Annotated in this window: 32 protein-coding genes, 6 tRNA genes, 1 rRNA gene and 1 pseudogene; 6 read left to right on the top strand and 34 right to left on the bottom strand. The window is 53.5% G+C overall.

Annotation, left to right across the window (positions count from 1 at the left end; translation table 11 throughout):
* The 10 genes from AWJ19_RS36510 to AWJ19_RS36505 form a co-directional block, all read right to left on the bottom strand.
* Window positions 1–281: hypothetical protein (locus tag AWJ19_RS36510; RefSeq protein ID WP_241781701.1), on the bottom strand; the 281-nt coding region annotated here is incomplete at its 3' end.
* Window positions 209–2,866, bottom strand: a complete 2,658-nt coding sequence (locus tag AWJ19_RS11625) for a glycoside hydrolase family 2 (protein ID WP_068723866.1) — start codon at window positions 2,864–2,866, stop codon at window positions 209–211. The genes AWJ19_RS36510 and AWJ19_RS11625, both read right to left, overlap by 73 nt.
* The gene (locus AWJ19_RS11620; protein WP_068723864.1) at window positions 2,859–3,542 is read right to left on the bottom strand and encodes a hypothetical protein; all 684 of its coding nucleotides are present in this window, start codon (window positions 3,540–3,542) and stop codon (window positions 2,859–2,861) included. The genes AWJ19_RS11625 and AWJ19_RS11620 overlap by 8 nt, the downstream gene beginning before the upstream one ends.
* Window positions 3,543–4,065: 523 nt before the next feature.
* Window positions 4,066–7,845: an Ig-like domain-containing protein gene (locus tag AWJ19_RS11615; protein ID WP_068723869.1), complete on the bottom strand. Its 3,780-nt coding sequence runs from the start codon at window positions 7,843–7,845 to the stop codon at window positions 4,066–4,068.
* 213 nt (window positions 7,846–8,058) lie between these two features.
* Window positions 8,059–9,615: an ABC transporter substrate-binding protein gene (locus tag AWJ19_RS11610; protein ID WP_068723862.1), complete on the bottom strand. Its 1,557-nt coding sequence runs from the start codon at window positions 9,613–9,615 to the stop codon at window positions 8,059–8,061.
* A gap of 36 nt (window positions 9,616–9,651) precedes the next feature.
* Window positions 9,652–10,536, bottom strand: coding sequence for a carbohydrate ABC transporter permease (locus tag AWJ19_RS11605; protein ID WP_068723861.1), 885 nt, complete (start codon window positions 10,534–10,536; stop codon window positions 9,652–9,654).
* A 14-nt stretch (window positions 10,537–10,550) separates the two neighbouring features.
* On the bottom strand, window positions 10,551–11,537 hold the full coding sequence (locus tag AWJ19_RS11600) for an ABC transporter permease subunit (RefSeq protein WP_068723859.1): 987 nt from the start codon (window positions 11,535–11,537) through the stop codon (window positions 10,551–10,553).
* A 238-nt stretch (window positions 11,538–11,775) separates the two neighbouring features.
* A complete protein-coding gene (locus tag AWJ19_RS11595) occupies window positions 11,776–14,112 on the bottom strand; it encodes an AraC family transcriptional regulator (protein ID WP_068723857.1) in 2,337 nt (778 codons plus the stop codon).
* 108 nt (window positions 14,113–14,220) lie between these two features.
* Window positions 14,221–14,712, bottom strand: coding sequence for a GDSL-type esterase/lipase family protein (locus AWJ19_RS11590; RefSeq protein ID WP_241781703.1), 492 nt, complete (start codon window positions 14,710–14,712; stop codon window positions 14,221–14,223).
* Window positions 14,685–14,939, bottom strand: coding sequence for a hypothetical protein (locus AWJ19_RS36505; protein WP_068723854.1), 255 nt, complete (start codon window positions 14,937–14,939; stop codon window positions 14,685–14,687). Before AWJ19_RS36505 ends, AWJ19_RS11590 begins: the two co-directional genes overlap by 28 nt.
* 130 nt (window positions 14,940–15,069) lie before the next feature.
* Here AWJ19_RS36505 and AWJ19_RS11580 point away from each other — a divergent pair, with 130 nt between their 5' ends.
* The gene (locus AWJ19_RS11580) at window positions 15,070–16,005 is read left to right on the top strand and encodes an AraC family ligand binding domain-containing protein (RefSeq protein ID WP_068723852.1); all 936 of its coding nucleotides are present in this window, start codon (window positions 15,070–15,072) and stop codon (window positions 16,003–16,005) included.
* Here AWJ19_RS11580 and AWJ19_RS11575 read toward each other — a convergent pair.
* The gene (locus AWJ19_RS11575) at window positions 15,948–16,850 is read right to left on the bottom strand and encodes an AraC family transcriptional regulator (protein WP_068723851.1); all 903 of its coding nucleotides are present in this window, start codon (window positions 16,848–16,850) and stop codon (window positions 15,948–15,950) included. The two genes, AWJ19_RS11580 and AWJ19_RS11575, sit on opposite strands and share 58 nt — an antisense overlap.
* 133 nt (window positions 16,851–16,983) lie before the next feature.
* On the opposite strand from AWJ19_RS11575, the gene AWJ19_RS11570 reads away from it, so the two are divergent.
* Window positions 16,984–18,969, top strand: a complete 1,986-nt coding sequence (locus AWJ19_RS11570) for an alpha-amylase family protein (RefSeq protein ID WP_068723849.1) — start codon at window positions 16,984–16,986, stop codon at window positions 18,967–18,969.
* A gap of 455 nt (window positions 18,970–19,424) precedes the next feature.
* Here AWJ19_RS11570 and AWJ19_RS11565 read toward each other — a convergent pair whose 3' ends face one another.
* From AWJ19_RS11565 to AWJ19_RS11540, 6 genes are all read right to left on the bottom strand, one after another.
* On the bottom strand, window positions 19,425–20,219 hold the full coding sequence (locus AWJ19_RS11565) for an SDR family NAD(P)-dependent oxidoreductase (protein WP_068723847.1): 795 nt from the start codon (window positions 20,217–20,219) through the stop codon (window positions 19,425–19,427).
* 111 nt (window positions 20,220–20,330) lie between these two features.
* Complete coding sequence (locus tag AWJ19_RS11560; RefSeq protein ID WP_068723845.1) at window positions 20,331–21,362, bottom strand: AraC family transcriptional regulator; 1,032 nt, start codon at window positions 21,360–21,362, stop codon at window positions 20,331–20,333.
* 216 nt (window positions 21,363–21,578) lie between these two features.
* The gene (gene fucU / locus AWJ19_RS11555; RefSeq protein ID WP_068723843.1) at window positions 21,579–22,016 is read right to left on the bottom strand and encodes an L-fucose mutarotase; all 438 of its coding nucleotides are present in this window, start codon (window positions 22,014–22,016) and stop codon (window positions 21,579–21,581) included.
* Between the two features lie 24 nt (window positions 22,017–22,040).
* The gene (locus tag AWJ19_RS11550) at window positions 22,041–22,691 is read right to left on the bottom strand and encodes a class II aldolase/adducin family protein (protein ID WP_068723842.1); all 651 of its coding nucleotides are present in this window, start codon (window positions 22,689–22,691) and stop codon (window positions 22,041–22,043) included.
* A gap of 12 nt (window positions 22,692–22,703) precedes the next feature.
* Window positions 22,704–24,143, bottom strand: a complete 1,440-nt coding sequence (locus AWJ19_RS11545) for a rhamnulokinase family protein (RefSeq protein WP_068723840.1) — start codon at window positions 24,141–24,143, stop codon at window positions 22,704–22,706.
* 26 nt (window positions 24,144–24,169) lie between these two features.
* Window positions 24,170–25,936: an L-fucose isomerase gene (locus AWJ19_RS11540; protein WP_068723838.1), complete on the bottom strand. Its 1,767-nt coding sequence runs from the start codon at window positions 25,934–25,936 to the stop codon at window positions 24,170–24,172.
* 336 nt (window positions 25,937–26,272) lie between these two features.
* Between AWJ19_RS11540 and AWJ19_RS11535 the strand changes: the two genes are divergently transcribed.
* Window positions 26,273–27,043, top strand: a complete 771-nt coding sequence (locus AWJ19_RS11535) for a DeoR/GlpR family DNA-binding transcription regulator (protein WP_068723836.1) — start codon at window positions 26,273–26,275, stop codon at window positions 27,041–27,043.
* Window positions 27,044–27,062: 19 nt separating this feature from the next.
* Here AWJ19_RS11535 and AWJ19_RS11530 read toward each other — a convergent pair whose 3' ends face one another.
* Window positions 27,063–27,476: a hypothetical protein gene (locus AWJ19_RS11530; protein ID WP_068723834.1), complete on the bottom strand. Its 414-nt coding sequence runs from the start codon at window positions 27,474–27,476 to the stop codon at window positions 27,063–27,065.
* A 477-nt stretch (window positions 27,477–27,953) separates the two neighbouring features.
* On the opposite strand from AWJ19_RS11530, the gene AWJ19_RS34040 reads away from it, so the two are divergent.
* A complete protein-coding gene (locus AWJ19_RS34040) occupies window positions 27,954–33,335 on the top strand; it encodes a CBM35 domain-containing protein (protein WP_082707841.1) in 5,382 nt (1,793 codons plus the stop codon).
* 439 nt (window positions 33,336–33,774) lie between these two features.
* On the opposite strand, the gene AWJ19_RS34755 is transcribed toward AWJ19_RS34040, so the two are convergent.
* From AWJ19_RS34755 to AWJ19_RS11490, 9 genes and pseudogenes are all read right to left on the bottom strand, one after another.
* Window positions 33,775–34,236 (bottom strand): hypothetical protein, encoded by a 462-nt coding sequence (locus tag AWJ19_RS34755; RefSeq protein WP_128083577.1) that lies wholly within the window; start codon window positions 34,234–34,236, stop codon window positions 33,775–33,777.
* On the bottom strand, window positions 34,176–34,898 hold the full coding sequence (locus AWJ19_RS34750; protein ID WP_068723831.1) for a DUF4432 family protein: 723 nt from the start codon (window positions 34,896–34,898) through the stop codon (window positions 34,176–34,178). Before AWJ19_RS34750 ends, AWJ19_RS34755 begins: the two co-directional genes overlap by 61 nt.
* Entirely contained in the window at window positions 34,895–35,596 is a 702-nt protein-coding gene (pgmB, locus tag AWJ19_RS11510) for a beta-phosphoglucomutase (RefSeq protein WP_241781700.1), read from the bottom strand. The genes AWJ19_RS34750 and pgmB overlap by 4 nt, the downstream gene beginning before the upstream one ends.
* Window positions 35,577–35,744: a glycosyl hydrolase family 65 protein gene (locus tag AWJ19_RS36500; protein WP_241781702.1), complete on the bottom strand. Its 168-nt coding sequence runs from the start codon at window positions 35,742–35,744 to the stop codon at window positions 35,577–35,579. Before AWJ19_RS36500 ends, pgmB begins: the two co-directional genes overlap by 20 nt.
* Before the next feature lie 96 nt (window positions 35,745–35,840).
* Window positions 35,841–36,122: pseudogene (locus AWJ19_RS37265) on the bottom strand (glycoside hydrolase family 65 protein); the annotation flags it as partial.
* 8 nt (window positions 36,123–36,130) lie between these two features.
* Window positions 36,131–37,834 (bottom strand): glycoside hydrolase family 65 protein, encoded by a 1,704-nt coding sequence (locus AWJ19_RS11505; RefSeq protein ID WP_198536544.1) that lies wholly within the window; start codon window positions 37,832–37,834, stop codon window positions 36,131–36,133.
* A 53-nt stretch (window positions 37,835–37,887) separates the two neighbouring features.
* Window positions 37,888–38,712 (bottom strand): carbohydrate ABC transporter permease, encoded by an 825-nt coding sequence (locus AWJ19_RS11500; RefSeq protein WP_082707840.1) that lies wholly within the window; start codon window positions 38,710–38,712, stop codon window positions 37,888–37,890.
* A gap of 20 nt (window positions 38,713–38,732) precedes the next feature.
* Window positions 38,733–39,608 (bottom strand): sugar ABC transporter permease, encoded by an 876-nt coding sequence (locus tag AWJ19_RS11495; RefSeq protein ID WP_068723827.1) that lies wholly within the window; start codon window positions 39,606–39,608, stop codon window positions 38,733–38,735.
* Window positions 39,609–39,640: 32 nt separating this feature from the next.
* Window positions 39,641–40,987, bottom strand: a complete 1,347-nt coding sequence (locus tag AWJ19_RS11490; protein WP_068723826.1) for an extracellular solute-binding protein — start codon at window positions 40,985–40,987, stop codon at window positions 39,641–39,643.
* A 318-nt stretch (window positions 40,988–41,305) separates the two neighbouring features.
* Between AWJ19_RS11490 and AWJ19_RS11485 the strand changes: the two genes are divergently transcribed.
* Both AWJ19_RS11485 and AWJ19_RS11480 read left to right on the top strand, forming a co-directional pair.
* Window positions 41,306–43,138 (top strand): histidine kinase, encoded by a 1,833-nt coding sequence (locus AWJ19_RS11485; protein WP_068723824.1) that lies wholly within the window; start codon window positions 41,306–41,308, stop codon window positions 43,136–43,138.
* On the top strand, window positions 43,131–44,741 hold the full coding sequence (locus AWJ19_RS11480) for a response regulator (RefSeq protein WP_068723822.1): 1,611 nt from the start codon (window positions 43,131–43,133) through the stop codon (window positions 44,739–44,741). Before AWJ19_RS11485 ends, AWJ19_RS11480 begins: the two co-directional genes overlap by 8 nt.
* A gap of 532 nt (window positions 44,742–45,273) precedes the next feature.
* Here AWJ19_RS11480 and AWJ19_RS11470 read toward each other — a convergent pair.
* From AWJ19_RS11470 to rrf, 7 genes are all read right to left on the bottom strand, one after another.
* A tRNA-Arg gene (locus tag AWJ19_RS11470) sits at window positions 45,274–45,350 on the bottom strand.
* 6 nt (window positions 45,351–45,356) lie between these two features.
* Window positions 45,357–45,431, bottom strand: a tRNA-Gly gene (locus tag AWJ19_RS11465).
* A gap of 58 nt (window positions 45,432–45,489) precedes the next feature.
* Window positions 45,490–45,567 (bottom strand) — tRNA-Asp (locus AWJ19_RS11460).
* A 10-nt stretch (window positions 45,568–45,577) separates the two neighbouring features.
* A tRNA-Met gene (locus tag AWJ19_RS11455) sits at window positions 45,578–45,651 on the bottom strand.
* 17 nt (window positions 45,652–45,668) lie between these two features.
* A tRNA-Val gene (locus AWJ19_RS11450) sits at window positions 45,669–45,744 on the bottom strand.
* A gap of 66 nt (window positions 45,745–45,810) precedes the next feature.
* A tRNA-Glu gene (locus AWJ19_RS11445) sits at window positions 45,811–45,885 on the bottom strand.
* A gap of 623 nt (window positions 45,886–46,508) precedes the next feature.
* A 5S ribosomal RNA gene (gene rrf, locus AWJ19_RS11440) occupies window positions 46,509–46,625 on the bottom strand.
* Window positions 46,626–46,799 lie beyond the last annotated feature (174 nt).

Genomic DNA, 46,799 nt, shown 5'->3' with positions numbered 1-46,799 from the left:
CCTGCGCCGGCGGTGCCCCCGGCGTGGGCCAGCAGGTTCCGCAGCAGCAGGCAGGCCTGCGGGACCTGCTCCAGATTGGCCATCAGCTCCAGCTGATTGGCCAGGAGCAGGCCCGCTCCGCTGCGGTACTCCAACAGCGGCGACCACAGATCGCCGCCGTCGCCGAAATCGCCCGAGCTGCATTCCAGCAGCAGGGTGAAATCGCCGGTCACCGGCTTCTCGAAGGCCGCGCGGATGATCGGCAGCGGCCCTTCTTCACGCAGCTCTGCGTGCCAGAACATGAGGCTGCTGTCGCTGAAGCCCTCCAGCGCCGGGTGCCGGTAGCTGCCGGCATGGGCGCGGAGGAACGGCCGCCGCGAGAGCGGCAGCCTGCCTGGCGACAAGCTGCTCTGCTCCAGCAGCAGCACCCGGCCGCCGTGCGCGCGAAGGCCTGCAGCCCGGCCTCAAGCGTGCCGGCCGCATCCTCCGCATAGCTGCCGATAATCAGCAGCCTATCGGAAGCAAGTCCGTCCAGCCCGGCTAGATCTATCCGCTCACAGCCCGGAACAAGCCTGCGGATATAGGCGAAATCCTGGTCAGCTCCGTAATAGACTGCCTGCCGCCGGAGTTCCACCGGCTGCTCCAGCAGGCTTGCGGACACCATTCTGTATTTCAGATGCAGCTCATGCATCTGCTGTCCGTTATGGAACAAAAGGGCTGTCAGCTCTGCCTGTTCCCCGTCACCGGCCGGAAGAGGCATCCACTCCAGCCCGATAACCTTATGTTCAGCAGGCTGCTGAACAAACCCGAAGGTTTGCTCATGGATACTCTTGCCCCCTTGTCGGATTACGACTTCAACCCGGACCTCCTGGCCCGAATACGTATCGTTATAGACATCGAAGCTGCGGGCAACCGGCTTGTCATCATAAAACCAGCTGTTATATTCGGCAGCCATAATCGTTGCCGGCTTGAATGCTTCAGCCATAATGGCAAAAGCCGGGTTGGGAGTATACAGCGGATATTCCTCCGGCAGCATACCGTTGTTAATCGTCAGTGAATACGCAGGGACCGTCTGTGGTTTCACTCCTGGCATGGCCGGATCAGCATGCGGCTGTACCAGCTCGCGTTCCGGCATCGCCCGCATGAAATAATGGGCGAAATTAAAGGTGGATATGCCGGATACCTCCTGCCGTCTGGCATACTCCACAAACAGCCGCTCCTTCTGGGCCAGCCCCGCAGTGCTCTCATCCGTTCCCCGGTAGACTTCAAGGCCGGTGTACATGCTGCTGTTCTGCGGACAGATGTACCACCAGCCGCCGTGCTCCCCGAACGTCAGCGGAGCCGTCCGGTCCCACTGGCTGATAGTGCCGTCGATGTTATAGTGGCGGCTCTCCACCTCGGTATGCTCCTTGGCCAGCAGCCGGTTGTCTCCTTCGGCGATAATCAGCCGGGTAGGGTCAATCCCGCGGATCTCCTCCATCAGGCCGGGCATATGCAGCTTGAAGCCGTCCCGTCCATCTACCCAGCGCATTTCATTCTGCAGGCTCCAGAGGATAACGGACGGATGGTTTTTGTCGCGCTGCACAAGCCGCCGCACATGCTGCCGGCAGTTCTCCACATATGCCGGATGGTCGGCCAGCATCGATTTGCCCGAGCCGTAAATCGCCGTCTCATCGACAATCAGCATCCCTTCCTCATCGGCAATCCGCAGATAGTCAGCCGGGTAAGGCTCGGCATGCAGCCGGATGCTGTTGATGCCGATGCTGCGGCAGATGCGGTACCAGTTGCGGATATAGTCTTCTGTCATCTGCAGTCCGCCCTGAAAATGCCAGGAGTCACCGCGCAGATTGACCGGAATGCCGTTCAGCATAAACTGCGGGCCTTCGCTCCAGAATTCGCGGAAGCCGAAATCCTCAGTGTAACAGTCAATAACCGTTTCGCCCTCCAGCAGCTCCAGCACTGCAGTGTAGAGAAACGGCTGATCCGGACTCCACAGCCTGGCACTGTCCCAATCCAGCTGAAAGGAGGCACTGTATACGGCCCCGTCCCGCGCGTTCTCACACAGTCTGAGCTTCTCGGCAGCCGCAGCAGCCGCCGGTTCAGCCGGACATTCCGCAGACAGGACCGGACCTGCAGAGGCAGCGTCGCTGAAGGACTCCGCCCCCTCTTCACCCCGCCGCAGCACACCCTTCTCCCAAATGCTCAGCCTTACCTTTAACGGACCTCGGTCAGCCGAAGCTGCTTCTATTCCGGCTGCACCCGCCTGAACCTCTAACCGCCCTTCCCTCACAGAGGTGCGGATCGTTACATCCTCCAGCGCAAGCAGAGGATAGCCTTCCAGATACACATCCTGCCAGATACCCCGGCTGATTCTGCAGTACCAGGAGCCCATCAGCCCGGTGATCTTGGACGTTCCATTCGGCAGGAGGACCGTGTCAAAGCTGCTGCACACCACATGCAGCTGATGCTCCCGTCCCTGCTCTACCATCGAAGTGATGTCGAGCCTGAGCGGCAGATAGCCGTCTTCCCATACACCTGCTTCCCGGCCGTCTATATAGATGACCGCTTTCTGCATAATACCGTCCAGCCGCAGCACAATCCGCTGTCCCGCCATCCTCTCCGGAACCCGGAAGCTGCGGTGCAGCACTCCTGCCTCAGCAGCATCCCATTCCGCCGGATAACCATGCAGGTCAAAAGGTGCATAATCATACTCGGGAATCTTTCCGAAGGTTTTGCCGTCCGGCTGCGGATAAGTCCGCCTCCAGCTGGAGGGGACCAGCACCTTGCAATGCTCGTACACGATGGTTTCCGGCAGGCTGCGGCATTGCGGCTGATCATACAGAGGCATGAAATCCCATTCCCCGTTTAGGCAAAATAAATTACGCATGCTGCACCCCCTGCTTTCCGCTTATAGAGCTCACCTCAAGCAGTAGCTCCATACTCTTCCACAGCTCTTGTCCAACCGGCGCATCCTCCCATTTCAGAAAATGCGGCTCCATCACTTCCGCCCAATTATCAGGTCGCATCGAGGTTTTGAGCTTACCTTCATATGGAGCAGGCTCCCGGGTGTCCGGCTGCTCGGCATAAAAAAACAGCACATTCTCATGCAGCCCGATAATGCCGTACTTATCCCCGTCCCCCGGCCGTTCCTCCTGATACTGATAATGGTAATAAATGTAGCTCGCCGCCGCTTCCGGCTTCAGCATAGCCAGGCGGCCGTAAGGCTTACCCGCAGTGTTCCGCCGCTCCCAATGCTCCGCCGACACAGGCTGCTGGTAATGAAAAATATCAGCCAGCGGAGCCCAGCGTCTCCCCGTCTCTCCTCCCGGCCAGACTTCGAGACGCTGTGAGGCATCCGGCAGCAGCTGCTCCGGTGTAGCCGGCTCTGCCAGGCACTCATAATACAGAAACAGCTGTTTGCCGGCGGCAAACAGGCTTAAATGATCCACATGCAGACGCACCATCGCTTCTTTAAGCGAAACAGCAAGCTCGCCGCTCCCGAAAAAAGCATCCGTCCCCTTCTCTTCCCCGAGCCATTCGGCCCTATACAAACAGCGCTTCATGCTGCACCTCCAAGTTGTTGTTTTCTCTTTCATGTTACCGCATACATATCTGCAATACCTTGACGATGCTGCCCTTGTTTAGCATGATAACGACACGCTCAACACAGATAAAATCTGTGATCCAGCCTATAAATGAAGGCCGGTTTTTGTCAGGATGAAAGAGAAGAGGTTCTATTGCATTTTGTACAACAGATAACGGTTAAATCAGGCCAAATACGGATTCTGTTGTATTTTGTACAGCAGATTCTCAGATACCGGTCCCTTTATCCTTGTTTCCCTGAAATCAATTGTACGGAATGCAATAGAATGATTTTGCCGGCCGTTGAGTATGAATTCTGTTGCACAAAGTACAATCACCTTGGCGTTTGATTTAAGGAGTTATCACATTAGGTGTTGTTCCGTTCCATTGTCGTTCAGTCCAGTGTTGTTGCCTGCGCCATCAGGAACCAAAAAGCCCTCCCCGCAGGGAGGGCGCCGTCAGCCTCTAGCACTCTAGCACTCAAGCATTCAAGCATTCAAGCATTCAAGGCATAACCGAGAACACAATGTCGTCAAACAGCATATACTCAAAGCCGCTGGTGTAGAAGCCGACCTTGCCTGAAGGCCGGTGGCCCGGATCGCTGCCGGTAAGCCTTAATGCGCCGTCTACATATACGCTGATATCGCCATCCTTGGCCGTCAGCTTCACTGTATATTCCGTATCCGGCTGCAGGTCATGTCCCGGCAGGACGGACTCGGTCAGCTTCTGCCAGGCGGTGTTGTATAGAATCCAGGCCGAGGTGCCGTCTGCCCGGGTACGGTAGCCGATCCGGGTCGAGCCGGCGCTGTCCTGGCGGTCAAAGAGATAGAGAATCCCGTTATCCGGCATTACGGACGGTGTCTTCAGCTTGAATTCCAGCTGATAGGACGTAAAGCTGCGCTCGAGCAGAGCCGTAGCGCCGTTCAGCAGCTTGTAACGCCGGTTCCCGCCGGGATCGGCTGAGATGCTGCGGTTAGGGTCAACGGGCCAGCCGTTGCCGCCGTTTTCAAAGTTAGTCTCATGCATGATGTTGGAGACGGTTACGGCAATGTCTGCCTTAATCAGCGGATTTGCCACTGATACAGCTGTAATTATGGTACTTCCTCCATACACGGCGCTGACGACTCCAGTCTGGTCTACAGTTGCTACTGCCGGGTTGGCCGACTGCCAGGTAACTCCCGTGTCCGGCGTATCCGAAGGATCGAAGGACAGCTGAAGCTGCTGCTGTTCCCCGGCGGCGAGCCGCACCTGGCTTGACGCCGGGATGATTCCGGCCAAATCCGTGGTCGGGGCTTTGAACTGAATGTCATCGAACAGCATATGGCTGACATTATTGACGTAGAAGCCAACCTTCCCCTCAGCATTGTGCCCCGGATCATTCCCCTTCAGGCGGAAGGCTCCGTCCAGATAGAGGCTGATGTCTCCGTCTTTAACGAGCATCTTTACGTTATACTCCGTATTCGGCTTCAGGTCATGCTCCGGCAGCTTCACTTCCTTCAGCACCGTCCAGGCCGAATTGTACAGCAGCCAGGCGGAGCTGCCGTCGGCCCTTGTCTTGTAGCCGATCCGGCTGGAGCCGCTGCCGGCCTGCCGGTCAAACACATACAGTGTAACATTGTCGCCCATCACCGCCGGCGTTTTGAGCCGGAAGCTCAGCTCATATTCGGAGAAGCTTTTGGCGCTGAGTGACGAAGCCCCGTTCAGCACCTTGTACCAGCGGTTCCCGTCAATTTTCTCGATGCTGCGGTAGGCATCCTGGCTCCAGCCGTTTGCACCCGATTCGAAATTGGTGAAATCCATTACGCCGTCGCCCGCCTCCACGGTGACGCTGACCGAGGCTGTAAGCAGCGGATTCTCCGCTGAAGCCACCGTAATCACCGTGCTGCCTACAACCGTTCCTCCGGTAACGACACCGGCACTGTCCACGGATGCGACAGCAGGATCAGCCGAGGTGAAGGTCAGCACAGAATTATCTGCATTCCACGGCAGGACAGCCGTGCGCAGCTTGACTGTTTTCCAGCGGTCTACGGTAATAGCCTGGTCATAAACCACTACCTGCTGTACCGGATAGCTGTCCGGTCCTGCCGTTGTCCCCGCTTTGCCATTGATGCCGATGTCGGCAAACGGAATGTCCGGGAAGCCCGGAATGGCATTAAACACCTCTGCATCCGGACGCAGGGACAGGTCTCCCCCGGACAAATTGGTGAAGCCCGGGTCTGCAGTGGTCACCCAGTTATCCGCATATTGCACCAGTCCGAACTTGTCATACGCCCCGTACACATTGGTGGTTACACTGCGCGTTACCACCGGATTGTAAATGACATTCCCCTGGAACGTATTGGTATCGGGATAGTAACGGTTTTCCGTGAAGAAGTCCGCCAGCTCGGGATACTTGGTCATGTAAGGCGTACCCGTAAAATTGTTATTCGCCGCGAACAGTGCCTGCCACTTCGGCATGTAATTTAACGGCACCTGATCATCCGGCTCGTCACCAAGGTACAGGTCGGCATAGTCGTATGGAATTTTGCTGTCTATAAAAATGTTGTTGCGGGTCTGGATGTGTGCGCCGCCGTTATTTTTAATGGCAGAATTGCCCATTTTATAGAAAATATTCTCGTCAATGGTCAGCCCCATCGTGAAGTTGTCGGGATAGACGCCCTCTACCCCCGCCTTGCTCTCCCCGATGTTATGGAAATAGTTCCGTTTAATGACGGTGCCCCGTTCGTGTGGCTGCTCCCCCGCGTTCATGTAGATCGCACCGAGGTCGGAGAAGGTGGTGCACACATCATAAATCTCGTTATAATCCACAGTGTGGTCGTTGCCGAAGATGAGCACGCCGGGATGAGGCGCGTCATGCAGCTCATTATGCGACATGCGGTTACCGACGCCGGACAGCAGAACACCCGGATTATAAGCCTTGTGGTAGTATGCAAAATCATGGATATGCGAGTTCTCCACGGCGTTGTTTGCCGGCTGCAGCGTCGTTTTGTTGCCGCCTGTCAGCGTAACGGCCGTTCCGCCGATATGGTGGATATGGGTGCTGATAATATCGTGGTCCGTTCCGGGTGCGCCTTCAAAATTGTTGTAATAGAACCGGCTTTGCGTGTTGATCAGCACGCCGCTGTTGGTGAAATTGCGGATTTCACTGTTCAGGATACGCATATGGCTGCCGCCCATAAATACTGCAGCCGAATCACGGCCGTTCTCCAGCACCAGCTCCGAGAAGTCGATGTAAGAGGCGTTGAGCGCGTTGATCATCGGTGTTTTGAGCATCGTGACTTCAATATCCGGGTCTGCATAAGCCGCAAAGCCGGCATTGGGCAGGAAGTACAGCTTGCCTGCGTTGCGGTCGATATAATACTCGCCGGGCATGTCGATCTCTTCAAGCAGATTTTGCGCAAAATGAAAATCGGGATACCAGTTCTTGAACAGCCCGCTCATCTCCCCGTAACGGAGGGTGATCGTTTTGGCGGCTGTGTCGATTGAGGCGATTTTGTTGTACGACCATTCCCAGCTGTAGCCGAAAATCCCGTCCAGCCAGATATCATCCGCCTGTGTCCAGTACTGGGGCCGGTCATACGTATAGGTAAAGGTGCCGCCGCGCGTATGGACCTCCCCGTTCGGATCACGCCGCGTCGGACCCGGATCAACTATTTCATCCATCTGGACGGTGGATTCGTTGGGCCAGCGGGCCAGCGTCATCCCTTCTCCGGCCACATACAGCTCCATCGGAGGCACTTTGCTCAGATCATTCGCCAGATAATAGCCGTGTCGGCTGAGCTCGCCGTAATCCGAGATTCCGAGCGCTGCCAGATCTGCAACCAGCACCTTGGTTCTCGCATCCGGGCTGATAATGCGGCTCAGTATAGAGGAATCAGTAACCGGCACGAACGCCGACTTGGCCAGGTGCTTGGAGCCGGATAACGTTACGGACTCTCCCGGATAAGCCGTGTAAATGACAGGCTTGTCTGCTTCACCTGAATCCTGCTGGCGCAGCTCGAAGCTGGTTGTCCGTTCGTAGCGTCCTTCGCGTAAATACACGGTGACGCCGCCCTTCGGCAGCCCTTTCCCCGCTTTCATAGCGCGGATGGTATCACGGGCTTTCTCCAGGGTCCGGAACGGGGAATTTATCTTTCCGTTATTGGAATCGCTTCCATTCACAGATACGTAAATCGTCTTTCCCGAAGCTTTATCCTCCTGGGATGCTGAAGATCCGGAGGTCGGAACGGGAGTTGTCATGAACAGCAGACCAGCCATAAGCGCTGCAAGCAACCTTTTTTTCACCAAAGCTCATCTTCCTTTCGGATCAAGTGGAAACGGCTACGCCGTCCTTATGAGGACGGTATCCGTTTCAGCGAGAAAGATAAGTAACATTTATTGCGCGAAGCATATAAATTCTTATCTTTTAAAATAAAGACGGCCCCGCCAGCATGTTTAAATGGGCAAAGCCGTCAATGAGCAGCAGGTTTCTCCGGTATTGCAGTGTCTCTCCAGTCTTTACTTCTTCAAGCCTTTATCCTTAAGGAACTGTTCAAATTGCTTCGTTACTTCTGCCACATACTTCTCTTCGCCGGCTTCCTTCAGCTTGCCGTACAGCACAGGCCAGGTTTCTTCAAAATCCAGTGTACCGGTAACCAGGCCGCGCTTGTATTCGCCCCATACAGCGTTCAGGTTGGCAATCTCGGTGTTAACCGGCTCTGAGTTGAACTTGAAGGCGCCGACAGGGTTAACCTCGGAATCGGAATTGATCTTCTTGGTCTCTTCCCAGACATTCTCCGGCTGGCCTTCCTTCAGGTAAGAATTGAAGACGCTGCCAAAAACCCAGTCCATATTCGGCACATAACGTGAATCCGGCAGTGCCTTGATGTAGTCGCCCGTTGTTTTCTCGTAGTGGACACCTTCCAAGCCGTTGCAGAGCAGATTGTACAGCTCCTTATCGGTATTCACCAGATTCAGCAGCATCATCGCCCGTTCAGGGTTCGCAGACGTGCGGCTGATTGACTGGTTAGTTGTTGCCGAATAGCCGTTGGAGAACCAGTCGCTCAATGGAACTGTAATGACCTCGTTACCGCCGTTTTTGGCTTTTACTTCGGCTTCAACACCCGGCTTGAGTGTAACGTTAAAGTCAACGGCAATCTGGCCTTTGGTCAGATAATCGTTCATTTTTTCCGTAGCGGCATCTTTGTAGATATAGCCTTCCTTATACCATTTGCTGGCCAGCCGGAAATTGTCGAGCTCCTCTTCCGGATAACGGTGCAGCGTATAGGTTGGATCATCGGTTTTGATATAGAAGTGGTCATCCAGGCCGGGAACTACCCAGTACTGGTCATCATGCGACTGCGGATTGATAAAGGAGGTTCCGAATACGCCGAATGGAATAATGTCCGGCTCGTTCTGCTTGATCTGGGCCAGGAACGGCTCAATATCGGCGATTTTTTTGATGGAAGCGGTGTCAAGATTGTACTTGTCGGCAAAACGCTTCTGGATAATGAACCCGTAACGCGAGCCGTTAATCTGCTGGTTCGGAATACCGTAAATCTCCCCGTCTACCGAGAGACCGTCCCACATCACCTGCGGCACATCGGCCTTCAGCTCAGGGGCATATTGATCCAGCAGTGCATCCATCGGCTGAATGGCGCCTTTGCGCACCAGCTCCTCCGGCTTCAGCATGTACCCGGTCCAGAGAATGTCGAACTTCTCGCCTGCGGCCAGCACCGTGTTCATCTTCTGCACATAGTCACCGACAGCGACCGGCATCAGCTTGACTGTGGCATTGATTTTTTCCTTCACAATCTTGTTTACTTCCTCCTGCACCTTCGCCTGGTCGGCCTGCAGCTGAGACAGCGGATAATACCAGGTCAGCTCGACCGGCTTCAGCTCCTCTGTACCCGAATCCGTAGCCGGAGCCGCCGTCTGAGCGCCTTCCGTGGCAGTGCCCCCTGCACTGTTCCCGTTGTTGCCGTTGTTTCCATTGTTGCCGTTACCGCCGCAGGCGCTAAGCACCGATGCTGCCAGCAATACGAGCGCCAGAACTCCAAACAGCCTTTTTTTCATGTGTGTGACCTCCTGTACTTTGTACATGATTGTATGTTAACCCTTTAGGGAGCCAACCGTAAGCCCTTTGACAAAAAACCGCTGAAAAAACGGGAAGATCACGAGCATCGGACCGCCGGCCAGCACCGCAATCGCCATCCGCGCCGAGCTGTTCGGGAAGCTGGACAAATCAATGCCGAGCTGTCCGGTAAACTCCGAATTGGTTGTGAGAAACTCGATACTGTTGAGCGTCCGCACCAGCAGCAGCTGCAGCGGCACCTTATTCGGATCATCGATGTAGAGCATCGCGTTAAACCACTCGTTCCAGTAGGTGAAGGAAATCAGCAGACCGAGTGTCGCAAGAGCCGGAGTGGAGAGCGGCAGAATGATCCGGAAAAAGATGCGGAACTCCCGCGCCCCGTCGATTTTGGCCGATTCAATGATTTCCAGCGGTATCTTGGACATGAACCCTTTCATGACCATAATGTTGAACGGCGACAGGAGAATCGGCAGAATCAGCGCCCACAGACTGTCCTTCAGATGCAGATATTGTGTAATGAGGATGTACGAGGGAACGAGCCCGCCGCTGAACAGCATCGTGAAGAACACATAAAAGGTGGTCACCCGGTTATACCGGTAGTCCTGCCGGGAAATAACGTACGCGGTCATCGCGGTCAGCAGCAGGCCTAACAGCGCTCCTACTACAGTTATGGTGATGGTCACCCCGTAAGCACGGAACAGGATATCCGGGGCGTCCAGCAGATAGCGGTAGGCGTCCAGACTGAACGTTTCCGGGATGAACTGGTATCCGTTAGCGGTCAGCGACTTTTCGTCCGTCAGCGACACGGCAACCACGAGCAGAAACGGCAGAATCACCACAAGTGAGAGCACCGTAAACAGCAGGTTAATAAACAGCTTGGAGAATTCAAATTTTCGGGCCACTGTCTGGCACCTCCTTACCATAGAGAGTTATCAGGATCTACTTTGCGCACAATCCCGTTGGCCGTCAGCACCAGCACCAGACCGACAACCGACTGGTAGAAGCCTGTAGCCGCAGACATGCTCACATTGCCGACTTCACGCAGCGCACGGTACACATAAGTATCAATAATATCTGTAGAGCCGTAGAGAAAGCCTGAATTGTTAGGGATAAAATAGTGCAGGCCAAAGTCCCCGCGGAACATATTGCCGATGGACAGGATCAGCATAATGATGATGATCGGAGCCATGAGCGGGATGGTGATTTTGAATGCCATCTGCCGTTTGGTCGCCCCGTCGATCCGTGCCGCCTCGTAATATTCACTGTTGATTCCGATAATGCCGGCAAAATAAATCAGCGTGTTAAAGCCCACTACCTTCCATAATTGCACCAGAATGAGGATAACAGGCCATGGCGCGGCATCCTGATACCAGCTGACCGGATCAAGGCCGAACGATTCCAGCGTGCGGTTGATGAAGCCATCCGAATGGTTCAGAAAGGCGTAAGCAACATAGCCGACCAGCACCCACGACAGAAAATGGGGCAGAAACAGCGCTGTCTGGTAGAACTTGCTCACCTTAGCCTTGATTTCGTTCATCAGGATCGCCAGCAGCAGCGCCGCCGAGGTTCCCACCAGAATATAAGCGGTGTTATAAAGTACGGTATTGCGGGTAATCCGCCATGCTGTATCGGTGGTGAACAAATAACGGAAATTATCCAGCCCCACCCACTCGCTGCCGAAGATGCCCAGATCGTAGCGGTAGTTTTTGAAGGCGATAATCAGGCCGATCATTGGAATGTAGGCAAAAATCAATTTGTACAAAATCCCCGGCAGGGAGAGCAGAAACAGCTCGCGGTTGTTCTTAAAATGATGCAGCTCTCTTCCCGCCCATGACTTCCTGCGTTTTCCCGGCGGCGCACCCGCATGTGCCCTTTCCCCGGTAAGTGTAACGTTCTTCTGCATAACCAAAGCCCCTTCCTTTCTTCGATAACGGCTGCCTGTGTGTCAGGCTTTGCATGGCCTTAGAATAGCGCAGCAGCAGGCATTTACGGTACTGTACAATCGCAAGAATGCTGTAAATCCGGGCTGTACAGTTCCCTGATTCCTGCTTCCGGACAGAGGCGTGCTGCGGCTGTGCGGCAAAAGGCCAAAAAGGCCCGCTGAATGAAAAAATCTCACTCGCGGGCCCGGCATTCCGTTATTATTTGCTGCGGTCAATGGCTGATTTCAGACGGTATTCCTTCGGGGTCGTCCCGTAGCGGCGTTTGAACAGCCGGTAAAAATAGCTTTCGTTGCCGAAGCCGACCTTCTCCATAATCTCTGTCACGGTCAAATCCTTCTGCTCCAGATAGTCCCTGGCATAGGCTAGGCGCGCCGCATTGATCTGGTCAACAACCGTTATGCCCTCCTGCGCCTTGAACACCTGTCCCAGATAAACGGAGCTCATCTTCAGCATGTCGGCAATCCGCTGCACATTGAGATCAGGGTCGGCATAGTGCCGGTCGATAATCTCCTTCACGGTCTCGGCCAGCAGGCGGCTCTTATCCTCGCGCCCGCTCCGCCGCTGCTCTGCAACCTCGCGCACGACCTCCAGCAGCACGGCTTCTATTTCATCAAGCGTCTCTTTCTCCAGAATCCGCCGGTTAATCGCCTGCAGGTTGACGGATACCGGATTAACGTTATGGCTGTTCATCTCACCCAGTGTATTGCTCAGGGTAACTGCCAGATGCAGCACCGCCGAGAACATATTCTCGTAGCTGAAGCCGCCGAGCAGCTCCCGCCAGCTGCGGATCGCCTGCTCCGTCTCCTGCAGATCGCCGCCCTTCAGCCCTTCCATCAGCTGCCGCTCCAGCTCCTGCGGGATGCGCAGCGTCTCATTCTGCTCATTCTCAAGCAGATTCTCCGGCTCAAGCACCGCCCCTTTGCCGTAGATCATCCGGTAATGGGAATGGCGGACCGCCAGATTATAATACCGGGTAATGCTGCGGTAGTCCGTAAACACCTCACTGAGCGTAACCGTAAAGGTAATGCGGTAATAGGCCTGGACGGTTTGCTGAAGCTCTCTGAACCGCCCGCCCAGCTGCTCCAGCCCCCCGGCTGCGGCTGTTTTGTCTGAGGTATCTGCTCTGCTGCCGAATATAAAAACCAGGTGCCCGCTTTTCATATCTACAGCTTCGCATGAGCCGTCCTGGCTGAGCAGCTCCTGGCCGATGTTGGCAATGGCAAAGTACAGCAGGGACTCCATCGCAGCGCCCTGGCCGGCAGCAAGCCCCTGAAGATCGTCAATCTGCACCAGGGCGAGCCGCAGCGGCGCCGGATAGGCAATATCTATGCCATATTGCTCCCTGATCTGCAGGAACGCACTCTCGTCTACACTTCCGCTTGCTCCGACCAGGCTGCGCAGCTGATACACCTTGGCGATATTCGACTGTGAGGCCCGTTCCTGCTCAAGCCCCTTCAGCTTGCCGATCATCTCGGTGACATTGGCCGCAATCAGCGACAGCTCATCCTGGCCCTGCGGGGCACCGCGTTCATTCTGTGGCACCAGCGTCAGCAGCTGGCCCACCGGTTTATAGAGCCGCAGCGAAAAGAACACGGACAGCATGAGCGCAAGCAGAACCACAGACAGCGTGACCGCCACCTCTGTCCACTTCATCTGCCGCACACTGCCCAGCACCACATCATAATCCTGCAGGCTGACAATCTGCCAGTTATTCAGTGCTTTGCTTAAATAAGTGACTTTGTATTTCCGGTCTTCATGATTGTAGATAAAGGAATCCACCGGCTTATCCGACGGCTTGAGCCGCGGCAGCAGGTCCTGCTTAATATTAAGCCCTGCGGGCAGCAGCCCGTCGGTCGAGATCAGCACCTCGCCTTCGCTGTCGGTAATGAACAGCACATCATTTTGCCGCTCCGCCACCAGATTAAGCGCTTTCACATTATCCAGCATCCAGTCCGGCTTCACCGTCAGAATCAGCACATTGTCATTTATGGAGCCCAGCGACTCCCCGTCATAGAGAAAGAAGGCAAACACATCGATTCCGTCGTTCTTGCCGTCCAGATCCAGGGGAATCAGCTGCAGCTTCGGCAGATCGGACCTTGAGGCCATATAGCTCTCCAAAGCCCCATAAAGGGTACTGTTATTGATGTCATGGTTAAGTGACGAAAAGAACCGCTTCTGGGCGCCGTTATAGAAGACTGCGGCGTGCAGATACGGCGATGAGGCGACGGTATGATTCAGACGTTCTATTTTCAGTATGCTCTGCTTGTAATCTGCCCCTGACTTCAGCGCGAGCAGCTCTTCGTCGTTGTATAGCGATACGGCCAGATCCCTCACGATGCCGTTCATATTCTCAACGTTATAATTGATCTGGGTCAGCAGCTTCCGGTCAGCTTCATTCTGCAGGCTTAGCACCCGGCTGCGGGCACTGGCATTCAAAAAAAGCGAGGCAACAGCAAGTGTGGCGACCACCAGCATAAAGCTGAGCAAAATCCGCTGCAGATATTTGCGTGACCGGATCGTCTGGAGTACATTCATGGGTTCACTCCCCCTGCGCTTAGGTGACCTAACTATAATCCCGGCTGATTTTGCCTGTCAATCCGTCCTTTGGGGCACCTTTTGTTATTACCGGCGCGCATCCGGCCATCATTCCGGCTCTGCACCAAAGAGCTTCTGTAAAAGCGTATGCGCTATAACACGGTGGCCGGAGGCATCCGGATGTATCCCGTCACCGTAACGGTACGCGGCATTATGCGACCGTTCCTGGCTGATGTGCTTCAGCAGCGGCGTGCGCAGATCGATGACCTGATCAGCCGGACAGCCGCCGGCTAACAGCCAGTCCGCGTAATGCTCCAGCACCCGGTCGTAATCCCTGTAGGGCGCCAGATAACTGAAATCATCCGTCTCCGCCGGCAGCAGCGGGCCGTTCATGGACCCGGCATCGAACGGCGGCGGGGTCAGCAGGACCACCTTGGCTCCGGCCTCATGAATCTGTGCGCTCAGCCGCCGCATTCCGTCCTGATAGGCCGCAAACCGATCGGCAGAGAAAGGATGGTAGATCCCGTCATTCATCCCGTAGCAGGCTACGACTACATTCGGGGCTGCTTCGGCTAGCTCCCTGGTGAGCCGTTCATGGATGCAGGACGCGGAAACGGATGAGCCGCTTCGCTGAGTCCCGAGGCCGTCTCGCTCGGCACTCCCCGTGCCGTCAGCCGGACTCCTGAGTGCGGCCGGTGCTCCTTCAGCCATTCTCCGGCCAGCCGGATATATTGACCGTCGGCCGTGATGCTGTCTCCAAGAAACAGGACGTGCGGCTGTACGGAATTCTGGTTCTCAGTTTTCTTATTCATAAATAAAGGCAGCATGCTTTTCCCTCCTGACAAGTACGCCAAGGCGTATAACTTCCCTTAACGGCGGTATGCCCGCAACCTAATGGTATCGCCGCCTGCCCGTTTCCGCCTTGACGATATCGCCCTTCCTTAGCATAATATTGCCATGACAACCAAATTATTAGCGCGGGACATCGGACTTGAGCCCGGGTTTACCTTCCGGATCCAGAAATGTCCGCTGACGCATGATTACTATGTACACAGCCATGATTTCTCTGAGCTTGTCGTCATTTTGTCGGGAAGCGCCGTGCATATTATCGAAGGGAGAGAGTATCCGGTTACAGCCGGCCAGGTTTTTCTGATCCACAGCGGTGTTTCCCATGGTTACAAGAATGTCGAGGATATTGAGTATGTAAACGTGATGTTTCAGCCCGAGGAGCTGCTGCAGCAGCCCGAGCTCAGGCTGCTTCCGGGCTTCCAGGCGCTGTTCTACATCGAGCCCTTTTACCGTCAGGAGATGTATTTCAAAGGCATGCTTTCGCTGGATGCCGGGCAGCTGCTGGAGGCTACACGTCTGCTTGATCTGATTCTAACTGAGCATGAGCGCCGGGAGGACGGCTACCGTCTGATGGTCCGCACCTATTTTACCGCCCTGGTGGGCATGCTCTCCCGTTATTATCAGAACAGCAGCGGAGGCGATGAGAACAAGGCGCTGCGGATCGGTGAGGCGGTCACCTATATTGAGGAGCATTTCCTCCAGCCGGTCACCCTGCAATCCATGGCGGATATGGCTTATATGTCCACCCGCCAGTTCCTGAGGGTCTTCACCCGCAACTACAAACCACTCCCATGGACTATGTCATCCGCAAGCGGCTGGACTACTCCTGCACGCTTCTGCGGAATCCGGACCTTCCGGTATCCCGGGTGGCCATGGACAGCGGCTTTCACGACCAGAACTATTACGCCCGCCAGTTCCGTAAAAACTTCAACTGCACGCCGACCGAATACCGCGAGCGGATCAGCAGCTCCGGGGAGCAGAGATAATCACTCCTTGCTTTCTCCCGCGGCGGCTTCATCCCGCTGGCGCTGCCGCCGCCGGTAAGCTGCAGGAGTCACCCCGAATCTTGCGCTGAACAGCCGGGTCAGGTAATTCACATCACGGATGCCTATCCGTTCAGCAATATCCGATACGCTGAGTACGGTACCGCTGAGCAGCTTCTTGGCTTCCTCCAGCCGCCGCTGCAGCACATACTGCAGCGGTGTTGTGCCGATATGCTGCTTCATGCACCGCGTAATATAATCCGCCTGGAAATGCAGCTCCTCCTGCAGACCCGTCACCTGAAACGGCTCCTTCCAATGCCTGTCGAGATATGCCGCCGCAGCCCGGGCCAGCCGGACCGCCGGCTCAGGCAATGCCCGGCGGGCGCATTCCGCCTGAAGCGCTGCCATCAGCTCGGCCAGCAGAACGTGCAGCCTCAGGGCATTCTCGGCATTCAGCCTGCTGTGAATCTCGTTCATCTCATGCAGGATCGGCTCCAGCGCCTCAACGTCGACAGCAGCAAATTTCGGCATGTACAGCCGTTGCTGCGCAGAGGGCTCTTCATCCTCTACCGTTCCTTTGGCCAGCAGTGCAGACCAGGGAATCTCCTCCTGCAGAATATAAGCCGGCCTCCCCTCATGGATGAAATGCACCCAGTAAATCTCCGTATCCTCTTCACAGACCCGGTAGCCCTCATGCGGCAGCCCTGCCTCAAGCACCAGCAGCTTGCCCGGGCCAATCGCGTATTCCTTCCCCTGTTCAGCCATATACAGCGTTCCCCGCTTGACCAGCAGCAGATCATACACCCCGAAGGTACGGGCAAAATGCCGGTCACCCGGCGACCAGACGGCCAGCCCCACCGTGACGAATTTCGGCAGCGGCGGAATCGTAAATTCCAGACAAAGCACTGTATCCCCTCCTTATCTCAAAGTCGGTTTTGTGCTATTTCAAGTCTATAATATCACTGGTAGCGCTTGCAGAAAAGAGGTACATTGACTGGGAATCGCTTTATAACCAATTTCTATAAGGGGCTGTTCATCCATGCGTTTCCGTCAGGTTCATCTCGACTTTCATACCTCCGAGGCCATTCCCGGCATCGGAAAAGATTTCAGCAAAGCCCAGTTCCAGTCCATGCTGCGCGCCGGCCATGTCGATTCCATCACTGTGTTCTCCAAATGCCATCACGGCTGGGCCTACCATCCCAGCGAAGCCAATGAGATCCATCCACATCTTGATTTCGATCTGCTGGGGGAAATGATTGAGGCTGCCCATGAAATTGGGGTCCGTACACCAGTCTATTTATCTGCCGGCCTTGACGAAAAGCTGGCCCGCCGCCATCCCGAATGGCTGATCCGCGACGCGGAGGACCGTACGCGCTGGGTGAAGGATTTCATGACGCCGGGCTACCATGAGTTCTGCCTGGGCACGCCTTATCTGGATATTCTCCTGGCCCAGATTCATGAGGTGGTCACCCGTTACGATGCTGACGGCATCTTCCTCGACATCGTCGGCGCCCGCAAATGCCGCTGCCAGTATTGCGTAGCCGCCCTGCGGGCAGAAGGCAAGGACCCGCGCGACGAGGCAGCCGTGGCGGCTCTGGGTGAGCAGACCTATCTGAACTACGCACGCCGCGTCCGCGAGACCATCGACGCCGTGAAGCCCGGCCTGCCGGTCTATCACAACAACGGCCATCAGCAGCGGGGCCGGCGTGACCTCGTCCATGTCAACACCCACCTTGAGCTGGAGTCGCTGCCGACCGGGGGCTGGGGATACGACCACTTCCCGCTGTCTGCGCGCTACGCCCAGCCGCTCGGCCTGGAATTTCTCGGCATGACCGGCAAATTCCATACCTCCTGGGGCGAATTCGGCGGCTTCAAGCATCCGAACGCACTGCGCTATGAAGCCGCGCTCAGTCTCGCCCACGGCGCCAAATGCTCTATCGGCGACCAGCTTCACCCGTCGGGCCTGATGGATGAAGCCACCTATGCCCTGATCGGCGCCGCCTACGCCGAGGTCGAGGCGAAGGAGCCTTGGTGCAGCGGCGTTACCTCCGTCGCCGACATCGCCGTCCTGTCCCTGGAGGCGGCGCGCGAAGCCTGTCCCGGCGGCCAGGCGCTGAAGGGGACACGCAATCTGGCTGATGCCGGGGCAGTACGCATCCTGACCGAAGGCCATTATCTGTATGACATCGTGGATACAGATAGTGACTGGTCAGCCTACAAGGTGCTGGTGCTGCCGGATGAGGTGCCGGTCTGGCCTGAGCTGGCCGCTGCAGTTGAAGCCTTCACCGCCGGAGGAGGGAAGGTACTAGCCACTGGCAGGTCCGGCTTGACACCGGACGGAGATGCTTTTGCGCTGGAGCTGGGAGTGAACTGGCTCGGAACGAATACGTACCGTCCGTCGTATTTCCGTCCGCACTTTACTCCCGGTGCGCTGCAGCAAGCTTCCTTTGTCATGTACGGCGAGGGGCAGCTGGTGGAGCTGAACGGCGGGAACGCTTTGGGTCATCTGGAGAACCCGTATTTCAACCGGGATGTCTTCACCTTCTGCTCGCATCAGCACACTCCAAGTGCCCGCGAGGACAACGGGCCGGCCATGGTCGAGAGCGGCAGCGGAATCTACATCGCGTGGGATGTATTCAGCGAATATGCGGATAGCGGCCAGCTCATCCTCAAGGAGATGGTGCTCCATGCGCTGTCCCGGCTGCTGCCGCTGCCGGTCCTCAGCACCGGACTCCCGGCGCGGGGCATCACGACCCTGCAGTATCAGCAGGCTGAGCGCCGCTACGTGAATCACCTGCTCTATGCGGCTCCGGCGCTGAAGGGCCGCATCGAGGTGATCGAGGACATCGTGCCGCTGCAGGATGTCTCCGTCAGCCTGCGGCTTCCGTCCGGTGCCGCCGTCAAACGGGTCTACCTGGCCCCGGCGATGACCGAGCTGCCGTTCACGGCAGAGCAGGACGGCGGAATATCGTACACTGTCCCGCACCTTGAGAATCACCAGCTGGCTGTGATCGAGCTGGCTTAGGGGCAGCGCAGAGGACACGTCACATTCATACAAATAGCAGCAGCCCCAGACTATTCGCTTAGTCTGGGGCTGCTGCCGTCATTTACTATTTTCAATTTCACCAGGAGGATGACTCTCATCTACATTTAGTTGGATTTTTGCTACTTAAATCCGCCCTTCTCCTGAAATCCCGACCATTAGGTGGAAAAACATCATCTAAATCAGGATATTTCTTGCTATAAAGGTATTTTCAGAGATCCTAAGCAGCATTTTTCCAATTAGTTTTCTGACACCGGCGCTCACCGCAAAATTAGATGACAAATTCCATTTAGCTTGATGAGCAGTGCCTGCAAAACACTCCCTGCAGAGCACTCCCGGCAGCACGATACTTGCAGATTTATTGCCGGGACCCCGGCCGGATGATCTGTTTATTTTGCCGAACATTCACTCGATAAGAATGCTCTGTCCTCATCCCCTCAATAAATCGTCGGCACCATTCCCCCGTCCATCCGGACAGCCGAGCCTCTGAACGCCGCTCCATAAGGGCTACACATATAAGCCGCCAGTTTCCCGATCTCAGAAGGTCTGATAAAGCGCTGCAGTTCCGACTGCGGCAGGTTCCCCGCCATGAATCTCTTTTCTTTTTCCTCGAAGGTGATATTCTCAGCGGCGTAGATTCCCTCAATGATCTGCTGCACATTTTCAGACAGTGTCGGTCCGGGCATGATCGTGTTGACTGTCACTTCAGTTCCTGCGGTCAATCTGGACAAGCTTCTGGAAAGGGAGAGCAGCGCTGATTTGGTCACTGCATACTGCGGCATCTGGCCTGATGGCATGACCGCCTCCTCACTCGCAATGAAGATTACGCGGCCGTTGTTATTTTCCAGCATCCTTGGCAGATAAAATCTGCATAATGCGTTGGCAGCAAGCACGTTCGTACGGAAATACTTTTCCCATATCTCATCGGTTGCCTCTTCATAGCCCATGATTTCATAAATCCCCATATTGTTCACCAGAATGTCCACCTGCGGGTATTGTTCAAACAAAGCCTCTCTCTGTTCAATATCTGTAAGGTCTGCAGCAGTAGCCTGCGGAGAAGTCTCCGGAAATGCCTTGCGGATCTCGTCCACAGTCCGTTCTGCTTCCTCCCGGTTTCTGCCGTTAATCAATACATGTACGCCTTCTCCTGCCAGCTCCATGGCAACCGCTTTGCCGATTCCCTTGGTTGATCCGGTTACTAGGGCCGTTTTTCCCTGCAAACTCATATCCATAGCGCATGTCTCCCCAATGATGTCATTCAGAACCTCAAACATAGCCTTGCGTTCCGTCAGGGATAATCATACTTTACCGGAACTGCCGGGTAACTAGCCTGCCGTGCCAATCTACTTGCAGTACACGCCATCTCCATGCTGAACTGTATGCTCCAGACGCCAGCGGGCCGGAGTAGCCCCTTCCCATATCCTAAATGCGCGGTAAAAGGAGTTCTGATCCTCATAGCCGACCAGACAGGCGACTTCTTTAATTTCGAGCGAAGGATCAGCCAGATACTCCCTCGCCTGCTCATGCCTGGCTTGCGTCAGCAGCGCCTTAAAGCTTGTCCCTTCCTCCCTTAGCCGCCGCTGCAGGGTCCGGTCACTCAGATTAAGCTCCTTGGCTACAGCCTGTATATCATAATGTCCGCCCATGAGGCTCCGCCTGATTATCCATTTAACCGTCTCTGCAACAGTGGGGCTGCCCTGCTGTGCATTCAATGTCCGGTCCAGAGCGGGTGTCAGGATAGCCAGCAGTTCTTCGTTATAGGTGGTAAAAGGAAGATCCAGGTCGCTGCTCAGCAGAATGAGCCGGTTCCTTCCCGTACCGGTCTGGACAGGGCACCCGAAATACGCCTCCAGTGCCGTTACATTAGCAGCCGGATGTGAGAACTCCACTCCGCGGGCTTTTATAGCCTTTCCTGTCCCCCTCCGGCCCAGCTCCAGCAGATACGCCAGCGTAACTCCGATCAGAATCTGCGGGATGGATGACTCTGCATGCTGCCATTGCAGCTCAATCGTGCATTCCTCATCCGCCTCCGTTATAATCAGCTGCTCGGGCGGGCACATTTGTTTATACCTGGCCATGCGGTGGAGCGCATCGCGGTAATCACGGGCGTGATACGTGGCCAGCACATCCGGCGGATATTGGGCAGTTTCAAAAACCGTTACAAGTCCGGCAATCCCAGCCGCCATATCCGGAGTCAGCTCTTCAAAAGCCTGCCAGACAGCAAAGTACTCTGCAGCACTGACCCTGGGTTCTTTTATGATAGTAAGCGGAAGCCGGGCTTGTCGCGCTATCTCTGCGGGGGCAATGCCTAATTGCTGTACCCCCGACCAGAAGCCAAACGGGAATTTGATATATTTTGCGGAATTCAGCATCATTCGGGATTCTCCTTATACAGCATGGCAATGCGTGTGTTATATAAAAGCATACTCTTTAACCTGTTCAAAAGTCTAACTTTGCCGGGAGTGTGCATAAACTTGACTTGTTTTCTGCTGTGCCGGCTCTGCACAATCAAAAAAGGCCACAGGACATGGACATGTTCGCTGTAGCCTCACTATTTTCATTAAAATCATAGCCGCATGTCAGATGAACTCTCAGCGGTCCTCTGCTGTAACAACACCCTTTTTAATAATGATATTGCCGTAAAGAGCCTCTTCACCTGTAACCACAACCGCATAGCTCTGTCTGGAGCGGTTATAAAAATCAAATCGTTCCTCATATTCAACCGTCGCCCTGCTGTCATGCTTCGCAAGTATAGCCTCATACACAGACCAGATCTCCGGCACAGACGGATCACCTTCCACTACAGCCATAAAAGCCGCCTGATGCGGCACATAATGGTCCAGCGGCAGCAGCTCAAGGATCGCATCGAGCAGTGCAGGTATTCCCGTCCCGTCGTATCTCAGCACCCTGTTATGCAGGGAATGGCCCGGAAAATGGGCATCCGCCAGCACCAGCTCATCCCCGTGGCCCATCTCCATCAGAACACGGACCAGTTCAGGGGACAGCAGCTTAGGAATTTTCTTCAGCATGCTGTACCTCCTTGGACAGCCGGTCTACATCCCATAAAAAGACCTCAGGGCAACCAGCTCATCAATCCGGTTCTGCGGCAGCTCACGTTCCCCGCCAATCATCCGGGTTATGAACGTCAGCTTCGCTGTGTATTCGAGCCGCTCCATGTTCATGTAGGCGCTCATAACATCCTTGCCCCAGGTCAGGGCGCCGTGGCTTTCCAGCAGGACGGCCGTTTTCTTGCCCAGGAACGGGATCAGCGAATCCGGGATTTCTTCCGTAGAAGGTGTCCCGTATGCCGCCAGTGGAATATCTCCCATTGCAATGACGGACTCCGGCATCATCATTTTATCCAGCGGCTCACCCTTGATCGCAAAAGCTGTAGCATAAGGCGGATGGGCATGCACCACCCCGTTCATTTCGGGCAGCTCATTATAGATCCGCAGGTGCATCTTCACTTCGGTGGAAGGGCGGTAGCCCTCTGCCGCTTCCACGATTTCCCCCTGCAGGTTAACTTTTACGAGCATATGCGGCTGCAGATAGCCCTTGCTGACCCCGGTCGGTGAAGCGAGAATTTCGGTTTCGGACAGACGGGCCGAAATATTCCCGTCATTGGCGGCAATAAAATCCTTGTTAAACAGATTTCTGCCGATGTCACAGATCAGCAGGCGCAGCTCCTGTTCTTTCTGGTTCATGGTAACTCTCCTTTATATGGACGGATAATAACGGACAAGCGTACAGGACTGTGCCACAAGCTCTCTGAGCGCAGAAGCCTTGACTGCTCCCAGAGCGGCTAATTGGACAGCTATATTACCGATTGCGCTGGCCTCGGCGGGCCCTGCAATAATTTCTTTTCCGGTGGCATCAGCCGTAAGCTGGCACAGCAGCTCGTTGCGGATGCCTCCGCCCACCATGTGGATTGCACGGATGCTCTGTCCGGTCAGCTTCTCAAGCTCCCCTATTGTTTTGGCATAGGCGGAGGCAAGACTCTGCAGAATGGTCAGAATCACCTCACCCTTACTTTCCGGCGGCTGCTGGGCGGTCCGGGTACAATAGGCTGCGATCCGGCCGGGCATATCCCCCGGCGTGCTGAACAGGACATCATCCGGATCAATGACAGCTGCAATATAACCCTGACTTCGGGCTTCTGCGGCAAGCCTGACCGCCTCCTGATGAGACACCGGCTCACCCGCCTGCGCCCAGCCTCTTTGCGTCTCCTGCAAAATCCACAGCCCCGTAATGTTCTTCAACAGCCGGTTTCCGCCGCCGAAGCAGCCTTCATTGGTAAAGCCGTATTCACGGGCCTGATCCGTCAGCACCGGCTGCTCAGTCTCCATGCCTGCAAGAGACCATGTTCCGCAGCTGATAAAAGCGGCTGCCTCTGCTCCCGGTCCATATGGAATGGAAGCCACCGCAGATGCCGTGTCATGGGCGGCCCCGGCAATGACCTGCAGCGGGCCTGTGCCAAGCTCCTCCTGGAGCGCGGGCAGCAGCTGGCCGGTCACGGTTCCGGCCGCCAACAGCTCCGGAATCAGGCTGAGCGGAAGCCGCAGCCGGTTCATCACCTTGGCGGAAGGAGCCGCTGTTCCAGCACCCAGCAGACCGCTCGTGCTCCAGATCGTCTGCTCCCCTGCCATCGTGCCGGAGAGCAGATAATGGAACAGATCCGGCATCAGCAGCATCCGGTCTGCGGTCTCCCTAAGCCAGGGACTCTCCTCCAGATCTGCGAATAGCTGATACACTGTGTTAATTCTGGCTGACTGATTGCCTGTCAGCTTAAACTGCTCCTCCGGCGGCAGCAGCTCCTCAAGAATAGGAGCATAGGCAGCTGTCCGCTGGTCCCGGTAATGATGCGGGGCGTACAGCAGCTGCCCCTTCCGGTCGATGAAGCCGTAGTCGACGCCCCAGGTATCCACGCTCACGGATGTCAAAGTCCCGTGCTCCCCGGCCGCTCTGCGTATTCCCTGCTTCATTTCATGAAACAGCTGCAGCGCATCCCAGTACAAATGCCCGTTCAGCTCAACCGGCTGATTGGCAAACCGGTGAACCTCCTCCACCTCTATACGTTTGCCGTCATACAGGCCCAGCATGACTCTGCCGGAGCTGGCCCCCAGGTCCACCGCCAGCAGCTTGATCACTTCATCCATATCCTGCACCTGCTTCGCCTTGAGTTTTAGTACAGCGGCCCGAAGTTGCGGCAGGCTCTGTAATCCGCACTCTCCAGATCCTCTGTGCCGAACAGGGACCACACGCGCGGTCTGAAAATCCGGGACTCCTCCACATTGTGCATGCTGACCGGAATCCGCAGGATGGAGGCCAGCGTAATCAGATCTGCGCCGATATGCCCGTAGCTGATTGCACCGTGGTTGGCTCCCCAGTTGTTCATGACATCATACACGGTTTTGAATGAGCCCTGATCCGTCAGCTTGGGAGCAAACCAGGTCGTCGGCCAGGTCGGATCGGTCCGCTCATCCAGCGTCTTATGCACTTCTTCCGGAAGCTCAACAGTATAACCCTCAACCAGCTGCAGCACGGGACCAAGCCCCTTAACCAGATTGAGCCGGGCCATCGTTACAGGCATTCCGCCCTTTGTTAAATAATCGGTGGAGAAGCCGCCTCCGCGGAAGTATTCCTGTGAAGCCGGACGGAACTGGGTCTCTGCTATACAGCGCTCCGCCTCCTCATCCGTAATCTCCCAGAACGGCTTAATCGCAGGCTTCCCGTCTACACTCTGCTCTCCCGTTCCATCCAGCGCTGCAGAGCCCGAGTTGATCAGATGCAGCAGCCCGTGCGCCGCCTCTCCCTCCAGTTCATATCCGGTTACCCGTTTAACCGCGGCAGGGCTCCAGAATGTCCGGACATCGGCAAAAATCTGTGCCGTATTCGTAAGCAGGTAGTTGAACAGCATCGTTACCCCGTTCAGGCTGTCATTCTCGGTAGCCACGATATACGGGGCGCGTCTGCCGTTCCAGTCAAAGGATGAGTTCAGAATCGTCTCCATGAAATCCCCGTTTGGAAAATGATCCGTCCACTGCCGCTGGCCCTGGAAGCCGCCGACGATCGCGTTATGCCCGTTAGCCTCCTCCTCAAAGCCAAGCTCAGCCAGCCGCGGGTTACCGACCATAAGGTCACGCGCGATGAGCGTCATTTTGACGCAGGTCTCCCACTGCTGCTCCTTCAATTCATCGCTGATCTGCAGATGCTGCGGGTTGTTGTCTGCTCCGGTAATGCATTTTTCCTTAACCCAGGCCAAGGCCTGTGCAAATTCCTCTTTATCATAAATTTCTTCCTCGAACCGGCGCACATATTCGGACATATCGATATATTCATTCCGCATGCCCAGATAGTCCTGGAAGAACTGTTCGTTCACAATCGAGCCGGCAATCCCCATCGAGACAGAGCCCATCGAGAGATAAGATTTACCTTTCATCAGCGCTACTGCCATAGCGGATTTGGCGAACTGCAGCAGCTTAGTCTGCACATCAGCCGGGATCTCTTCACTGCTGGATTCCTGTACATCCTCACCATATATGCCGAACGCCGGAATACCCTTTTGCGCATAGGCAGACAGAACAGCCGCCAGATAAACTGCCCCCGGGCGTTCCGTTCCATTGAATCCCCACACAGCGTGCGGAATCGTTGCATCCATATCCATCGTTTCCGAGCCATAACACCAGCACGGGGTTACTGTAATTGATACGCCGACATTCTGTCCGGCAAATTTCTGTGCAGCTGCCGCTGCTTCCTTCACTCCGCCGATCGTCGAATCAGCGATAACACACTCTATAGGAGACCCGTCCGGGTAAAAAAGACTCTCCGTAAGAAACTTAGCCACCCGCTCTGCCATCCCCATGGTCTGGGCCTCCAGCGATTCGCGGACACCGCGTCTTCTTCCATCAATCGTAGGCCGGATTCCAATCTTCGGATAATTTGTTGCCACTGCTGTTCCTCCTCAAATGAATTGGTTGGATATTGCGGCAGATCCATTCAGATGTGAATCCAGTCCCCTTTTAAAGCGCTGTCATGAAGGTGTTGTGAGACTGCCCCATCCCGTGCCGCCTGATCCCGTACTCGATATTATAGTTGAGTTCATGTTTATCATAGAGTCGGATTGATACAAAGTCAACAATAATCCACAACTTTTTATTATATTTATGTGGTTTTGTGTGATATTTTAATAAAGTGGTGTGGTTTTACTTGTGGATTCTGACTATCTTGCAGTCAAATGTAGTACACTATGAATAATATATGATTTTGCAGACAAGGGTGGGTAAGCATGAAGGCATTTGAACGGAGAGATCTGATCGTTAACGAGCTGTACCGGCAAAAAAAAGTGCATGTCGCTGACCTCGCGCAGAAATTCCAGGTGTCCGAGGAGACCATACGCCGCGATCTGGACAAGCTGGACAAAGAAGGCCTGGCCAAAAAAAACTACGGAGGCGCCATACTAAACGCCCATACCAACGAAGACCCGTCATACGCGAGCAGACATCAGGTCAATCTGGAGGCTAAAGGCATTATCGCTGCCAACGTGCTGGATCTGATTAATGACGGGGACAGCCTGATGACGGATACGAGCACAACGGCTTTTGAAGCCCTGCGCAAAATCACCGAATCCAAGCACAACCTGACCATCATCACCAATTCACTCGCTGTTTTATCCGAATTCCAGCATTCCGGCCATAAGCTGATTTCTACCGGCGGGACACTGGGACCCGAGACCAGCTCCTTCGTCGGCCCCACTGCCTCGCAGACTATCCAGAAGTATAATGTGGACGTCGCCCTGTTCAGCTGTAAAGCACTGTCGATGACCGGCGGGCTCAGTGATTCCAACGAGGAGGAGAGCGAGCTGAAGATTCTGATGCAAAAGCAGGCCAGCAAAGTCGTGCTGCTCGTCGACCATTCCAAGTTTGACCGGATTGCCTTCATCAAGCTGTTCAGCTTCGATAAAGTGGATTACATCGTGACTGACGAAAAGCCATCGGAGGAATGGATCAGCTTTCTGAACAGCTATCAGGTGTCTGTAGTGTATAATTCCGGGGAGTAAACAGCCATATCACTTGTTCCTATCGATGAAACACAACCATCAAAATAATAAAAACGATGCTCAGCAGGCCGAACAGCTCCAGTACATCTTCCCTTGGCCATTTCCTCCGGACGAAGACGATTGAGGGGTGAGCAAGACCGGCCACCAGGTACAGTAGGGACAGCAGCAAGCCAAAGCTCATCAGCGAAAATAAGGGATTGTCTGCGCGGGGCACTCCAAGGATAACAACAAGGACTATCAGGGCAGTCAGAAGGAGCAGCAGCCAGCGGAAAAACCGGATTACCGGTCCGGGCTTAACAGGCGGGACGTTATCACTCAGTTTCTCTGCTTCGGCCTGCTCCTCTAATGCTTTGCGGAAAGCCTCCGGATTTTCGTTGCGTATTTTCTGCATTTGATTAGCATTGTCGATTCGCCTTTTGATGCTTTTAAACATGCGTTAGCCTCCTTGGATTACCGTCAAAAAGTTTGTGTAAACCAGGTAAAGGAATTCTTTGGACTGCATGAGTGGTTGCCCCCCAGGCTCCAAATCCTGGTACACACAACTTACTTTACGCGATCTGATCCAGCGAAGCCAGAGGGAGTTTCCCCTCTCCTTTCTCTCATTCCCCTAATCCTTTCCGGGCTAGCCCTGACCCAAAGTAAAAATAATATAAGAAAGCTAGATAAATAGTAAGAATACCCGAATCCCCCTCCGCCTTGCTGCCCAGGCAAAGTTAATCACTCAAAATATCGCAAAACATCATGCCGAAAAACAGTTCCCCTTCTATTTTATAATCAATGTGTAGTGCTGTAGAAATATTTGCAAACGGTTTCAATCCAACGTTAGCTATTATTAAGGAGGTGTATCGTAGCGTCTGATCTACAGCAACACAGATTTCCCGGATTATACTTTTTATTGAAGGAGATTATTATGAGGAAAAAGAGCTTAATTATGTTACCCTTTGCGATCCTGCTTTCATTATTGCTGGCAGGTGTCTCCAGTGCTGATGTTACCTCAAGCTATGTGAATCCGCTTATGGGGGGCGCTGATCCTACCATTGCCAGAGCGGCAGACGGTTATTTCTATTCAGCTGCTTCAGGCGATAATAATATCACCTTGAAGCGGCATGAGACCATTCTCGGAGTATCTACTGCCAAGAGCAAAATTGTCTGGAAGAAGCCGGATAACTTCGGATATGTATGGGGTCCGTATATATATAGACTGGACAGCAAATGGTATCTGTATTTCTCATCCGGCCCGGAGACCAGCTTTGGTTACGGACATCCAAGCTCCTACGTTCTGGAGAATGCCTCTCCCGATCCGTTTGAAGGAACCTGGGTGCTCAAGGGGCAGTCTTCCAATAAGGACGAGGACGGCCAGGTTACGGTTAAGCAGGGGCTGCTGAACACAGAGGGCTTTGGTTTAGCCTGCGGTATTGTGACTATTAAAGGGGAACCCTATTTCACCTATACTAAATACTACTATTTCCCGGACCCGCAGAATCCGGGCAAAGAGAAGTTCGATGAGAGTCCGACCATTGTCAAAATGAAGAACCCGTGGACACTTGAAGGTCCCGAAGGTACGGTGGCCATGCCGACATACGACTGGGAAAAACACGGCGATAATATCAACGAAGGTGCTGCACTGATCGAGCGGAACGGTAAAATCTATTTTGCCTATTCGGCCAGCAGCTTTATGAATGATAATTATTCTGTGGGCTTATCGGTAGCGGATGCGTCCTCTGATGTGATGAAGGCCGAATCATGGGTCAAGCAGCCTGAGCCTGCCATGAAGCGTTCAGATGAGAACAGCTCCTACGGGCCGGGATCGCCCCTGTTCCTGAAGTCGGAAGATAATACCGAAGACTGGATTCTGTATCACGGTATACCGACCCACGGGCAAGGCGGCAGCAACAGAGGAATCAGAGCGCAACGCATCCACTGGGATGATAATGATTTCATCAATCTCGGCATTCCATCTAACCCCGGTACTATCCTGAACAGACCTTCGGGAGAGGAAAAAAGCGAAATTTACGAAGCCGAGGAGGCAAAGCTGTCCGGTGTTTCAAGAGTCGTCGGAACAAGCGCTTATGCTTCAGGCGGCGTATATGAAAAATTCAATAACAGCAGTGAAAATGACTATGTAGAGTTTACCGTAAACACAAAATCCGCAGGAACCTACGCCCTGGACTTCAGATACAACAACAATACGGCGGATGCTGTGTCCATGAACTTAGACGTTAACGGGCAGGCTGGCCAGGTGGTTTCCTTTACCTCTAATGCAGGCTTTGCTGCCAACTTCGATATTCAATCCGTCTATAATGTTAACCTTAACGCCGGAGTGAACACGATCCGCCTGTCCGGCATGAGCAGCTTGGCCTTGGATGCCATGATCATCAAAAGAAGTACCTTATATGAAGCAGAAAATGCCGTGCTGTCCGGCAATGCCAGGGTAGACGCAGACCATCCGGGCCACAGCGGAACCGGGTTTGTCGGCGGGCTGTGGATGTCAAATTCTGCAGTCAACTTTAAGGTCAATGCCGCTGCCGCCGGCAACTATTCTGTAAATCTGGGCTACGGCTTAGGATTTCCGGATGACAGAACCTTGACTATGTATGTGAACGGGCAAAAAATCAAGAACGTGGATTTCTTTAGTCTGGCTAACTGGGACAGTTGGGCCGACCGGTATGACAATGTTTTCCTCAAAGAAGGGGAGAATACCATCACCTATAAATTTGACGAAGGCGACACCGGTAATGTCAATCTGGACTATATCACCGTTACCGAAGCCACCACCTGGCATTATGGTGCGGAAGATGCAGTCCTTACAGACTCAGCTGACGCTACGGTCGTTTATGCCCAAGACACTAATATGGGAACCGGGTATGTAACCGGACTGTCCAATGCCGATTCCTCCGTGGGGTTTGCTGTTAACATTGAGGATGCGGCATCTTACGATGTGAAGCTGAGATATGCCCAGGAAGCTGAAGGCAAGACCTTAGGCTTATATTTGAACGGCACCTATGTTAAAAGCATTACCCTCCCTTCCACTGGCGGACTTACAATCTGGAAAGAGCAGCTTGAAACGTTAAGTCTTAAAGAGGGAAAGAACACAATCACTTACAAAAATGAAACCGATAACTCAGGCATCATCAATCTGGACAGCATTCATCTGAACAAACGGACACCTTGGAGATATCAGGCAGAGGATGCGGCCCGGACAGGAAGCCTGCAGATCGGCAAGGATCATTTGTGGTATGAAGGCAACGGTTTTGTCGGCGGATTCGAGCAAGTAGAAGATTCGCTCAAGTTCGAAGTGAACGTGCCTAATACAGCCGGCTATACTTCTACGTTGCGGTATTCCGGCTACCACCAGTCTAATATAATGATGACGATGGTTGTTAACGGACAGGAGGTCAAACAAGTCTCCTTGCTTCCGACAACAAGCTGGGATGCCTGGACCAACAGTACGGAAACCCTGAATCTCAAAGCCGGTAAAAATATCATTGAATTCGTCCGTAAAGCGGGCGATTCCGGAAGATTCAATATCGACAGCCTTACCATTGATAAGGCCAGCGGCGGTTCAATACCTTCGATTGCCGGAAAGATCATTCCCGAGAAAATGGTCAAAATCCAGCCTAAACACAGCGGAAAATCATTGGACGTGGATAGAGTATCCAGCAGTCCGCTGGCGGTCATTAACCAGTGGTCCAATGGTGACGGAAACAATCAGCTGTGGAGATTCCTGGATCTCGGCACAGGATATTACCAGATCATGTCAGTGCACAGCGGTCATGTGCTCGATGTTCTCCCCGGTTCTGCCATAGGGCAGCTATGTCAGAATACCAAAGCTACTGGCTCCATCCCGGATACACAGCAGTGGAAGCTGGAACAGGACGGCGGCTACTATAAAATTGTGAACAAAAGCAACAACAAAGTCATCACTGTGGAAATAGGCTCCAAAAATGACGGTGCAAGAGTGCTTTTAGCTGAGGATCAGGGGCTTGACAGTCAGCGCATGCAAATTGAAATCCGCAACCTCAGCCATAGTGAAATCAACGCATTCACGGAGCGGAATGAACATTATAATATCAGCTTCAATGCAGATGGCGGAAGTCCGGCACAGACGGTGGTTCAGGCTGTCTACGGTCAGCTGCTGACTGCTCCGGAAGTAACGAAGCCAGGCTATATACTGGAAGGCTGGTACAGCGATGCAGTGAAATGGGATTTCGACACCCACACCGTACCTGGTATATTGACGCTGAATGCCAAATGGACCCCTAAGAAGCTTGAGGTGCATATTGTCAGCGAAGGCTCGCTGCGTGCAGGAACAGACGGAGTGCTGCGTGCCGCCGGTAAAGGAACGGGAACCCTCTCTTACCTCTGGTATGTTGACCAGGGAGAAGGCTACGGCGAACCGGTCGGTTCGGGCGATATGCTAACGCTTTCAGCATTAACGACAGAAATGAGCGGCTACCGTTATAAGGCAGTCGTGACCGACGAAAGTGGTGTAACCGGAGAGCAGGAATATACCCTGCAGGTGCTCCCGGCTGAGGTAGAATGGATTACTCCTGCCTTTGTATTGGATCTGCCGCTGACACTGGAAGTTGTGGAGGGTGAACCCTTAACACTTCTGGTAGATACCACAGGAGATATTGCCTCTATTGAATGGGAAGTGAAGCAGGCCGGGGAGGGCGACTGGCTGCCGGTTACAACAGTTACCAGTGCGGTCTACCGCTTCACACCGGAGCTTGCAGCGGACGGAACACAGTTCCGTGTGGTCTTGACCGGCAAAGCAGAAGAGAATCCGGAACGCATCACCGGAACGGAGCTGACGCTCAAGGTTTATGCGGCACATGAACTACCTTCCGTAGATTCCTTTACGGCAACCGTCAACCCGGTAATAGAAGGAAATTCAGTAACCTTTACTGTTGTCGCTCATTCGGTATACGGGGATTTAAGCTACCGCTGGCTGAAGAATGACCTCATCGTGAACGGCGCCACCGGCAATAGCCTGACGCTTGATAAGGCTGCTGTATCGGATGCCGGTGCTTATAAAGTTGAAGTAACCAATACCCGTGTCATTGGTAACCGCCCATATACGGATGCGGTCCATACAGAAAGTATTAATCTGAACGTGAACCGTCAGCAGATAGTGCCAACTGATCCTCCGGTGACGCCGGCAACACCGCAGCCAGCCGCAACACCGGCTCAAGCCGCTACGCCGCAACCTTCGACTGCAGTGGTATCAGCGGTTCAGCTAAGCAGTCCTGCGGTGAACGGTGTAGTTACCGTGCAGATAGGGCAAGCGGCCGCGATTGAGCTTCCGTCCAATGCCGGCGAACTGTTAGGGGCCAGCTCCCTGCATCTACAAGGAGATGAAATCGAGCTTACGCTGGCTCCGGAGCTGCTGAAGCAGCTGGCTGAAGCTGTGCCTGCTGCCCAGCGCAGCGGTGCGAAAATCGTCCTTAACGCGGAGCTTAAGGCGCTGGCACAAGCTGCGCTGAAGACAGAAACAGGTGTAACCCTGCAAGGGCAACTGCTGAACTATGATCTGAGTCTGTCTTTGGCCGATGGCACCATCAAGCGCACCGGAAAATATGCCGCGCCTGTAAGCCTAAGCTGGCCAGCCAGGGATGGCCTTAATCCGAAGCTGCTGGGCCTGTATCTGTTCGGAAGTGACGGTACACTCACTTACCTGGGCGGAGCAGCCGAAGGCGGCAAGCTTATTGCAAAGCTTGACGGCAACGGAACGTACGCGCTGCTTGAGTACTCCAAGCAATTCAGCGATGTTCCGGTCACGCACTGGGCCTTTGATGCGCTGCGTGAGCTGTCTGCGAAACATCTGATCAAGGGCATCTCGGAGCAGGCTTATCAGCCTGGCCGGAATATTACCCGGGCTGAATTCGTACAGCTGCTGGCCAATGCATTACAGCTCAGCGGCAACGGCACCACTTCCTTCGCCGATGTTCCGGCAGGCGCCTGGTACAGTGAAGCGCTCTCGGGCATGGTGCAGGCCGGTCTGATTACCGGCCGGACGATGGATTCCTTCCAGCCGAATGCTGAGATCAGCCGTGAAGAGATGACTGTAATCCTGATGCGGGCGTACCGCTTACAGCATGGTAACCTCCCGGCTGGTACGGACAGCCTGTCTATGAAAGATGCTGCCAGTATCTCTGACTGGGCAGCTGAAGCAGTGGCTGAAGCAGCTTCGCTGGGCTTTGTGAAAGGACGCGCGGATGGTACCTTCGCTCCGAAGGCCTCCGCCACCCGTGCCGAAGCTGCGCAGATTCTGATGAACTATTTGCGGTAAGATATGAAGAAGGCGCCCCCCATGCAATACTTCGGGGGGCGCCTCTTTTGTATATCCTATGAGTATTTAGAAAGGCGGTTCGGAGGAATACGACCTCACAGCCTCTGCTCTGGACCGCTGGATCAAGCAGTCTAATTATCATCATCGAATAACCGCGATAAATACTCGGTATCAGCAATAGCAATAGGCGAGTTCGTTAACTAAATGGACTTTCACAGTCTTCGCCACTTGCAAATCGAGAAGCCCCTATATAAGTTCTCTGATTTACTGCTGACAATCAAGTCCCCCCATTTCATTACCCCGCCTACTTCCGCCGGAATTAAGGATTCTACAGATCCTGCGCCAGAATACCAAAAAACCAGCCGCCGGCAATCCGACAGTGACTGGTTTTTTGAATGTTTGTTTTAAGCTTCCAAGATCCCAACACTGCTGCTGTCAATCATTCCGCCGCACTCCGGATCATCTGCATAAGGGTGGCAATTTCCTGCGGGTCCTGGGTTGCCCCCAGGATGATCCACCCCTTGCACTCGCCATGTGGTCCGACATAGACAATTTCGCCGTCGATCGTTTTTTGCTTCAGGGAATTGGGTCTTGTCTTGCATGGCTCCAGCGCATACATCCAGTCCCTGGTGGCCCGTTTAGCAATCAGGGAGCGGGGATAGCATCGCAGAGAACGGATTACATAAGCAGCGGTATCCTGGTTTGCATTCACCAGCATTTCTGCCGTGAGCTCTGAATCACAATCTATCTCATTCCAATAATCACGGACCAGCGGCAGAGCAGCGAGCCCTTCTACAGGCTCCGGAACATATTGATAACAGCGGATCGGGTCCAGACGGGTCACGGTGTCGTAGACAGCACACGGATTCTCCTCCGGCGGAGCAGCGTCGCGAAGCAGCATTTTGCCCGTCGAACCGGCAGGATATAGCTTCCGCCTTCTGACATGTAAGCCCCCGCCAGTTGGATATGATATCCGTCATCCACAGGCTGGGCAATATCTGTCAGATTCCGCACCGTATCCTCCCGGAGCAGCGTTGCTGCTCCGTAACAGGTTATGATCCGAATCATTTTGTCATACACAGGTACGGCTTCATACCCTCGCAAGGGAACATTCCCCTCCAGGGTAATCTGCCGCTCATCCCAGCTCAGCCGGACCGATTCCGGCAACGCCGGAGAGTAGGACCCCGTCCCATGGACGGTTCTTACCTCATCCGGCGTGCCGAATATCTCAGGCCCTATGGCAGCAACCGCTGCATAGAAGCCTGAATCCCAGCCTGAATGCTCATTGTCTGTCAAATCCACATGCTCCGGATGCAGCAGGTACCGCGTATCGCGCTCCCAGCTGATCTTCCCGGTATCCAGCCTGAGCTCCCCGATATCCATTCCCCGCTCCAGAATCACAGTATAGATCAGTCTGCCATTGGATACGGATAACTGGTGCATCCGCGAACCGAAGCGGTCTGTCAAGACCTCCAATACAACATAGCCGCCTCCAGGCAATGCATGCGGTATACCCGGCTCCAGCTGTCCCAGCGTCAACTCGGAACTCTGCTCATTGTTCATCCGTGTGCTCTTCCCTTCCTGTTATGACCGTTCACGCCGATATGGCTCAGCAGAAACACCGGCTCCAGCTGCTCCAGGCTGGTGATCGTAAGATGCGCGCGGGCAAGCAGCTGCCCGTCACCGATCCCGATCACGCGCATTCCTGCGCGGATCGCACCTTCCACACCGGCGGCAGCATCCTCGAAGACATAGCAGCTGTCCGGAGATGCGCCGAGCTGGCGTGCGGCTTCCAGGAACACCTCGGGGTCCGGCTTCGCCCTGGTAATGCTGTTCCCGTCTACCACCACGTCAAACAGCGGCCCGATCCTTACCTTATCCAGAATCAGCGGAGCATTTTTGCTTGCCGAGGCAATGGCTGTTCTGACTCCGCGCGAATGCAGCAGCCCAAGAAAGCTGTGCACACCGGGTAATACATCGGCCGGTGTAAGCGTCTCAAGCAGCTCCTTATACCACTCGTTCTTCCGGGAGGCCAGCGTCTCCTTCTGCTCCGGCATCACATCCGTCATCCCGCCGGCACGCAGCAGAAGCTCAAGCGACTCCATACGGCTGACACCCTTCAGCTGCTCATTCTGCTCTTCGCTGAACGGGAACCCCAGCTCTTCGGCCAGACGCTTCCAGGCCCGGTAATGAAATTTCGCGGTATCGACGATGACCCCATCCAGATCAAAGATGGCCGCCTCAAATGGTTGTACCTGCAACGGAATCCCCTCCATACAGCTTGTGAACTTCATAAGTATCCGGAGTAACCGTTACCCGGTAGCGTTCGCCCCGCCAGGCCAGCGGGAAGCTTAGCTCCCCCCAGCCCTCAGGCAGCCGGGGCTGCAACTCAATGCCCTCACTCCACATCGCACTCTTCAGACCGGCAAAGCCGTACACGATCAGCTGCCACAATCCGCCGCAGTTAGCGATATGAATCCCTTCAGCGGCGCCTTTCTTCTCCACGGAAAGATCAATAGCCATCACCCGCTGCAGGAAATGGGCTGCAGTTTCCTTCTGGTTCAGCCAGGAAGCTATAATGCCGTGCACCGCCACGGACAAGGAGGAATCATGCGTTGTGATCGGCTCATAATAATCATAGGCAGCCTGCAGCTGCTCCTCTGTGAATTCCTGAGGGAACAGCAGCATGAGTTCAAGTACATCCGCCTGCTTCAGCGCCTTGGAGCGGTAATTACGCTCCTGGGAGATGAAATGGCCGAAGGGTCTGGATCTGTCAGTCCAGATGCTGGCAAAATCTAAATCTGCATATGAAGCGAAATCATCCGATTGCGGAACAAGCTCCGTCCCGCTGTCATACGCAGTCTCAGTTTCTCCGCCGTATGCCGGAAGAGCTCTCGCTCCTCCGGACCGAGACCCAGCCGTTCTGCCGCAGCCGCGTAGCTGTCCGGCTTACAACCCTGCAGGCTGTCCAGACAGGCAACGGTCTGCTCCAGGCTGAATTTGACCATGCGGTTGGTGAAGGCATTGTTACGGGTTAACGGCAAATATTCGTCCGGTCCCATAACGCCGAGCAGCTCGCAGATTCCCTCCCGGTTCCAGTCCACCCGGCCGCACCAATAGCGGGCCGTCTCCACCAGCATATCAATTCCATACTGCTCCAGAAACGCTTCATCTCCGGTAGCCCTCACATAATGATACAAAGCATACACCACATCCGCTGTTATATGAATTTCATGGTCTGCATACTGCCAGTTCGCACACTGCTCTTCGCCGCTTATCGAGGACTCCCAGGCATAACGCGCTCCCCGGTATCCATATTTCTGCGCGTTCCGCTTAGCGCCTTCCAGTGTATTGTAGCGGAACAGCAGCAGATTACGGGCGGCCTGCGGATTGGTGTGCAGGAAGAAAGGCAGCAGGTTGATCTCTGTATCCCAGAAATACCTGCCGAAATATGCCTCACCGGCATAGCCCTTGGCACAGATTGCCACCCGGGCATCCCGGGCCGCATTCGAGCGGATCAGATGATAGAGAGAGGCGCGGACACTTAATTGCGCGTGATCATCGCCTTTGATGACGACATCGGCCTCCTGCCACTTACGCTTCCAGCTCTCCGCATGCCTGTGATACAACTGCTCGCAGCCCAGACTCCGTGCACGGCTCAGCTCTATAAACGCCCTGCTGCGCACCGTCCCTTCCTCCGGATCACGGTCCGTTGTTACTGCGGTAAGCTTGCTGAGCGTGAACCGGTTCCCGGCCTGCAGCCTGCATTCCCCGCGCAGCGCAGCCATCAGCGGGGTATGCTCCGCCTGCCAGCTTAGCGCCTCTGAGGTTTCCAGCGCAGCGTGCATGAAGATCTGATTGCCCTCCTCCGTCAGCGTCTCCAGGGACAGGCTGCCTTCGGAACCAGCCGACGGGATGATCCGTGCAAAGTGATTCATCCCATTGGTCCGCACATCCGCCCGGAGGGTTGCTTTTACCTCAAGTTGGCCTTCACCCGTTAAGACCTCGAGCTGAACCTGCTGGATGCTTAGATGAGTATCCGCCATGCTGAGGTACCGGCTATAGGTACACTGAAGCTGCATACCCTCTTCCGTCTCCCAGAGGAAGGAGCGGTGAAGACTTCCATCACGCAGATCAAGCCAGCGGCTGTAGCCGCTGATCCGTGAGCGGTCCATATCCAGACGCTCGCCCCCGGAGCGGAATTCAAGTCCCAGGAAATACGGGAGATTCACAATCTCCTCCTTCAGCAGCGGATGCTGCCCGACTATGCCCGGGATATAGGTTCCCTGCTTGGACTTCGGGTGCCGCGGCTTCTCCAGCGTGACGTTGTCGGGAAAGCGCAGATACTCTTCATCCTGAGGAGCATCGCTGCATCCCTCCTCAAAGCTTCCGCGGACATGCATATAGCCGTTCCCCTGGGTAAACAGCCCCTCATAATGCTTGTGCAGTCCGGCGTGGTACCCGTTTTCCTGCAGGCACCACAGATTATCCTCATTCATCTGCCATCCTCCGATTCCTCCGGTATATTCCCTTTCAGCCCTCCTCCGGTTCATCATCCCTTAACCGCACCCGCAGCAAGACCCGAGACCACCTGCTCCTGAAGCAGGATATAGACCACTATACTTGGGATGATGACGACCATCGTGGCCGCGAACATGACGCCGTAATCACTGGCAAACTGGCTTTTGAAATAATAGAGAGCAAGCGGCAGTGTCCGGCTTTGATTGCCTGTCGTCAGAATGATCGCGAATTGGAATTCATTCCAGCAGAGCAGGAACTGCATTACACCCGCCGTACCGAAGCCCGGTTTCGAGATCGGCAGAATTATCCGGAAGAAGGTCTGGATGAAGCTGGCTCCATCCAGATAAGCTGATTCTTCCATCTCCTTCGGGATGGTCAGGAAATAGCTGGATAGAATGTACAGCGAGACCGGCAGCCCAAAACCGGTATACACGATAATCAGGCCGATCAGCTTGTCATACAGCCCAAGCGTGTTAACTGTCAGATACAGCGGCTGCAGCATGGCTGCGCCAGGGATCAATAAAGACAGGGAGAACGCGGCCATCAGCAGCTTCTTGCCGCGGAACTGGAAACGCGCCAGTACGTAAGCAGCCATTCCGAGGAGCAGCAGATTGAGTAATGTCCCGAAGATCGCAACGATCACGCTGTTAATGTAAAACCGGGAAATCGGCGCTATTTTGAAGGCCATTGTATAATTTGAAAAGCGGAAGCTGCTTGGCCAGCCAAGCGAATTCGTCAGAATCTCGGCATTTGTCTTAAAGGAAGCCAGCAGCACCCACAGGAACGGGCCCAGCGACAACAGGACGATCAGCAGCACAAAACCATATTTAAGTACAGACAAACCTTTTTTCAACATTCTCACCCCATCCGCTCCATTCAGTTTTGGGAGCTGCCTATTCTGAACAGATTTCGGCACAGCAGGACAAAAATCAAGCCAAAGCCGATTAGGAAGACACCCACTGAATTGGAGTAACCGAAGTTGTTATCCATCAGGGCGGTCTTGTAGATATAAATGGGCAGGTTCATGGTCTCATTACCGGGCCCGCCGCCTGTCGTCATCAAAATAATATCCATCTTCTGCAGCATGCTTGTGCCGGACAGAATAACGCAGGTGCCGATAATATTGCGCAGCATCGGAAGGATGATGTACAGATTGATTTTGAAATTGCTGGCCCCATCGATACGTGCGGACTCATACAGGCTTTCAGGAATCGCCGCGATTTCGGCCAGGATCAGAATGGTAACCACTGCTGCATAGGGCAGCCAGGTCATGGTGACAGAGAAAAAGGCGGTGGAATAATCCATGAACCAGTTCTGGGAGTAATCCGCATTGCCAAACATACGGACAATGCTGTTCACCGCTCCGAAATCAGGATTAAGCATACACAGGAACAGCATACCTACAGCTGCCCCTGAGATGATGTTGGGAAACATGTACACCGTCCGCGCAAACTTCCAGTAGAACTGCTTCATACTGAGAATTACTGCGAATAGGGTCCCGATGGCGACATGAATCGTGGACTGGAGTGCAACCCAGATCACCGTATTCAGCGCGCTTTTGCGAAAATCGGAATCGTCCGTAAACAGCTGGATATAGTTGGCGAGACCATTAAATACAGGACTTCGTCCCGCTGACCATTCTGTAAAGGACGTGCCGAACAGTATGACAAGGGATACGGCATAAACAATGATAAACAGTGCCACGGTGGGCAACAGGAAAAGCGCGATGTACCCTTTATTTTTCCTAACCATCCATAGGGTCCTCCCCAATCTTAAGCTTCTATTTATTTATTTTTGGCAGCAATATCCGTCAGTTCCTTAGCAATCTCTTCTGCGGTCGCCCGGCCGGCTGCCAGCTTCGGATACAGGTTCTTCCAGGCATCGGTTACGTTCGGGTAGACAATGGAGTCCAGTGTCCGGTAATGAAGCTGCGTCTTTTGAGCAATTGTGATCGCTTCAACCATGATCGGGTATTTCTCTTTAAGGGCATCTGATGGCTGAACTTCACTCGATACCGGCATTACGTTACCGTATTCGAGCGCAATGGTCTGCCCTTCAAGCCCGGTTTTGAACTTGATGAATTTCTCAGCGGCATCGCGGGTTTCCGGCGTCTGGGCTCCAATCATATAGCCAACCTCATAAGTGGAGATCAGGCTGTTGTTCGGATATGCGGCAACACCTACTTTTTTATCGAACCCTTCACTGGATTTGGCCGGATCGCTGAAGTCTCCAATCATCCAAGGCCCGTTGGCAATCATCGCCGCCTTGCCCTGGCTGAAAGCATTCGCTGCATTGGCATAGCCCGCACCAAGCGCATCCTTGGTCGTATACTTCTCCAGCAGCTCTTTCATCATGTTAAGAGCCTTGATCATTTCCGGTGTATTAAAGTCGGTAGGATGCAGGGTATTCATGAAGGCTTTGCCGTTCTCCCCGTTTGTACCGATCATGGCGGCGAGCAGCAGGTTGGACGTCCAGGCGTTCTCCCCGGTCATCAGCGCAAGCGGCACGAAGCCCGCAGCCTTCAGCTTCTCGTTGTTGCTCATGAATTCATCCCAGGTCTCAGCCGGCTTGATGCCTGCCTTATCGAACATTTCTTTATTGTAGAAGTAGCCGATATTCTGCTTCTGGTCACTGATGGACCAGACCTTGCCGTCCCGGGTATTGGAGGCAATGGCATCATCACCTATCGCCGCTTTCCATTCCGGGTCCTTGTCTAAATAGTCATTGAAAGGGGTTGCAAGATTTCCTTTGATCAACACATCATTAATGCCGTCCTTACCCATAACGACATCAGGCACATCACCGGAGGCTGCCAGAATCTTGATCTTGTCAACGTATGCGGCATCACTTGGAATTTCTTCGACCACAACTTCAACTTCATCACCGTATTTTTCATTGAACTGCTTAATCTGTTCTTCTTCCATCTTGGCAGACGCATGGGTGCCGACACGGAACGTAAGATATGATATCTTCACCGGTGCCTTGGCCGCAGGAGTAGCATTTCCTGAGCCGGAATTTGCCGCTTCTCCGCTGTTTTTAGTTGAGTTGTCTGAGCCGCAGGCTGATATAGACACCGCCAATAGCAGAGCGCTGGCCAGAGTAAGGCCCGTTTTGTACAATGGTTTTTTCAACTTAAATCCCCCTTAAATAATGATGGCCTGATTCAGGTGCGGAACCCGGACGGCCAATTACAGTTGTTTACAGCTCTCATTGTAGAACAAAGATAAATCCGATAGAATTCGTTTTTCAGCATGATCTTTTATAATATCTTGAGCAAATACCGCAGGGCGGCAGAATCATTGAAAGGGTTTTCAGTTTTTTTTAACTCTTTGTCGTTATCTTTACCACATGGCCGAAAATGGACGGATTTCGCACTCTCCGGGTATTCGCCGCCAATAAATGATTATATAATGGCCTTACTAAAGTATCCCTACCAAGGAGCAAACAGCATGTTCAAACCACAGATTCTGCGCCGGCTCACCCTTCGCCCGTTTTCCGGTTTCATCTCCCGTATTCCGGTCAGGAACAAAATTGTAATGATCATCTTCCTTCTCATTCTGCTGCCGATGACGTTTGCAGGCTGCTATTTCTATTGGAGCATCTCCCAGATTCTGACGCGCAATGCCAATGACAATTTGTCCCTTCTGATCCGCCAGACCAACGATAATATTGCGAAATCCTTTGAGATTATTGATAATACCTCCCTGCATTTCCTTTCCAACAAAATGGTAAGAACCTGGTTGATTGACGACGTATCGCTGGGCGATGATTTTTATAAAGACTTCACCAATAAGACCGGACTGGAAGACGATCTGAAATACAGCCTGATGTTCAATAATGCCTGGAACTTCAGTCTGCTCTCTACCGCTTATGTATTTTTTGATTCCAGCAACTATGTATCTGTACTAAAGTCTCAGCCTAATATTGAACAGGTGAACAAAAATAATCTTGCAGTCTACCAATCGGTGAATGAACGGATGGTACGGGGAAAGGAGATTATCACCCCAAGCCTTGCAGATCCTACCCTCTACTTCATACGGATTGTATCTAATATCAACCTTCCCGAGCAGCGCCTGACGCTGATCTTCGGTACGAATGAAGCAGATTTAGCCCAGGAATATTCCGGGCTGCTCACCTTCACGGGTGCCAAGGCCTACATTATTGATGATCAGGGAATGATCTATTCCAGCGCCGATAAGCAGGAGTTAGGCTCTATTATCTCTTCGGATATGCTGGCTCTGAAGGACAACACTGAGGTAAGAGAAATCAGGCTCAATCAGGAGACCTATCTGGCGGCTTCCCGCAGCATCGGCACCACCGGCCTTACCTTTATTGCAGGCATACCCAAGAAGCAGGTACTCTCCAAATTATCCGGGAGCATGCACAATTACATCTGGATCATCACTCTGATTGCTGTTGTATCGCTTGCCGCCGGAGTCCTGCTGTCCCTCCGGTTTACCCGGATTATCCGTGATCTGCTGCGGAGTATCCGTAAGGTCAAGAATGGGGATTACAACTCAAGAATGCCGGTCTTCAAAGATGTGGAGCTCAATCAGCTCAGCAGCACCTTTAACAATATGACAGATGAGATCAATTATCTCATTAAGGAAGTGTATGAGAAGCATCTGCTGATTAAGGATTCGGAAATCAAGTTTCTGCAGGCCCAGATGAACCCTCACTTTCTGTTTAATACGCTGATCACAATCGGCTATAAAGCCAGGCTGTCCAGAGATGAGACCGTTTACAAGATGGTAACCTCCCTTACTGAGCTGCTGCAGGCGAGCATTTATTCCAACAGCCTGGCCAAAATCCCGATCCGGCAGGAGCTGGATTTCATCCGCTTCTATTTGTATCTGCAGAAGGAGAGGTTTGAAGATAATCTGGAGTATACGATTGAAATCGAGGATGAAGCCATACTGGATCTCCTGCTGCCCAAGCTGAGCGTCGAGCCTTTGGTGGAGAATGCTGTAGTGCACGGTGTCGAGAAAAAGCTCGGCAAAGGCCGCATCCATATCCGCATTTACCGCGAAAACGAATCGGTTTATTTCGAAATCACGGATAATGGCACCGGGTTTGAGCATGTTCCACGGGACTGGAATAATTTCGAGAACCTGACGATACGCAAACAAGGCCATAACAACATTGGTCTGATCAACACGCATAAACGGGTCAAGCTGATCTACGGCGAGCCTTACGGCATTGAGATCGAGAGCGACTTTGGGGCCGGCTCCAAGGTAACCCTACACATACCAACAGATCTGGGGGAACAACCGTATGTATAACGTCATGATTGTTGATGATGAGCCTGTGATCAAAAAAGGACTGCAGTGTTTCATTGATTGGAGCATCCTTGGGTGTGAAGTCGTCTGCGAGGCCTCCAACGGGATGGAAGCCGTCGAGCTGCTGGATTATTATGAGATCGATATTATTGTAACCGATATCCGCATGCCGGGAATGGATGGTCTTGCATTGTCAGATTATGTACACCGGAATTCTCCGCAGACCAAGGTGATCATTCTTACTGCCTTCGCGGATTTTTCCTACGCCCAGACCGCCATTCAATATGAAGTAGTCGATTTCGTGGTCAAGACCAATCCTACAGAGCAGATTCCCCGTGCAATTGAAAAGGCAACCCGGCTGCTGGAAAAAGAGCGGGAGCAGATGCAGAAGGTGCGGCAGCTCGAGAGCAAGCTCAACGATAATCTGTCCGAAATCAGTGAGAAATTCCTGAAGGAAGCGTTGGGGGGCCTGATCACTGATGAAGTAAGTTTGCTCAGCCGCTCCAGAGAACTGGGTCTAGAGCTCAAGAACTATTTCGGGGTCTATATGGAGATTAAGGAAATACCAGAGTCCCATGCGAAGACAAATGACCATCACCGGTTCCTGGCCTCCATCCGTCAATTTCTTGCACATGCCTTCGGGGAACGCCCTTCTTATATTATGCCCATGGAAAAAAACACCCTGCTGGCGCTTGTCTCCATGGACGGCAGCAATGCATCCGTCTCCACTCAAACGCTACTTACAATCAGTAACGAAATCCTCGCCATGGCCGAGAACTTCAGGCAATATCATGTCAATATCGGCATCAGCCTGATCCACCGGGATGTCCTGTCGCTAAGGGAGGCTTATCTTGAGTCAAAGGAGGCGCTGCAGGGCAGCTTTTATAATGATAATTATGTGGCTGTATATATGCCTTACACGAGCAAGACGCTCACACCCGGAGCTCCGCCCCATCACGCCGCCGAGCAGATAGCCGGACATCTGCAGCAAGGCCAGAGCGAGCTGGCTATTCAACAGCTGGACCAATTACTTGAGAATTACCGGAGCACCAAAGAGCCGATTGAGAATGTAAAAGTAGCCTGTCTGCTTATCGGTTCCTACTGTTTCCGCCTGTTGAGCACAAGTACGCCGTTCGCACCGGAAATGGAGGAGAGCCAGTCTGCGGTGTACAAGCAAATCCAGGAGAGCAAGAGCATTCAGCTGTTAACAGACATCCTTAAGCGTTTGATCCAGAGCTGTTCCAGAGCAATAGCTCAGAGTGACACACAGCCCAATTACATCGTTATCGAATGCCAGAAGTATATACGGGAGAATTATAACCAGAACCTGAATCTGCAGATCATTGCCGATCATATCCACATCAACAGCAGCTATCTGAGCCGGCTCTACAAAAAGGTAACTGGTGAGTCCATCATCGATGTAATCAACAAATACCGGATTGAAATGGCCAAGAAGCTCCTCCGGAATCCGGCCAGTAAAGTGTTTGAAGTCGCAGAAGCCGTCGGAATTGAGACTCCGGCCTATTTCACCCATGTGTTCTCCAAATATACAGGCATGAGTCCCAAGGAATACAAGCTGAATTATTCACAGACTGAATTGGGCTAAAAAACACCTGGAACGCAAGGCAACAGACGCAAAGCAGCGGTCCTCCTGACATCGGAGAACCGCTGCTTTGTAGATGATTACAGGTATTCTACGCCAGTCCGGTCAGCCTGCTGATCACAGCAGCGCCCTCGGCACGGGTGGCTTGGGCATGCGGCCTATAGCAGCCGCCGTCCGACATGCCGGCTATGAGGCCTGCAACTGAGCTACCGCCACCGCATCAGCGCCCCAGCCCGCAATGCGCGTGCCGTCGGTGGACCTCCGGCCGTATCAGGCACGGAAGCTGACTACGCCGGGACTCCAGCCAGACTGTTAATATTCTCGTACGCCCAGCGGTCCGCAGTACCCGTGAAGGCGTTCAAGTGTCTTCCGCGCCCTGGAGAAAATAAGTGGATTCGGTGTTTCATTCTATGGATCATCAGTTTCAGAATAATTAAGTGCTCTTTTTCCCACTGAATTCTGAGAAACAAGATTCCCAGAATAATAAAAAAGTTCATTAGATATAAAATCTAATGAACTGTTGATGTTAAAATAATGGCGCGCCCTGAGAGATTCGAACTCCCGACCTTTTGATTCGTAGTCAAACGCTCTATCCAGCTGAGCTAAGGGCGCAAATATTGGAGCGGACGACGGGAATCGAACCCGCGACCCTCGCCTTGGCAAGGCGATGCTCTACCGCTGAGCCACGTCCGCACACGGTATGTACTTCTGCAATTCTATGGGCTTGTCACACCCTATAAAAAAGTATTAATGGCGGAACCGACGGGATTCGAACCCGCGATCTCCTGCGTGACAGGCAGGCATGTTAGGCCAACTACACCACGGTTCCAAAAAATCAATTGCGGGGGCAGGATTTGAACCTGCGGCCTTCGGGTTATGAGCCCGACGAGCTACCGGGCTGCTCCACCCCGCGTCAGTAAAAAATATATATGGTGGAGGCTGAGGGGATCGAACCCCCGACCCTCTGCTTGTAAGGCAGATGCTCTCCCAGCTGAGCTAAGCCTCCATGTAAGAAGCAACTTAATGATCTTACCATGGATCCATTATAATAGCAAGCTTTATTTAAAAGTAATGGTGACCCGTAGGGGATTCGAACCCCTGTTACCTCCGTGAAAGGGAGGTGTCTTAACCCCTTGACCAACGGGCCTAATCAACAATGTTGTTTGTGACAACAAAAAATATTATATCATATATAAATATGAATAGCAATATACTAATCTATATTTTATGAGAGCTTACGAAACCTCATGTAGGCTTAAGGGGCGTTTGCAGCTGGTATGTGGAAAACCTCCATGTCTATCCCCACGTCTCTTTCTATGTCTATGTCTATCCGTATGTCCTACGTCCGCTGAGGCACCTATAGTTCCGCCGCTCTACATAGTCCAGGAGCCTCCAACTTTTCCTATTGATCCTAACGGACTCCAGAGCCCTTATTTCCCCTAGAACAGGCTCACCGGGTAACGGACTGTACCGCTCTTATCATCACTGCAGTAGCCTACTTTTGGGGAGATTTCCGTAAATAAGAGCACTGGTGTCCGTTAGAAAGTAAAAACATCACTTTTGCTGAAAATAAAGGCTGCCTCAGTCCGTTAGAGATAAGAGAGCAGCTTCAGAATTTTTCTAGCAATAATCATGTTAGTCACGTAAAACCTGTTTAGACACTTGTTACCACTAAGACAGCATATATGTTGCCATTTCCCGAGCATAATATTTGGTTAATTTACAACGTAAACAAAAAACCACCGCTGTTAATCAGCAGTGGTCTTAAGTGCTTGGCGGCGTCCTACTCTCCCAGGACCCTTCGGTCCAAGTACCATCGGCGCTGGAAGGCTTAACGGTCGTGTTCGGGATGGGTACGCGTGGAACCCTTCCGCTATCGCCACCAAACATGATTTTTCGAAGCTTACGCTTCTCGAAATCGCTGCAGAAAATATCAAACCATCGGTTTAACATCCTGCCAGGCTTGATCACCTGAAAACTGAATCCGAAACGAATCTGCGATTTATTTATTGGATAAGCCCTCGACCGATTAGTATTGGTCAGCTCCATGCATTGCTGCAC

Source organism: Paenibacillus sp. DMB5 (genome assembly GCF_001517085.1).
Taxonomy (GTDB): Bacteria; Bacillota; Bacilli; order Paenibacillales; family Paenibacillaceae; genus Paenibacillus_AQ.
This window is presented reverse-complemented; position numbering and strand designations above follow the sequence as displayed.

What these genes read in the sequence shown, in the direction of transcription:
- AWJ19_RS11625 (WP_068723866.1), bottom strand. Translation starts at nt 2,866, where the DNA reads ATGCGTAATTTATTTTGCCTAAACGGGGAATGGGATTTCATGCCTCTG.
- AWJ19_RS11620 (WP_068723864.1), bottom strand. Translation starts at nt 3,542, where the DNA reads ATGAAGCGCTGTTTGTATAGGGCCGAATGGCTCGGGGAAGAGAAGGGG.
- AWJ19_RS11610 (WP_068723862.1), bottom strand. Translation starts at nt 9,615, where the DNA reads ATGAAAAAAAGGCTGTTTGGAGTTCTGGCGCTCGTATTGCTGGCAGCA.
- AWJ19_RS11600 (WP_068723859.1), bottom strand. Translation starts at nt 11,537, where the DNA reads ATGCAGAAGAACGTTACACTTACCGGGGAAAGGGCACATGCGGGTGCG.
- AWJ19_RS11595 (WP_068723857.1), bottom strand. Translation starts at nt 14,112, where the DNA reads ATGAATGTACTCCAGACGATCCGGTCACGCAAATATCTGCAGCGGATT.
- AWJ19_RS36505 (WP_068723854.1), bottom strand. Translation starts at nt 14,939, where the DNA reads ATGCTGCCTTTATTTATGAATAAGAAAACTGAGAACCAGAATTCCGTA.
- AWJ19_RS11580 (WP_068723852.1), top strand. Translation starts at nt 15,070, where the DNA reads ATGACAACCAAATTATTAGCGCGGGACATCGGACTTGAGCCCGGGTTT.
- AWJ19_RS11570 (WP_068723849.1), top strand. Translation starts at nt 16,984, where the DNA reads ATGCGTTTCCGTCAGGTTCATCTCGACTTTCATACCTCCGAGGCCATT.
- AWJ19_RS11565 (WP_068723847.1), bottom strand. Translation starts at nt 20,219, where the DNA reads ATGGATATGAGTTTGCAGGGAAAAACGGCCCTAGTAACCGGATCAACC.
- AWJ19_RS11560 (WP_068723845.1), bottom strand. Translation starts at nt 21,362, where the DNA reads ATGATGCTGAATTCCGCAAAATATATCAAATTCCCGTTTGGCTTCTGG.
- fucU (WP_068723843.1), bottom strand. Translation starts at nt 22,016, where the DNA reads ATGCTGAAGAAAATTCCTAAGCTGCTGTCCCCTGAACTGGTCCGTGTT.
- AWJ19_RS11550 (WP_068723842.1), bottom strand. Translation starts at nt 22,691, where the DNA reads ATGAACCAGAAAGAACAGGAGCTGCGCCTGCTGATCTGTGACATCGGC.
- AWJ19_RS11545 (WP_068723840.1), bottom strand. Translation starts at nt 24,143, where the DNA reads ATGGATGAAGTGATCAAGCTGCTGGCGGTGGACCTGGGGGCCAGCTCC.
- AWJ19_RS11535 (WP_068723836.1), top strand. Translation starts at nt 26,273, where the DNA reads ATGAAGGCATTTGAACGGAGAGATCTGATCGTTAACGAGCTGTACCGG.
- AWJ19_RS11530 (WP_068723834.1), bottom strand. Translation starts at nt 27,476, where the DNA reads ATGTTTAAAAGCATCAAAAGGCGAATCGACAATGCTAATCAAATGCAG.
- AWJ19_RS34040 (WP_082707841.1), top strand. Translation starts at nt 27,954, where the DNA reads ATGAGGAAAAAGAGCTTAATTATGTTACCCTTTGCGATCCTGCTTTCA.
- AWJ19_RS34755 (WP_128083577.1), bottom strand. Translation starts at nt 34,236, where the DNA reads ATGCTGCTTCGCGACGCTGCTCCGCCGGAGGAGAATCCGTGTGCTGTC.
- AWJ19_RS34750 (WP_068723831.1), bottom strand. Translation starts at nt 34,898, where the DNA reads ATGAACAATGAGCAGAGTTCCGAGTTGACGCTGGGACAGCTGGAGCCG.
- AWJ19_RS36500 (WP_241781702.1), bottom strand. Translation starts at nt 35,744, where the DNA reads ATGTGGAGTGAGGGCATTGAGTTGCAGCCCCGGCTGCCTGAGGGCTGG.
- AWJ19_RS11505 (WP_198536544.1), bottom strand. Translation starts at nt 37,834, where the DNA reads ATGAATGAGGATAATCTGTGGTGCCTGCAGGAAAACGGGTACCACGCC.
- AWJ19_RS11500 (WP_082707840.1), bottom strand. Translation starts at nt 38,712, where the DNA reads ATGTTGAAAAAAGGTTTGTCTGTACTTAAATATGGTTTTGTGCTGCTG.
- AWJ19_RS11495 (WP_068723827.1), bottom strand. Translation starts at nt 39,608, where the DNA reads ATGGTTAGGAAAAATAAAGGGTACATCGCGCTTTTCCTGTTGCCCACC.
- AWJ19_RS11485 (WP_068723824.1), top strand. Translation starts at nt 41,306, where the DNA reads ATGTTCAAACCACAGATTCTGCGCCGGCTCACCCTTCGCCCGTTTTCC.
- AWJ19_RS11480 (WP_068723822.1), top strand. Translation starts at nt 43,131, where the DNA reads ATGTATAACGTCATGATTGTTGATGATGAGCCTGTGATCAAAAAAGGA.